Raw genomic sequence first — 55,528 nt, 5'->3', positions numbered from 1 at the left:
TGTCGCGGCGGTTACCGCCCCGACGGCCGCTGTTGTTGTCAGCCATAATTCCTCACTCCTGGCCGCGCCCTAGAGGGCGAGGCCCGCCTCTCGGGCACCGTCGGCCACGGCCGCGACACGGCCGTGGTACTTGTTGCCGCCACGGTCGAAGACCACGGCCTCGATGCCCGCGGACTTGGCGCGCTCGGCGACCAGCTGGCCGACCTTGGACGCCTTCGCGGTCTTGTCGCCCTCCATGGCGCGGACGTCGGCCTCGAGGGTCGACGCCGAGGCCAGGGTCTTGCCGACGGTGTCGTCCACGATCTGCGCGACCATGTGGCGCGACGAGCGGGTGACGACCAGGCGGGGACGAGCAGCGGTGCCGGAGATCTTCTTGCGCAGGCGGAAGTGGCGACGCTTGCGCGAGATCGCCTTGCCCTTGCCCTTGATTGCGATACCCATGTCTTACTTACCCGTCTTTCCTGCCTTGCGGCGAACCTGCTCGCCGGCGTAGCGGACGCCCTTGCCCTTGTACGGCTCGGGCTTGCGAATCTTGCGGATGTTCGCCGCGACCTCGCCGACCTGCTGCTTGCTGATGCCGGCGACGGTGAACTTGGTGGGGCCCTCGACCGTGAAGGTGATGCCCTCCGGCGGAGTCACCACGACGGGGTGCGAGAAGCCGAGCGCGAACTCGAGGTCCGAGCCCTTGAGCGCGACGCGGTAACCCGTGCCGACGATCTCGAGCTTCTTCTCGTAGCCCGAGGTGACACCGGTCACCATGTTCGCGATGAGCGTGCGGGTGAGGCCGTGGAGCGACTTGGACACGCGCTCGTCGTTCGGGCGCTTGACCTCGAGGCCCTCGTCACCCTTCTCCACGGTGATGGGGGCGGCGACGGTGTGCGTGAGCGAGCCCTTGGGGCCCTTCACGATCACGTCGGCGCCGTCGATGGTCACGTCCACTCCGGCCGGAACCGGAACGGCGATCTTGCCAATGCGGGACATTCTCTCGTTCTCCTTTCCGGTTACCAGACGAACGCGACGACCTCGCCGCCGACGCCCTTCTTCTCGGCCTCGCGGTCCGTGAGGAGACCGGAGGAGGTGGACAGGATGGCCACGCCGAGGCCGCCGAGAACCTTCGGGAGGTTCGTGGACTTCGCGTAGACGCGAAGGCCGGGCTTCGACACACGGCGCACGCCGGCGAGCGAACGCTCGCGGTTGGGGCCGTACTTCAGCGTGAGGGTGAGGGTCTTGCCGACCTCGGCGTCCGCCGTGGCGGAGCCGGAGATGTAGCCCTCGGCCTCCAGGATCTTGGCGATGTTCGCCTTGAGCTTGGAGTGCGGCATCGACACGGTCTCGTGGTACGCCGCGTTCGCGTTGCGCAGACGCGTCAGCATGTCTGCGATGGGGTCAGTCATCGTCATGAGTCTTGAACTCTTCCTCGCCGTGGTTTCCCTAGGGGACCTGTGGCGTAGTGGTTTACCAGCTGCTCTTGGTGATGCCGGGCAGCTCACCGCGGTGAGCCATCTCGCGGAAGCACACGCGGCAGAGGCCGAACTTGCGGTACACGGAGTGCGGACGGCCGCACTTCTGGCACCGGGTGTAGGCGCGGACGGCGAACTTCTGCTTGCCGGCGGCCTTGTTCTTCAGCGCAGTCTTGGCCATGTCCTACTTCTCCTTGAACGGGAAGCCCAGCTGCTTGAGCAGCGAGCGGCCCTCGTCGTCGGTGGTGGCGGACGTCACGATGGTGATGTCCATGCCGCGCACGCGGTCGATCTTGTCCTGGTTGATCTCGTGGAACATCGACTGCTCGGTGAGACCGAAGGTGTAGTTGCCGTTGCCGTCGAACTGCTTGGGGCTGAGGCCGCGGAAGTCGCGGATGCGGGGCAGCGCGATCGAGATCAGGCGGTCCAGGAACTCCCACATGCGGTCGCCGCGCAGCGTGACGTGCGCGCCGATCGGCTGACCCTCGCGCAGCTTGAACTGCGCGATGGACTTGCGGGCCTTGGTGACCTGCGGCTTCTGGCCGGTGATCGCGGTGAGGTCGGCGATGGCGCCCTCGATGAGCTTCGAGTCCTTCGCCGCGTCACCGACACCCATGTTGACGACGACCTTCACGAGGCCGCCGACCTGGTTCACGTTCGCGTGGTCGAACTCCTCGCGGAGCTGCGCGACGATCTCGTTGCGGTACTTGTCCTTGAGGCGCGGAGCGGTGGTCGCGGTGGCCATCAGACGTCCTTACCCGAGCGCTTGGCGACACGCACGCGCACAGTGCGCTTGCGGCCGTCACGCTCGACCTCTTCCGTGCGGTAGCCCACACGGGTGCCCTTCTTGGTCTCCGGGTCCACGAGCATCACGTTCGAGATGTGGATCGCGGCCTCGACGGTCACGAGGCCACCCTCGGCGTTGTCGCGGCGGGTACCCGGCTTGATGTGCTTGGTGACACGCTGGATGCCCTCGACGACCACGCGCTCGCGCTCGGGGTCGACCGACAGCACGCGGCCCTGCTGACCGCGGTCACGGCCGGCGATGACGACGACGAGGTCGTCCTTCTTGATCTTCGCCATCAGATGACCTCCGGTGCCAGCGAGATGATCTTCATGAACTTCTTGTCACGCAGCTCGCGGCCCACGGGGCCGAAGATGCGGGTGCCGCGCGGGTCACCGTCGAGGTTCTTGAGGATCACCGCAGCGTTCTCATCGAAACGGATGTACGAACCGTCGGGACGGCGGCGCTCCTTGGTGGTGCGCACGACGACCGCCTTGACGACATCGCCCTTCTTGACGTTGCCGCCGGGGATCGCGTCCTTGACGGTGGCGACGATGATGTCGCCGATGCCGGCGTAGCGACGGTGCGAGCCACCGAGCACGCGGATGCAGAGGACTTCCTTCGCACCCGTGTTGTCGGCGACGCGAAGTCGCGACTCCTGCTGAATCATGTCTTGTCTCCTGTCGTCTGGTTCTCGCCGATTCCTCAGCGAGCCTGGTCGAACCTAGTTACTTGGCCTTCTCGACGATCTCGACCAGGCGCCACCGCTTGGAAGCGGACAGCGGGCGGGTCTCCATCACGACGACGAGGTCGCCGATGCCGGCGGTGTTGGCCTCGTCGTGGGCCTTGATCTTGCTGGTGCGGCGCATGACCTTGCCGTAGAGCGGGTGCTTGACGCGGTCCTCGATCTCCACGGTGATGGTCTTGTCCATCTTGTCCGACGTCACGTAGCCGCGGCGCGTCTTGCGGTAGGCGCGGTGCTCCTCGGTCGCCGTCGTGTGCTTCTTGGTCGACATATCTGTTCCTTAAGCCTTCGCGGAGGGCGCGGTACGGATCCCGAGCTCACGCTCACGCAGGATCGTGTAGATGCGAGCGATGTCGCGCTTGACGGCCTTGAGGCGACCGTGGTTCTCGAGCTGACCGGTGGCCGACTGGAAGCGCAGGTTGAACAGCTCCTCCTTGGCCTTCTTCAGCTCCTCCACGAGGCGCTCGTTCTCCATGGCGTCCAGCTCGGACGGCATGAGGTCCTTGGTACCGATGGCCATTAGATGTCACCACCCTCACGGGAAACGAAACGGGTCTTCATGGGCAGCTTGTGCTGCGCGCGGCGCATGGCCTCGCGGGCAAGCTCCTCCGGCACGCCGGCGAGCTCGAACATCACTCGACCCGGCTTGACGTTGGCGACCCACCACTCGGGCGAGCCCTTGCCGGAGCCCATGCGGACCTCGGCGGGCTTCTTGGTCAGGGGACGGTCCGGGTAGATGTTGATCCAGACCTTTCCGCCACGCTTGATGTGGCGGGTCATCGCGATACGGGCCGCCTCGATCTGGCGGTTGGTGACGTAGGCGGGCTCGAGAGCCTGGATGCCGAAGTCACCGAAGGCGATGGTGGTGCCACCGGTCGCGGCGCCCGAACGCTTCGGGTGGTGCTGCTTGCGGTGCTTCACTCGACGGGGGATAAGCATTGTCAGCTCTCCTTACCGGCCTCGGCCGCGGGGGCCTCGGCAGCGGGGGCCTCGGCCGCGGGGGCCTCGGACTGGCGGGGGGCGGAGTCACGACGCGGGCCGCGGTCACCGCGGTCGCCACGACCACGGCCACGCTGCGGACGGGGGGCCTTCGCCTGCTCGGCGGCCCACTCCTTCTCCGTCATGTCGCCCTTGTAGATCCACACCTTCACGCCGATCTGGCCGAAGGTGGTGCGGGCCTCGAAGAAGCCGTAGTCGATGTTCGCGCGGAGCGTGTGCAGCGGCACGCGGCCCTCGCGGTAGAACTCCGAGCGCGACATCTCGGCGCCGCCGAGACGGCCCGAGCACTGCACACGGATGCCCTTGGCACCCGCGCGGAGCGCGGACTGGATGCCCTTGCGCATGGCGCGACGGAACGACACGCGCGAGGCGAGCTGCTCCGCGATGCCCTGCGCGACGAGCTGGGCGTCGACCTCGGCGTTCTTGACCTCGAGGATGTTGAGCTGGACCTGCTTGCCCGTCAGCTTCTCGAGGTTGGCGCGAAGCTTGTCGGCCTCGGCGCCGCGGCGGCCGATGACGATGCCCGGACGCGCGGTGTGCAGGTCGACGCGAACGCGCTCACGGGTGCGCTCGATCTCGACCTTCGACACGCCGGCGCGCTCGAGGCCCTCCGACATCATCTTGCGGATCTTGACGTCCTCGTTCACGTAGTCGCGGTACCGCTCGCCCTTCTTGGTCGAGTCGGCGAACCAGCGCGAACGGTGGTCGGTCGTGATGCCCAGGCGGTAGCCGTGGGGGTTGACCTTCTGTCCCATTACTTGGCCCCTTACTTGGCAGCGACCGGGGTCGCGACGGTGACGGTGATGTGGCAGGAGCGCTTGAGGATGCGGTTGGCACGACCCTGAGCGCGCGGCTGGATGCGCTTCATGGTCGGACCCTCGTCCACGTAGATCTCCTTGATGACGAGCTCGCGCTCGTCGAAGCGCTCGCCGGCCTGGTCGGCCTTCACACGCGCGTTGGCGATCGCCGAGTCGATGAGCTTGCGCACATCGGTCGCGACGGCCTGCGGCTGGAACTTCAGCGAGGCCGAGGCCTCCACGGCGTTCTGACCACGGACCAGGTTCACGACGCGGCGAGCCTTCTGGGCGGTCACGCGGATGTACCGCGTCTGCGCCTTGGCTTCCATGTTCTAACTCCTCTTACTTCGCTCGGGCGCCTTAGCGGCGGCCCTTGCGGTCGTCCTTGACGTGGCCCTTGAACGTGCGCGTGGGGGCGAACTCGCCCAGCTTGTGGCCGACCATCGACTCGGTGACGAACACCGGGACGTGCTTGCGGCCGTCGTGCACGGCAAAGGTGTGACCCAGGAAGTCCGGCGTGATGACCGAACGACGCGACCAGGTCTTGATGACGTTCTTCGTGCCCGCATCGTTCTGGGCGTCCACCTTCTTCTGAAGGTGGTCGTCGACGAAGGGGCCCTTCTTGAGGCTACGAGGCATGTCCAGGCTCCCTTATCGCTTGTTCTTGCCAGTCTTGCGGCGACGCACGATGAGCTTGTCGCTTTCCTTGTTGGGCTTGCGGGTGCGGCCCTCGGGCTTGCCCCACGGCGAGACCGGGTGGCGACCACCGGAGGTCTTGCCCTCACCACCACCGTGCGGGTGGTCCACCGGGTTCATGACGACACCGCGGACGGTCGGGCGCTTGCCCTTCCAGCGCATGCGGCCGGCCTTGCCCCAGTTGATGTTGGACTGCTCGGCGTTGCCCACCTCGCCGACGGTCGCGCGGCAGCGCGCGTCGACGTTGCGGATCTCGCCCGACGGCATGCGCAGCTGCGCGTACGGGCCGTCCTTCGCCACGAGCTGGACCGAGGCACCGGCCGAGCGGGCGATCTTGGCGCCGCCGCCCGGCTTGAGCTCGATCGCGTGGATGACCGTACCGACGGGGATGTTGCGCAGCGGGAGGTTGTTGCCGGGCTTGATGTCGGCGCCGGCGCCGGCCTCCACGCGGTCGCCCTGACCGAGCTTCTCGGGGGCGATGATGTAGCGCTTCTCGCCGTCCGCGTAGTGCAGGAGCGCGATGCGGGCGGTGCGGTTGGGGTCGTACTCGATGTGCGCGACGGTCGCGGGCACGCCGTCCTTGTCGTGACGACGGAAGTCGATCACGCGGTAGGCACGCTTGTGACCGCCACCCTGGTGACGGGTGGTGATGCGACCGGTGTTGTTACGGCCGCCCTTCTTGTGCAGCGGGCGGACGAGCGACTTCTCGGGCTCCGAACGGGTGACCTCGACGAAGTCGGCGACGGACGAGCCACGGCGGCCCGGCGTCGTCGGCTTGTACTTGCGAATAGCCATGAGTGCTTACCTGTCCTTCTAGCCGGCCTGGCCGCTGAAGATGTCGATGCCCGCGTCGCCGGCGATGGTGACGATCGCGCGCTTGACGTCCTTGCGCTTGCCCAGGCCGAAGCGGGTGCGGCGCGCCTTGCCCTTGCGGTTGATGGTGTTCACGGACGCGACCTTGACACCGAAGATCTGCTCGATGGCGATCTTGATCTCGGTCTTGTTCGAGCGGGGGTCCACCTCGAAGGTGTACTTGCCCTCGTCCATGAGGCCGTACGTCTTCTCGGAGACGATCGGGCGGACGATGATGTCGCGGGGGTCCTTGTTCAGCGTGGTCACGTTACTTCTCCTCCGCCTCGGACTCCGTCGCGACGGCCTTCGCGGACTTGCCCGTGGCCGGGCCCGCGACGAACGCGTCGAACGCGGCGCGCGTGAAGACCGTGTCGTCGTTCACGAGCACGTCGTAGGTGTTGAGCTGGTCGACCGCGATGAGGTGCACGTCGGCGGCGTTGCGCAGCGAGAGCCAGGTGAGCTCGTCGGTGCGGTCCGTGACGACGAGCGCGCTACGGCCCGAGGTGAGGGCGGCAAGCGCCTCGAGGGCGGCCTTGGTCGAGGGGGCGTCGCCGGACACGAGGCCCTCGACGACGTGCACGCGGCCAGCGCGGGCGCGGTCGGAGAGGGCACCGCGGAGGGCGGCGGCCTTCATCTTCTTGGGGGTGCGCTGCGAGTAGTCGCGGGGCTGCGGGCCGTGGACGGTGCCACCGCCGGCGAACTGCGGCGCGCGGGTCGAACCCTGGCGGGCGCGACCGGTGCCCTTCTGCTTGTACGGCTTCTTGCCACCGCCGCGGACCTCGCCGCGGGTCTTGGTGGCGTGCGTGCCCTGACGAGCGGCAGCCAGCTGCGCCACGACCACCTGGTGGATGAGCGGCACGTTGGTGTCGACGTCGAAGATCTCTGCGGGCAGGTCGACGGTCTTGGTGTTGGCCATGGTGATCACGCGCCCTTCACGGCGGAGCGGATGAGAACGACGCCGCCCTTGTTGCCGGGAACCGCGCCCTTGACGAGCACGAGACCCTTCGCGGCGTCCACCGAGTGGACGCGCAGGTTCTGGACGGTCTTGCGGGCGTTGCCCATGCGGCCGGCCATCTTGAGGCCGCGGAAGACGCGCGAAGGCGTCGACGCGCCACCGATGGAGCCCGGCTTGCGGTGGTTGCGGTGCGCACCGTGCGAGGCGCCCACGCCGGAGAAGCCGTGGCGCTTCATGACACCGGCGGTGCCCTTGCCCTTGGTGGTGCCCGTGACGTCGACGAGCTGGCCGGCCTCGAACACCTCGGCGGTGATCTCCTGGCCGAGCGCGTACTCGGACGCGTTCGCGGTGCGGACCTCGGCGACGTGGCGGCGCGGCGTGACGCCGGCGGCCTCGAAGTGGCCCTTGAGCGGGTTGGTGACGCGGCGCGGGTCGACGGCGCCGAAGGCGAGCTGAACAGCCTCGTAGCCGTCGCGCTCGGCGTCCCGCACCTGGGTGATGACGTTGGTGTCGACCTGGATCACCGTGACGGGCACAACGCGGCCCTCGGCGTCCCACACCTGCGTCATGCCCAGCTTCGTACCGAGCAGCGCGGTGACCGCGCGCTGGGCATTGGAAGTCGTAGTCATGATGGTGGAAGTCCTAACTTCTCTGCGTACTTCTGGCGCTCGTTAGAGCTTGATCTCGATGTTGACGTCCGCGGGCAGGTCGAGACGCATGAGCGAGTCGACGGCCTTGGGCGTCGGGTCCACGATGTCGATGAGGCGCTTGTGCGTGCGCATCTCGAAGTGCTCGCGGGAGTCCTTGTACTTGTGGGGCGAACGGATCACACAGAACACGTTCTTCTCGGTCGGCAGCGGCACGGGGCCCACCACCGACGCACCGGCGCGCGTGACCGTCTCGACGATCTTGCGGGCCGAAGAGTCGATGACCTCGTGGTCGTAGCTCTTCAGCCGAATGCGGATCTTCTGTCCCGCCATGGCGTGGTCTGCCTTATCTCTCGTTACAACTATGGTCATCACCCCGACCCCCGCGCTCGGGCGTGTCGCTCATCGGCGACACACGTGCGCCTGGACATTTCTGTCGGGCCGTGGGTGAAGGTGCGGCTGCCCGCGATAGGCAACCTGAATATTGTGCCATATTCCGGACGGCTGCGCCAGCCAGAGGCACGCACGGACGCGGGGCCCGGCCCGAAGGCCGAGCCCCGCGTCACGTGGGACTACTTGACGATCTTCGTGACGGTGCCGGAACCGACGGTACGGCCACCCTCGCGGATCGCGAAGCCCTGACCCTCCTCGAGGGCGATCGGCTGGATGAGCTCGACCGACATCTCGGTGGTGTCACCCGGCATGACCATCTCGGTGCCCTCGGGCAGCGTGATGACGCCGGTCACATCCGTGGTGCGGATGTAGAACTGCGGACGGTAGTTCGTGTAGAAGGGGTTGTGGCGGCCACCCTCATCCTTGTTGAGGATGTAGACCTTGCCCTCGAACTGGGTGTGCGGCGTGGTGGTGCCGGGGGCGACCACGACCTGGCCGCGCTCGACGTCCTCGCGCTTGGTGCCGCGGAGCAGCAGACCGCAGTTCTCGCCGGCCCACGCCTCGTCCATCTGCTTGTGGAACATCTCGATGCCGGTGACGGTGGTCTTCTGCGGCTCGCGGATGCCGAGGATCTCGACCTCCGAGTTGATCTTGAGCTTGCCGCGCTCGACCTTGCCGGTGACGACGGTGCCACGACCGGTGATCGTGAAGACGTCCTCGATCGGCATGAGGAAGGGCTTGTCCATGTCGCGGACGGGCTCCGGCACGAACTCGTCGACCGCGTTCATGAGGTCCTGGACCGACTTGACCCACTTCTCGTCGCCCTCGAGCGCCTTGAGCGCCGAGACCTGGATGACGGGAGCGTTGTCGCCGTCGAAGCCCTGCGAGGAGAGGAGCTCGCGCACCTCGACCTCGACGAGCTCGAGGATCTCCTCGTCGTCGACCATGTCCGACTTGTTCAGCGCGACGAGCAGGTAGGGGACGCCCACCTGGCGCGCGAGCAGGACGTGCTCACGGGTCTGGGCCATCGGGCCGTCGGTCGCCGCGACCACGAGGATCGCGCCGTCCATCTGAGCGGCACCGGTGATCATGTTCTTGATGTAGTCCGCGTGACCCGGGGCGTCGACGTGGGCGTAGTGGCGCTTCTCGGTCTGGTACTCGATGTGCGCGATGTTGATCGTGATACCGCGCTCGCGCTCCTCGGGAGCCTTGTCGATGTCCTCGAACGGCGTGAACGGGTTGAGGTCCGGGTACTGGTCGTGCAGCACCTTCGAGATCGCAGCGGTCAGCGTCGTCTTACCGTGGTCGACGTGACCGATGGTGCCGACGTTCACGTGCGGCTTGGACCGCTCGAACTTGGCCTTAGCCATGATGGCTTCCTCCTGATTGGGTTGTGAGACTCGGGTAGAGGATTCGATTGACGATGACCGCTGCCATCGCGGGGCGTATCCCTACTGGTCGTTATTGTTCCTGATTTTCAACCGGTGGGGTTACTCGCCCCGGGTCTTCGCGATGATCTCGTCGGCCACAGCCTTCGGGACCTCCGCGTAGCTGTCGAAGACCATCGAGTAGACGGCGCGACCGGACGTCTTCGACCGGAGGTCGCCGACGTAGCCGAACATCTCCGACAGCGGCACGAGCGCGTCGACCACCTTGACGCCGGACGCGTCCGACATCTGGCGGATCTGACCGCGACGCGAGTTGATGTCGCCGATGACGTCGCCCATGTACTCCTCGGGAGTACGGACCTCGACGGCGAACATCGGCTCGAGCAGCACGGGCTTCGCCTGACGCGCGGCCTCCTTGAAGGCCATCGAGCCGGCGATCTTGAACGCCATCTCCGACGAGTCCACATCGTGGTACGCGCCGTCGAGCAGCGTCGCCTTGACGCCCACGACCGGGTAGCCGGCCTGGATGCCGAGCTGCATCGAGGCCTGGATGCCGGCGTCGACCGACGGGATGTACTCGCGAGGCACGCGACCACCGGTCACGGCGTTCTCGAACTCGTACAGGGCCTCGGAGTCGGCCTCGAGCGGCTCCAGACGGATCTGGACCTTCGCGAACTGACCCGAGCCACCCGTCTGCTTCTTGTGCGTGTAGTCGTACTTGTCGACGACCTGACGGATGGTCTCGCGGTACGCGACCTGCGGCTTGCCGACGTTCGCGTCGACCTTGAACTCGCGGCGCATGCGGTCGACCAGGATGTCGAGGTGCAGCTCGCCCATGCCGCCGATGACGGTCTGGCCGGTCTCCTCGTCCAGGCGCACGCGGAAGGTCGGGTCCTCCTCGGCGAGCTTCTGGATCGCGGTCGACAGCTTCTCCTGGTCGCCCTTGGTCTTGGGCTCGATGGCCACGTCGATGACGGGCTCCGGGAAGGTCATCGACTCCAGCACGACCTGGTGGTCCGGGTTGCACAGGGTGTCACCGGTGGTGGTGTCCTTGAGGCCGATCACGGCGTAGATGTGACCCGCCTGGATCGACTCGACCGGGTTCTCCTTGTTGGCGTGCATCTGGAAGAGCTTGCCGATGCGCTCCTTCTTGCCCTTGGTCGAGTTGATGACCTGGGCACCGGTCTCGAGGTGACCGGAGTAGACGCGCACGTAGGTGAGGCGGCCGAAGAACGGGTGCGAGACGACCTTGAACGCGAGGGCCGCGAAGGGCTCCTCGGCGTCGGCGTGACGCTCGATCTCGATCGTCTCGTCCTTGGCGTCGTGACCCTTGATGGCGGGCACGTCGGCCGGGCCGGGGAGGTAGTCGATGACCGCGTCGAGCATGGGCTGCACGCCGCGGTTCTTGAACGCCGAGCCGCACAGGACCGGGTAGATCTCGGAGGCGATCGTCATCTTGCGGATCGCGCCCTTGATCTCGGCGATCGTCAGCTCCTCGCCGCCGAGGTACTTCTCGAGCAGCTCGTCGTCCGACTCCGCGACCGTCTCGAGGAGCTCCGAGCGGTACTGCTCGGCCTTGTCCGCGAGGTCGGCGGGGATCTCGGTGGTCTCGTAGGACGCACCCATGGACACGTCGCCCTTGGCGTCGCCGGGCCACACCTTGGCGTTCATCTCGACCAGGTCGATCACGCCGAGGAAGTCGTTCTCCGCGCCGATGGGCAGCTGGATGACGAGCGGCTTCGCGCCGAGGCGCTTCACGATGGTGTCGACGGTGAAGTAGAAGTCCGCGCCCAGCTTGTCCATCTTGTTGACGAAGCAGATGCGGGGGACGTCGTACTTGTCCGCCTGGCGCCACACGTTCTCCGACTGGGGCTCCACGCCCTCCTTGCCGTCGAAGACCGCGACCGCGCCGTCGAGGACGCGCAGCGAGCGCTCGACCTCGACGGTGAAGTCCACGTGACCCGGGGTGTCGATGATGTTGATCTGGTTGTCGTTCCAGAAGCAGGTCACCGCGGCGGAGGTGATGGTGATGCCGCGCTCCTGCTCCTGCTCCATCCAGTCGGTCGTCGACGCACCGTCGTGGGTCTCACCGATCTTGTAGTTCACACCCGTGTAGAACAGGATGCGCTCGGTGGTGGTGGTCTTGCCGGCGTCGATGTGCGCCATGATGCCGATGTTGCGGACCCGCTTGAGGTCCGTCAGCACGTCCTGTGCCACGAGTGGTTCTCCTCGGTTCTTGAGCGAACGAACGTGCGCCGACTACCAGCGGTAGTGCGCGAACGCCTTGTTCGACTCGGCCATCTTGTGCATGTCCTCGCGACGCTTCACCGCGGCACCGAGGCCGTTGGACGCGTCGAGGATCTCGTTCATGAGGCGCTCGGTCATGGTCTTCTCGCGACGCTGGCGCGAGAAGTCGACGAGCCAGCGCAGCGCGAGCGTGGTCGCACGCACGGGGCGGACGTCGACGGGGACCTGGTAGGTCGCGCCACCGACGCGGCGGCTGCGGACCTCGAGGGCCGGGCGGATGTTGTCCAGCGCGCGCTTGAGCACGACGACCGGGTCCTGACCCGACTTCTCACGGACACCCTCGAGGGCGCCGTAGACGATGGCCTCCGCGGTCGACTTCTTGCCGTCGAGGAGGACCTTGTTGATGAGCTGCGTGACGACCGGCGCGCCGTAGACGGGGTCGTTGATGATCGGCCGCTTGGGGGCCGGTCCCTTGCGAGGCATTACTTCTTCTCCATCTTCGCGCCGTAGCGGCTACGAGCCTGCTTGCGGTTCTTGACACCCTGGGTGTCGAGGGAGCCGCGGATGATCTTGTAGCGGACACCGGGGAGGTCCTTCACACGACCGCCGCGCACGAGCACGATCGAGTGCTCCTGGAGGTTGTGGCCCTCACCGGGGATGTACGCCGTGACCTCGATGCCCGTCGACAGGCGGACACGGGCGACCTTGCGGAGCGCCGAGTTCGGCTTCTTGGGGGTGGTCGTGTAGACGCGCGTGCACACGCCGCGACGCTGGGGGCTCGACTGAAGAGCCGGGGTCTTGGTCTTCGAGGCCTTGGGGTGGCGGCCCTTCCTGACCAGCTGCTGAATCGTAGGCACTACTTCTCCGTGTCTCTGTGGTTCTGCGGGAACGTTTTTTCGTGTCGGCCCGACCCCCGCGCCCGGGCGTGTCGTTCCATCGGGTGTCGCACCGCGGGCGCGACTCGGGGGCCCGGCGACGCGGGCACAAGCATCTAAGATACCTGCGCTCCGCGCCGCCGTCAAAAGCGGACATCACGCCCGCCCGGCCCCGTCGGTTGTCAGTCTCGGATGTCGAACTCCTCGAGCGGCACGGCCTCGCCGGTGCCCTCGCCGAAGAACTGGCCGTCCCACTCCTCGTACCCGAAGGTCGGGAACAGGTTGGCCTTCGCCTCCTCGGTGGGCTCGACCGTCGCCGTGCGGTACTGGGCGAGGCCGGTACCAGCGGGGATGAGCTTTCCGAGGATGACGTTCTCCTTGAGGCCGAGCAGCGGGTCCGACTTGCCGGACATCGCCGCCTCGGTGAGGACGCGCGTGGTCTCCTGGAAGGAGGCCGCCGAGAGCCACGACTCCGTCGCGAGCGACGCCTTCGTGATGCCCATGAGCTCGGGACGCGCCGAGGCGGGCTTGCCGCCGGCGGTCACGGTCTCACGGTTCGCCATCTCGAAGCGGCTGCGCTCGACGAGCTCGCCCGGGAGCAGGTTCGTCTCGCCCGAGTCGAGCACGGTCACGCGACGCAGCATCTGCCGCACGATGACCTCGATGTGCTTGTCGTGGATCTCCACACCCTGCGAGCGGTACACGTTCTGAACCTCGTCCACCAGGTGCTTCTGGGTGGCACGGGGGCCGAGGATGCGGAGCACGTTCTTGGGGTCGACCGCACCGGCGACGAGCTGCTGGCCCACCTCGACGCGCTCGCCGTCCTGGACCAGGAGGCGGGAACGCTTGGTGACCGGGTACTCGACCGGCTCGTCCCCGTTGTCCGGGGTGACCACGAGGCGACGGGTCGCCTCGGAGTCGTCGACCTTGAGCGTGCCGGCGACCTCGGAGATCGGGGCCTCACCCTTGGGGGTGCGGGCCTCGAAGAGCTCCTGGACACGCGGCAGACCCTGGGTGATGTCGTCCGCCGAGGCCACACCACCGGTGTGGAACGTACGCATCGTCAGCTGGGTGCCGGGCTCACCGATCGACTGGGCCGCGATGATGCCGACGGCCTCGCCGATGTCGACGAGCTCGCGGGTCGCGAGCGAGCGGCCGTAGCAGCGCGCGCACGTGCCGACGACGGACTCGCAGGTGAGGACCGAGCGGACCTTCACCGTGTCGACGCCCGCGGCGATCAGCGTGTCGATGAGCGCATCGCCCACGTCCGAGCCCGCGGTGGCGACGATCTCGCCGTCGAGCTCCACGTCGGTGGCCAGCGTGCGGGCGAACACCGAGGTAGCGACGCGGTCGTGCATGACGCGCTCGCCGCCGGCGAGGACCTCCGCGATCGGCATGGCGAGGCCACGCTCGGTGCCGCAGTCGTCCTCGCGGACGATGACGTCCTGCGACACGTCGACCAGACGACGCGTGAGGTAGCCGGAGTCCGCGGTACGCAGCGCGGTGTCCGCGAGGCCCTTGCGGGCACCGTGGGTCGCGATGAAGTACTCGAGGACGGACAGGCCCTCACGGTAGTTCGACTTGATCGGACGCGGGATGATCTCACCCTTCGGGTTCGCCACGAGGCCGCGCATACCGGCGATCTGACGGACCTGCATCCAGTTACCACGAGCACCCGAGCCGACCATCGTGTGGACGGTGTTGTGCTTGGGGAACGACTCGCGCATGGCCTTGTCGACCTCGTTGGTCGCCTGGGTCCAGATCTCGATGAGCTCCTGACGGCGCTCGTCGTCGGTGATGAGACCGGTGTCGAACTGGTCCTGCACCTTCGCGGCCTGGGCCTCGTAGCGCTCGAGGATCTCCTGCTTGTTCGCGGGGGTCGCGACGTCGCCGATGGCGATGGTCACGCCCGAACGGGTGGCCCAGTGGAAGCCCGCCGCCTTGAGGGCGTCGAGCGAGGCGGCCACCTCGACCTTCGGGTAGCGCTCGGCGAGCGTGTTGACGATGTCGCCGAGGACCTTCTTGTCGACGTTGCGGTTGACGTACGGGTACGACACCGGCAGGAGGTCGTTGAACAGCGAGCGGCCGAGGGTGGTGGTGAGCATGAACGGCTCGCCGGCCACGTGACCCTCGGGCAGCTCGAAGTCGACCGGCGGGACGGTGTCGCCGTCGACGCGCAGCTTGATCTCCGCGTTGAGCGAGATCGCGCCGGCGTCGAACGCCATGACCGCCTCGGACTGGGTGCCGAAGACCAGGCCCTCGCCCTTCTCGCCCTCCTTGAGGAGCGAGAGGTGGTAGAGGCCGATGATCATGTCCTGCGAGGGCATGGTCACCGGGCGGCCGTCCGACGGCTTGAGGATGTTGTTGCTCGAGAGCATCAGCACGCGGGCCTCGGCCTGCGCCTCCGCCGACAGGGGCAGGTGCACGGCCATCTGGTCACCGTCGAAGTCGGCGTTGAACGCGCCGCAGACGAGCGGGTGCAGGTGGATCGCCTTGCCCTCGACCAGCTGCGGCTCGAACGCCTGGATGCCCAGACGGTGCAGCGTGGGCGCACGGTTGAGCAGCACCGGGTGCTCGCGGATGACCTCCTCGAGGACGTCCCACACCTCGGAGCGGCTGCGCTCGACCATGCGCTTCGCGGACTTGATGTTCTGCGCGTGGTTGAGCTCGACCAGGCGCTTCATGACGAAGGGCTTGAAGAGCTCGAGGGCCATCTGCTTGGGAAGGCCGCACTGGTGCAGCTTGAGGGTCGGGCCGACCACGATGACCGAACGGCCCGAGTAGTCGACGCGCTTGCCGAGCAGGTTCTGACGGAAGCGGCCCTGCTTGCCCTTGAGCATGTCCGAGATGGACTTGAGGGGGCGGTTGCCGGGGCCCGTGACCGGGCGGCCGCGACGGCCGTTGTCGAACAGCGAGTCGACGGCCTCCTGCAGCATGCGCTTCTCGTTGTTCACGATGATCTCGGGCGCGCCGAGGTCGAGCAGACGCTTGAGGCGGTTGTTGCGGTTGATGACGCGGCGGTACAGGTCGTTGAGGTCGGAGGTCGCGAAGCGGCCACCGTCCAGCTGCACCATCGGACGCAGGTCCGGCGGGATGACCGGCACGCAGTCGAGCACCATGCCCTCGGGCGAGTTGGTGGTCGTGAGGAACGCGTTGACCACCTTGAGGCGCTTGAGCGCACGGGTCTTGCGCTGGCCCTTGCCCGTGGCGATGATCTCGCGAAGCTTCTCGGCCTCGGCCTCGAGGTCGAAGGTCTGGAGGCGCTTCTGGATCGCCTCCGCACCCATCGAGCCCTTGAAGTACGAGCCGAAGCGGCGCGACATCTCGCGGTAGAGCATCTCGTCGCCCTCGAGGTCCTGGACCTTGAGGTTGGCGAAGCGGTCGAAGATGGTCTCGAGGCGCTCGATCTCGGCGTCCGCGCGCTTGCGGATGTTCGCCATCTCACGCTCGGCGCCGTCCTTGACCTTGCGCTTGACGTCGGACTTGGCGCCCTCCGCCTCGAGCTCCGCGAGGTCCTTCTCGAGCTTCTCGGCACGGTTGTTGATGTCGACGTCGCGCTGGTTCGCGATCGCCTTCTTCTCCTTCTCCATCTCGTTGCGGAGCTGGGGAAGGTCCTCGTGACGGCCGTCCTCGTCGACCTCGGTCACCATGTACGCCGCGAAGTAGATGACCTTCTCCAGGTCCTTCGGGGCGAGGTCGAGCAGGTAGCCGAGGCGCGAGGGCACGCCCTTGAAGTACCAGATGTGCGTCACCGGGGCGGCGAGCTCGATGTGGCCCATCCGCTCGCGGCGGACCTTCGAGCGGGTCACCTCGACGCCGCAGCGCTCGCAGACGATGCCGCGGTAGCGGACGCGCTTGTACTTGCCGCAGCCGCACTCCCAGTCACGGGTGGGGCCGAAGATCTTCTCGCAGAACAGGCCGTCCTTCTCCGGCTTGAGCGTGCGGTAGTTGATCGTCTCGGGCTTCTTCACCTCTCCATGCGACCAGTTGCGGATGTCCTCCGCGGTCGCAAGGCCGATGCGCAGATCGCCGAACTCGTTCACGTCGAGCAAGGTTCTACTTCCTTACTGCCGGCTGGATGCCGGCACCAAAACTTGTTCTGTATGGAGTGAGCTCGGGGCTCGTCAGATCTCGTCGACGCTCGAGGCATCGGGGCGGCTGGACAGGGAGATGCCGAGCGACTCGGCGGCCTGGTAGGCGTCGTCGTCGGTCTCGCGCATCTCGATGACGTGGCCCTCGTGGTTGAGGACCTCGACGTTGAGGCAGAGCGACTGCATCTCCTTCATGAGGACGCGGAAGGACTCGGGCAGGCCCGGCTCCGGGATGTTCTGGCCCTTCACGATCGCCTCGTAGACCTTCACGCGGCCGGTGACGTCGTCCGACTTGATGGTGAGGAGCTCCTGCAGCGCGTAGGCGGCGCCGTACGCCTCGAGGGCCCACACCTCCATCTCGCCGAAGCGCTGGCCGCCGAACTGGGCCTTACCGCCCAGCGGCTGCTGCGTGATCATCGAGTACGGACCCGTCGAGCGGGCGTGGATCTTGTCGTCGACCAGGTGGTGGAGCTTGAGGATGTACTTGTAGCCCACCGCGATCGGCTCCGGGAACGGCTCGCCGGTACGACCGTCGAACAGGCGGGCCTTGCCCTCCTGGTTGACGAGGCGCACGCCGTCGCGGTTCGGGTTCACCACGGTGCGGAGGCCGCCGAGGACGTCCTCGCGCAGGCCGTCGAACACCGGGGTCGCGACCGGGGTGCCCGGCTCCGACGTGACGGCGTTCGCGGGGAGGTTCTTGGTCCACTCCCCCTCGGCGCCCGTCGCGTCCCAGCCGTGCTTGGCGATCCAGCCCGTGTGGGTCTCGAGCACCTGGCCGACGTTCATGCGGCCGGGGACACCGAGCGGGTTGAGGATGACGTCGACCGGCGTGCCGTCCTCGAGGAACGGCATGTCCTCGACCGGCAGGATCGTCGAGATGACGCCCTTGTTGCCGTGGCGGCCGGCGAGCTTGTCGCCCTCCTGGATCTTGCGGCGCTGCGCGATGTACACGCGGACCAGCTGGTTGACGCCGGCGGGGAGGTCGTCGCCGTCCTCCTCCGTGAAGACGCGGACGCCGATGACGGTGCCCGACTCGCCGTGGGGCACCTTGAGGGACGTGTCGCGCACCTCGCGAGCCTTCTCGCCGAAGATCGCGCGCAGCAGGCGCTCCTCCGGGGTCAGCTCGGTCTCGCCCTTCGGGGTGACCTTGCCGACGAGGATGTCGCCCGCACGGACCTCGGCGCCGATGCGGATGATGCCGCGCTCGTCCAGGTCGGCGAGCGCCTCCTCCGAGGCGTTCGGGATGTCGCGGGTGATCTCCTCGGGGCCGAGCTTCGTGTCGCGGGCGTCGACCTCGTGCTCCTCGATGTGGATCGAGGAGAGGACGTCGTCCTGCACGAGGCGCTGCGACAGGATGATCGCGTCCTCGTAGTTGTGGCCCTCCCAGCACATGAACGCCACGAGGAGGTTCTTGCCGAGCGCCAGGTCGCCCTGGTCGGTCGCGGGACCGTCGGCGATGACCGAGCCGGCGACGACGCGGTCACCCTCCTCGACCACGACGCGCTGGTTGTACGAGGTGCCCTGGTTCGAGCGCTGGAACTTCGCGATGCGGTACGAGCCGGTGGTGGCGTCGTCGTTCGCGACGGTGACGAGGTCCGAGCTCACCTCGGTGACCACGCCCTCCTTCGACGCGACGACCACGTCGCCGGCGTCGATCGCGGCGCGACGCTCCATGCCGGTGCCGACGAGCGGCGCCTCGGAGCGGACCAGCGGCACCGCCTGGCGCTGCATGTTCGCACCCATGAGCGCGCGGTTCGCGTCGTCGTGCTCGAGGAACGGGATGAGGGCCGTGCCGACCGACACCATCTGGCGCGGCGAGACGTCCATGTAGTCGACGGCCTCGCGGGCCACGAACTCGACCTCGCCGCCCTTGCCGCGGACGAGGACGCGCTCCTCAGAGAAGCGACCGTCCTCCTCGATGCCGGCGTTCGCCTGCGCGATGACGAAGTGGTCCTCGTCGTCGGCGGTGAGGTAGTCGACCTGGTCGGTGACGACACCCTTGACGACCTTGCGGTAAGGGGTCTCGACGAAGCCGAGCGGGTTGATGCGGCCGAAGGACGCGAGCGAGCCGATGAGGCCGATGTTCGGGCCCTCAGGGGTCTCGATCGGGCACATGCGGCCGTAGTGCGAGGCGTGGACGTCACGGACCTCCATGCCCGCGCGGTCGCGCGAGAGGCCGCCAGGGCCGAGCGCCGACAGGCGGCGCTTGTGGGTGAGGCCCGCGAGCGGGTTGTTCTGGTCCATGAACTGCGACAGCTGCGACGTGCCGAAGAACTCGCGGATCGCGGCGACGACCGGACGCGTGTTGATGAGCGTCTGCGGCGTGATCGCCTCGACGTCCTGCGTGGTCATGCGCTCGCGGACCACGCGCTCCATGCGCGACAGGCCGGTGCGGATCTGGTTCTGGATGAGCTCGCCCACGGCGCGGATGCGACGGTTGCCGAAGTGGTCGATGTCGTCGGTCTCGACGCGCACGTCGCCCTCGGCGCCCGCGATCGTCGACATGCCGGCGTGCGCGGCGGCGATGTACTTGATGGTCGCGACGATGTCGTCGAGACCGAGCACCGAGTCGCCGAGCTCCTTGGTGAGGCCGAGCTTCTTGTCGAGCTTGAAGCGGCCCACCTTGGCGAGGTCGTAGCGCTTGGGGTTGAAGTAGAAGTTGTCGAGCAGGTTCTGGCCCGCCTCGACGGTCGGCGGCTCGCCCGGACGCAGCTTGCGGTAGAGGTCGACGAGCGCCTCCTCGTGGCCGTGGACGGTGTCCTTGGCGAGGGTCTCGAGGACGGCCGGGAAGTCCGCGAACTCCTCGGCGATCTGCTCCTCGGACATGCCGAGGGCCTTGAGGAAGAGCGTGACGGGCTGCTTGCGCTTGCGGTCGACGCGGACGCCCACGGCGTCACGCTTGTCGATCTCGAACTCGAGCCACGCGCCGCGCGACGGGATCACCTTGGCGGTGAAGATGTCCTTGTCGGACGTCTTGTCGGGGGTGCGCTCGAAGTAGACGCCGGGCGAACGGACGAGCTGCGACACGACGACGCGCTCGGTGCCGTTCACGATGAACGTGCCCTGGCTGCTCATGAGCGGGAAGTCGCCCATGAAGACGGTCTGCGACTTGATCTCGCCCGTCGTGTTGTTCATGAACTCCGCGGTGACGAAGAGCTGCGCGGAGTAGGTGAAGTCCTTCTCCTTGCACTCCTCCGGCGTGTACCGGGGCTCCTCGAAGTACGGGTCCGAGAAGGACAGCGACATGGTCTGTCCGAAGTCCTCGATCGGAGAGATCTCCTCGAAGATCTCCTGGAGGCCTGCCACCTCCGGGACGTCGTTCCGGCCGGTCTCCTTGGCGGCGGCCACGCGGGCCTGCCACGCGGTGTTGCCCAGGAGCCAGTCGAAGCTCTCGGTCTGGAGACCGATCAGGTTCGGGACCTCGATGGGGTCCTGGATCTGGGCGAAGGAGATGCGGCGCGATGCGGAACGGTTGGAGATGGCGGAATCGGTGCGCGAGGCAGCCAAGGGTGGTTCCTTCCCTTTATGATCGTGCGTGACCACGATGCCTAGCCGCGGCTCCACCGGATCCCGGGGCGAAAGCCGCTACAAGCGGACGCACAGCGGGTAGGCATATGAGGGCAGGGCGATAGACAGCGCAAGTCGTCAGACTACAGGCGCGCGCAAGGATTGTCCAGTCCGCCGCGCCCTGCGCCAGCCGACACGCCGCGTGAGCCCGAAACGCAACCCTCGCATCGTCCCGCCGCCTGCCGGGCGACGGCCCGCCCGCGCATCGTCCCTCCCCCGGACGCAGCAGAACGGGGCCGGGCCCTTGCGGACCCGACCCCGTTCAGAAGTGCGGCTATGCCGAAGCGAGCTTACTTGAGCTCGACGGTCGCGCCGGCGGCCTCGAGCTGAGCCTTGGCCTTCTCGGCGTCGTCCTTCTTCGCGCCCTCGAGGACGGCCTTGGGGGCCTCGTCCACGAGCGCCTTGGCCTCACCGAGGCCGAGCGACGTGAGCGCGCGCACCTCCTTGATGACCTGGATCTTCTTGTCGCCGACCGCGGCGAGGATGACGTCGAACTCGTCCTTCTCCTCGACCTCGGCAGCGGCCTCGCCGCCGGCGGCGGGGGCAGCGGCAACGGCGACCGGAGCGGCGGCGGTGACCTCGAAGGTCTCCTCGAACGCCTTCACGAACTCCGAGAGCTCGATGAGCGAGAGCTCCTTGAACTGCTCGATGAGCTCCTCGGTGGTGAGCTTAGCCATGATGACTTCCTTCTCTCTTGCCTGCGTGAAGCAGATGTGTGTAGTGGGGTGCGGCCCTTAGGCCGCGTCTTCCTGCTTCGCACGCAGGGCGTCGACGGCACGCGCGGCCTGGGCCAGCGGAGCCTGGAACATGTATGCAGCACCAAAGAGCGACGCCTTCATGGCGCCGGCAGCCTTGGCGAGCAGAACCTCGCGGGACTCGAGGTCGGCCAGCTTCTTGACCTCGTCAGCCGAGATCACATTGCCCTCGAGAACGCCGCCCTTGATGACGAGCTTGTCGTTCTCCTTGGCAAAAGCCTTGAGACCCTTCGCGGCCTCCACCGGGTCACCGGTGACGAACGCGATGGCCGTGGGGCCGACGAGAAGGTCGTCAAGACCCTCGATGCCGGCGTCCTTGGCCGCGAGCGCCGTCAGAGTGTTCTTCGCAACCTTGTAGGTCGCGGCGCCGCGGAGCTTGCCGCGCAGCTCGGCGAGCTGCGGAACCGACAGGCCGCGGTACTCGGTGATCAGCACCGCCGAGGAGCCACGGAACTGGTCCGCGATCTCCGCAACAGCGTTCACCTTGTCTGGCGTCGCCATGTTTGTCCTTCCTTCGGATGACCACCGCACCCGCCCCGGACATGGGAAAGGCCCCGCGCAGGCGGGGCCGGGAGGCCTGGTCCGCAAACGAGAAGGGCGACCCGGAGGCCGCCCAGACGTTCACGCACTCGGCGCTTCAGCTTCACCTGCGCTGGTCCCCGCATGTGCGGAGCTTCGGTCGTTCCCGGGGAACCCGGGCCCGACGACCGGCGGTCTTGGGCTCGTCCATAGTACGCGACCGCCGCATCGTCCGCAAATCGTCGGCGAGGGACGATGCGGCGGGCGCCTCGCGCGGGACGGGACCCGCGCATCGTCCCCGGAAAGCGAGAGGGCCCGGCTCCCCCGAGGGGGAGCCGGGCCGGTGGGCGGCGCGTGGGACGCTGTGGCGTCGCTTGGGCCGCCCTTCTCCGCGCCCGAACCGGGGTCGCCGGTGGGTGCGCGAGAGACTCGGGTGCCAGCTGGGGCGGGCTGCTACGCCTCGGCCTTCGCGAGCGCGTCGACCGGGATGCCCGGGCCCTGCGTCGCGGAGATGGCGGCCTTGATGATGTAGCGACCCTTCGAGGCCGACGGCTTGGCGCGGAGCACCTCGTCGATGACGGCCTGGAAGTTCTCGAGCAGCTTCTCGTCGCCGAACGACGCCTTGCCCAGCACGGTGTGCAGGTTGGCGTGCTTGTCGACGCGGAACTCGATCTTTCCGCCCTTGATGTCGGACACGGCCTTGACCACGTCCATCGTCACGGTGCCGGTCTTGGGGTTCGGCATGAGGCCGCGGGGGCCGAGCACGCGACCCAGGCGACCCACCTTGCCCATGAGGTCGGGCGTGGCGACGACGGCGTCGAAGTCCGCACGTCCCTCCGCGACCTCGGCGATGAGCTCGTCGCCACCGACGATGTCGGCGCCCGCCTCGCGGGCGGCCTCTGCCTTGTCACCGTTGGCGAAGACCAGGACCCTGGCGGTCTTGCCGGTGCCGTTCGGCAGGATGACGGTGGAACGGACCATCTGGTCCGCGTGACGCGGGTCGACGCCGAGCTTGAACACGACGTCGATGGTCGAGTCGGTGTTCTTCGACGACGTCTTCTGCGCGAGGCGGAGCGCCTCGAGCGGCGTGTACAGCTGGCTGCGGTCGACGAGCTGGGCTGCGTCGCGGTAAGCCTTGGAGCGCTTGGTCATCTGCGATCTTCCTTTGCAGTTCGTGGTTGCGGGCCAGCGCGGCCCTCCCACTGGGGTGATGTGGTCCTTAGGAGACCGTGATGCCCATGGAGCGGGCGGTGCCGGCGATGATCTTCGCAGCGGCGTCGATGTCGTTGGCGTTGAGGTCCTGCATCTTGGCCTCGGCGATCTCGCGCACCTGGGCGTCGGTCAGGTTGCCGACCTTCGCGGTGTGCGGGGTGCTCGAGCCCTTGGCGACGCCGGCGGCCTTCTTGATCATCTCGGCGGCCGGAGGGGTCTTGAGCACGAACGTGAACGAGCGGTCCTCGTACACGGTGATCTCGACGGGCACGACGTTGCCACGCTGCGACTCGGTCGCGGCGTTGTACGCCTTGCAGAACTCCATGATGTTGACGCCGTGCTGACCGAGCGCCGGACCGACCGGCGGGGCAGGGTTGGCGGCGCCGGCCTGGATCTGAAGCTTGATCAGTCCAGTGACCTTCTTCTTAGCGGGTGCCATGTTTGTGGGTCCTTATCTTGTTGCCTGTGCGGCTTGGCGGCCGCGGATTCGCCGTCGCGGGCTAGATCTTGGTGACCTGCGTGAACGACAGCTCGACCGGGGTCTCCCGGCCGAAGATGGAGACGAGCACGTGGAGCTTCTGGCTCTCGGCCGAGATCTCGGAGATCGTGCCCGGGAGGGTCGCGAACGGGCCGTCGATGACGGTGACCGACTCGCCGACCTCGAACTCGACCTCGACGGGCGCCTGCGGTGCAGCGGTCTCCTCGGCGGCGGCCGCCTCGGCCACCTCCTTGGGCGCCAGCATCGAGTACACCTCGTCGGTGGTGAGCGGGACGGGGTTGTGGGCGTGGCCGACGAAGCCGGTCACACCCGGGGTGTTGCGCACGGCGCCCCAGGACTCGTCCGTGAGGTACATGCGCACCAGGACGTATCCGGGCATCCGGACGCGGGTGACGAGCTTGCGCTGGCCGCCCTTGATCTCGGCGACCTCCTCCATCGTCACCTCGACCTGGAAGATGTAGTCCTCCATGTGGAGGCTCTCGATGCGGTGCTCGATCGCCTGCTTGACGCGCTTCTCGTGGCCCGAGTAGCTGTGGACGACGTACCAGTCGCCCTCGAGCGTGCGCAGGCGCGCCTTGAACTCCGCGACCGGGTCGGCCGGGGGCGCGTCGATGGGGGTCTCGTCGACCGGCGCCTCTGCGGGCGCGTCGACGTCGACCGTCTCCTCGGCGAGGTTCGCCTCGTCCACGGACACGGTCTCGTCAGTCTTGTCGTCGCTCATCACTCACTCCCCTTGTGGCGGCGTCAGCCGCCGAACACCTTCGCCGAGATCCAGCCGAACACGAGGTCCAGCGCGAACACCAGGATCATCATGACGGCCACGAAGCCGAGAACGATCCAGATGTAGCGGATCAGCTCCTGGCGCGTGGGGGTGACCACACGTCGCAGCTCGGAGATGACCTGGCGCACGAACAGCGCGATGCGTCCGAAGATGTTGAGACCCTCGCGCGACTCGTGCCGCGGGTCCTTCTCTCCGGAATCCGTCACGGCAGATTCGCTCACCGAAAAGTCCTTCTCTCTGGATTGCGCTCACGGGAGATCCCCGCGTACGCAGGGCAGGAGGGACTCGAACCCACAACCGCCGGTTTTGGAGACCGGTGCGCTACCAATTGCGCCACTGCCCTTCGGGGGTCTGGGACCCCCGCGGCTCTCGATCCCGTCCGGTGATCCCCGCCTCGAGGGCGCGGACCAGCCTGACGAACGTCAATCGCCGACGTCACATGTTACGCGGTTCCGGGCCCGAAGTCGAACCCGTGATTCTGGGCCGGCCTCGTCGCCGCCCGCCATGTGCGCTCGGACAGCCTAGCGCGCGTCGCGGTGCGCCCCGACCACACCCCCGGTCGCCCATCGCTCCGACCGCGAAGGCCGGCCGTATCTCGCACCGGAGCACCGCCTCGACACCCGCCTCGCCGATGGGTGATCACGGCGTCGGCTGCGTGAGGAACCCGGGGTAGTCCTCGGGTGTCTCCGTGTCGACATCGACCAGCGTGGCCTCGCCCGTCGCAAGGTCCACCATGAAGGTCCTGTACGTCGCGCGTCCGTGCTCGTCGAGGGCTTCCGACTGGCCCGTGACGAGCATGCGGTCCCCGGATACCCCGGCGGCACCGAAGTAGGTGTCGGGGTCGTCGAATCGCGCGACCTCCTCCCCCGACGCGCGGGCGAGGACGAGGGAGCCCGAGTCGCCGGCCCGCCAGCCGAACAACGGCGTGGCGCCGTAGACGCCCTCGAGGTACGGATACCCGTCGGGATCGACCGGAGCGAATCCTGTGGCGTGCCCGGTGCCGACGTCGACCTCGAGAAGCCCCGCCTGCTCGTCGCCGACGACGAGCGTGCGGTCGGAGCTCCATCCGTAGACCCGCGGGAACACCAGATCCTTGTCGAGGTCGATGCGCGCGATCTCCGTCAGGTCCAGGTCCTGGGTCACCACCGTGTAGGTGGTGGCACCGCCCGTGGGATCGGCGGCCACCAGCGTGACGAGCCCGCCCAGGTCGGCCGTCGGCGCCCACTGGCCGGCGCCGGTCGTGATCCCGGTGCGGGTCGATCCGTCCGGATACGTCAGCCGGAGCATCGACTCGCCGCAGCACCCCTGGTCCGCGTAGGTGACGCCGTCGGCGAGGTGCCCGTTCGGCGGGATGCCGACGTAGGGGTTGCGGGAGATCTCCGCACCCGTGTCGAGGTCGACGGTGATCAGCGTCCCCGGCGAGTCGCCCGTGAGCTCGGTCCCGCGGTCGTCCGGGTCCCAGAACGTGAGCGTGCTCCCGGACCAGAGTCGGGGTCGGGCGTCGGCGACGTCCGCGGAGATGGTCATCGAGGAGCTCGTGCCGTCCGGAGCGATGAGCACCGCCACGAGGCTCCCGCCTTCGGGGCGGACGTTGAGGAACCATCCGGGGCCGGGCTCCTCGGCGTCGAGCCCGGTCGAGCTCGTGGAGGGGCTCGAGGCGGGGCTCGGGCTGGGCGCCACGGTCGGGCCCGGCGGGGAGGCGCTCGGCGACGTCGATCCCGGCGACGGAGACGGCGACCCGCACCCGGTCAGGACGATCGCGAGGCCCGCGAGCGCGAGCTGGAGCCGGTGTCCAGACCTTCGCAGCGGCTCCTGGAGCCGCGCCGTGCCGGCCATCGCGTCGAGCCCCTTCGCACACTTCCCCTCCGACCAATCTAGACAGATTCCGCCCAGCGGGGGAGGTCGCCCGGGCATAGCGTGAGAAGGGCCGGGCGAGCATGGCGCCGCCGGCCAGAGGGGGCATCGTCATGGACTTCTTCGGCAACTTCCTGAACATCCTGTGGTGGTCGCTGTGGCTGACCGTCTGGATCATGTTCATCTTCCTCATCATCAGGTTCGTCATCGACGCCTGGCGCGACGAGGGCATCGGCGTCTTCGCCAAGATCGTCTGGACGCTGTTCCTGGTCCTCGTCCCGGTGCTCGGCGCGCTCGTCTACCTGCTCGCGCGCGGGCGCGGCATGGCCGAGCGGGACCAGGCCGCGGCGCGGGACTACCGCGCCGAGGAGGTGGAGTACACCAGGAGCCTGATGTACGACGACGCCGCCATCGACACGCTCAGGCAGCAGGGGCCCGCGAGCGAGATCGCCACGGCCAAGGAGCTCCTCGACGCCGGCGCGATCTCCCCCGAGGAGTTCGAGAGGCTCAAGTCGCGCGCGCTCGGCTGACCGGCCGCGGCCCGGGCCCGCGCCGGGCGGTGAGGGCCATCCCGAGGTGGAACAATGACCCCCATGAAGCCCGCTCGCCGCGTCTCTGCCCGCCTCGGCGCCATCGCGCCGTCCGCCACCCTCGCCGTCGACTCGAAGGCGAAGGCCCTCAAGGCCGCCGGCCGTCCCGTCATCGGGTTCGGCGCCGGCGAGCCCGACTTCCCCACGCCCGAGTTCATCGTCGAGGCGGCCGCCGCGGCCGTGCACGACCCGAAGAACCACCGCTACACGCCCGCCACGGGCCTGCCCGAGCTCAAGAAGGCCATCGCCGCGAAGACGCTGCGCGACTCCGGCTACGAGGTCGACCCCGCCAACGTCGTGGTGACCAACGGCGGCAAGCAGGCCGTCTTCCAGGCCTTCGCGAGCATCGTGGATCCGGGCGACGAGGTCCTCCTCCCCGCCCCGTACTGGACCACCTACCCCGAGGCCATCGCGCTCGCGGGCGGCGCCCCGGTCGAGGTCTTCGCCGGCGCCGACCAGGACTACCTCGTCACCGTCGAGCAGCTCGAGGCCGCCCGCACCGACAAGACCAAGGCGCTGCTCTTCTGCAGCCCCTCGAACCCGACCGGCGCCGTCTACTCCCCCGAGCAGACCCAGGCGATCGGCGAGTGGGCCCTCGAGCACGGCATCTGGGTCATCACCGACGAGATCTACGAGCACCTCCTCTACGACGACGCGGTCTTCACCCCGATCGTCCGCGCGGTCCCCGAGCTCGCCGACCAGTGCATCGTCGTCAACGGCGTCGCCAAGACCTACGCCATGACCGGCTGGCGCGTGGGCTGGATGATCGCCCCCGCGGACGTCACCAAGGCGGCGTCGAACTTCCAGAGCCACCTCACGTCCAACGTCGCGAACGTCTCGCAGCGCGCCGCCATCGCGGCCCTCGAGGGCGGCCTCGACGAGGTCCACGAGATGCGCGCCGCCTTCGACCGCCGCCGCCGCACCATGGTCGAGATGCTCCGCGCGATCGACGGCGTCGTGTGCCCCACCCCGAAGGGCGCGTTCTACGCGTACCCGTCCGTCGAGGGCCTCATCGGCCGCACCATCGGCGGCGTCGAGATCACCTCCTCGGCAGACCTCGCGACCGTGATCCTCGAACAGGCCGAGGTGGCCGTGGTCCCCGGCGAGGCCTTCGGCCCGTCCGGCTTCCTGCGCCTCAGCTACGCGCTCGGCGACGACGACCTCGTCGAGGGCGTCACCCGCATCCAGAGGCTGCTCGCGCAGTAGCCGCCGCCCACACGCGACCGGAAGGGGCGCATCGTCCAGGCGGACGATGCGCCCCTTCCGCCTTCCGGCCGAGGCAGCCTGGGACGATGCTGGTTAGGCTCGAACCCATGACCGAACCGGCCATCTCCATCGCGGGGCTGCACAAGCACTACGGCGACCTGCACGCCGTCGACGGCATCGACCTCGAGATCCCCCGCGGCGAGGTGTTCGCGCTGCTCGGTCCGAACGGCGCGGGCAAGTCCACCACCGTCGAGATCCTCGAGGGCTTCCGCAAGCGCACCGCGGGCGACGTCACCGTCCTCGGATCGGACCCCCAGCATGCGCCCCGGCACTGGCGCACCCGGGTGGGCGTGATGCTGCAGGGCACGTCGGAGCACGGCGCCCTGACCGCCGCCGAGTCGCTGCGGTACGCCGCCAGCCTCTACCCCGACCCGCGCGACGTCGACGAGACGCTCGCGGCCGTGGGGCTCACCGAGAAGGCCGGCGCGAAGCCCGCGACCCTGTCGGGCGGCCAGCGCCGCCGCCTCGACGTGGCGCTCGCGGTGATCGGCCGCCCGGAGCTGGTGTTCCTCGACGAGCCCACCACGGGATTCGACCCGGAGGCGCGCCGCCAGTTCTGGACGCTCATCGACTCGCTGCGGGGCGACGGCAGCACGATCCTCCTCACCACCCACTACCTCGACGAGGCCGACCACCTCGCGGACCGCATCGGCATCATCGCGGCGGGACGGATGGTCGCCCTCGACACCCCCGCCGGGCTGCGCTCACGCGCGTCCGCCGCGCGCGTCACGTGGACCGAGGGCGGCGCCAAGCGCGTCGAGGAGACCGCGACGCCCACCGCGCTGCTGCGCGACCTGCTCGCGCGCCACGACGGGGAGATCCCGGGGCTCGAGGTGGTCCACCCGTCCCTCGAGGACGTCTACCTCCAGCTCATCGACCACGCCGCGAGCGCCGCCCCCGAGACCGAGGAGGCCTCGGCATGACCGCCACCACCGCATCGTCCGCGCCCACGTGGACCTCGATGACCCGCAGCCGGCTCGTGGTCGAGCTCCGGGAGTTCCTGCGCAGCCGCGAGCAGATGGTCTTCATCTTCTTCTTCCCGATGATGCTGCTGGTGCTGTTCGGCTCGGTGTTCGGCGGCCAGGAGATCGCGCCGGGCGTCACGTTCGCGGCGTACTTCCTGCCGGGCATGGTCGCCTCCGGCATCCTCAACACCGGCTTCCAGTCGCTCGCGATGTCGATCGCGATCGACCGCGACGAGGACGTCCTCAAGCGCATCCACGGCACGCCGCTGCCGCCCACGGCGTTCTTCGCCGCGAAGGTCGCACAGGTGCTCATCGTGTCGGTCGTGCAGGTCGCCGCGCTGGTCGCGATCGGCGTCGTCATGTACGACGCGACGCTGCCGTCCGGCTCCGGGTGGTGGACGTTCACGTGGGTGTTCCTGCTCGGCACCGCCGCCTCGACGACGCTCGGCATCGCGATGTCGTCGCTGCTGCGCAACGCCAAGGCGGGCTCGGCGATCATCACGCCCATCGTGCTGTTCCTCCAGTTCACCTCGGGCGTCTTCCTCGTCTACACGCAGATCCCGACGTTCCTCCAGCACGTCGCCGCGATCTTCCCGCTCAAGTGGCTCGCGCAGGGCATGCGGTCGGTGTTCCTCCCCGAGAGCTTCGAGTCCGCCGAGGTCAACGGCTCGTGGCAGCACCCCGCGACCGCGATCGTGCTGACGATCTGGGTGATCGTCGGGCTCGTGCTCGCCGTGCGGACATTCCGCTGGACGCGCCACGACGACAACTGACAGCCGTCCCTGAGCCGGCTCACGGCAGGCTCCCAGGGTCGGGAACGCATGCTGGCGGCATGAAGCACACCACCACGCGCCTCGCCGTGACCCTCATCGCCGCCGGCTCGCTCCTCGTGGGCGCCGCGTCCGCCGCGGGCGCCACGCCCCGCACGTCGCTCGCGACGGAGGACGATGCGCCGGCCACCGTGCCCGTCGACCGCGACGACGTCCCGCACCGGCTCGGCCCGCCGACCGACCTGCCGGCGGTGATGCCGCAGACGGACGTCACCGTCCGCAAGGGCAGGGACGACGAGGACGATCCGGGCGTCTGAGAGGAGTCTCAGACGGGCGGGGCGATGCTGAGGACATGAACACGTCAGCAGCACGATTCGCCGCCACCATCGCGGCCTCCGCCGCCATCCTCGTCGGCGTGGGCGTGGGCGCCACCGCCATCGCCCGCTCCTCCGCCGGCGCGGACCCCGACCCGACCGTGGGCGACGCGGTCCTCGTCGACGACTCCGCCTCCGCGACCCCCGAGCCGAGCCCGAGCGGGTCCGCGCGCGACGGCTCCGACGACGTCCTCGCGAAGGTGCCCCACAGCCCCTCCGTCGACGACCTCGACGACGACCACGACGAGGATCACGAGGGCGGCGTCGACGACGACAGCGTCGCGCTCCCGCCCGGCGACTCCCGCCTCGGCACCGTGCCGGGATCGGGCGACGACGACGAGCACGAGCGCTCGGACGGCTCCAAGGACGGCTCCGGGGACGACCACGAGACGCACGACACCGAGCACGACGACGAGCACGACGACGACTGACACCGGTAGCGTGGCGCCGGAAGGTGGAGATGAGCTCACGGTCCCGGCAGGCGCGCGGCCGCGCGGGCTCCGTGCGCGCCCGCGTGGTGATCTACCTCGTCTCCCTCTCCGCGGTCTCGCTCGCCGTCGCCGGCACCACCGCGTTCCTCATCGAGCGTGACGTCATCGAGCGCACCGTCACCGACGAGCTCGCGTCCCAGGCCGACGACTACCTGCGGTGGATCGACGAGAACGAGCCGACCGGCATCGACGCGCTCATGCGCGACGCGGTCGGCCGCTTCACGGGCACCGCGGACGAGGGCGCCGTCGCGATCGTCGACGCTCGTGCCCGCTACGCCCCCGCGAGCGAGGACCGGCTCCGCCTCGAGGACGACGCGGCGCTGATCGAGGCCCTGTGGGCCGACACGACCACCGCGGTCCAGGTGCGCCGCATCGAGACGGCGAGCACCGCGTACGCGACCGCCGCCATCCCGTTCCTCGACTCCTCCGGGGAGCGCGTCGCCGTCTTCGCGGTCGCGATCGACGAGGGCGCGCGGCTGGGCGACCTGCGCGCCACGTTCACCGTCTACGCGATCGTCGCCGCGCTCGCGGTGGCCGCGGTCGGGATCGTCGGGTTCCTCACCGTCGGCAGGCTGCTCGAGCCCATCCGGCTGCTCGATCGGACCGCGCGGCGCATCAGCGACACCGACCTCAGCCAGCGCGTGCCGATCGTCGGCGACGACGACCTGGCGCGCCTGTCCCAGACGGTGAACGCGATGCTCGACCGGCTCGAGGGCGCGTTCGCGGACCAGCGGAGGCTGCTCGACGACGCGTCGCACGAGCTCCGCACGCCCCTCACCGTGATCCGCGCGCGGCTCGAGCTGCTCGAGCCCCGCGACCCCGACCAGGTCGAGGCCACCCGGGACGAGCTCCTCGAGGTCGCCGCGGACATGTCGCGGCTGGTCGAGGACCTCGTCACGCTGGCCAAGGCGGACCGCCCCGAGTTCCTGCGGCTCGGCCCGGTGGACGTCGGCGACCTCACGGACGCCGCCGCGACGAGGGTCGCGGCGCTCGGCGACCGGGACTGGCACGTCGAGGACCGCGCGGAGGGCACCGCGGTGGTCGACGCGCAGCGCCTCACGCAGGCGTGGCTGCAGCTGGCCGCCAACGCCGTGAAGTTCTCCGCCGAGGGCACCGCGGTGCGGATCGGCAGCGCGCACGACGGGCCGGACCTGGTGCTGTGGTGCGCGGACGAGGGCCGCGGCATCCCGCCCGAGGACCTCCCGCGCATCCGCGACCGCTTCGTCCGCCTCGACCCCGGCGCGGAGGGCCTCGGCCTGGGCCTGCCGATCGTCGGCGCGATCGCGGAGGCGCACGGCGGCGCCCTCGAGGTCGACTCGACGCCGGGCGTCGGCTCGACGTTCCGCATCCGCGTGCCGTGGAGGGTGGCCTGATGCGCGTGCTGCTGGTGGAGGACGAGGAGCGCCTCGTGGCGTCGCTGCGGGACGGGCTGCGGACCGCGGGCATCGCGATGGATCATGCGGGCACGGGCCGAGAGGGGCTCGCGGCCGCGCTCGACGGCGACCACGACCTCGTGATCCTCGACATCGGCCTGCCCGACCAGGAGGGCTTCACCGTGCTGCGTCGGCTCCGCGCGGCGGGCTCGGACGTGCCCGTCATCATCCTCACCGCCCGGACGTCCGCCGAGGACACGGTGCGCGGCCTCGAGCGGGGCGCGGACGACTACATGGCGAAGCCCTTCTCGTTCGACGAGCTGCTCGCGCGCATCCGGCTGCGCGCGCGGCGGCGCGACGACGCGCCGGAGGACCCCGTCCTCCGCGTCGGGCGCTGCGCGCTCGACCGCGCGGACCGCCGCCTCACGTGCGACGACGAGCCCGTGCCGCTCAGCCCGCGCGAGCTGCAGCTCGCGCAGCTGCTCATGGAGCACGCGGACCGCGTCGTCACGCGCGCCGAGGCCCTCGAGGCCGTGTGGGGCTCCGCGTCGCGGGACAACGTGCTCGACGTGTACGTCCGCTACCTGCGCACGCACCTCGGCGCGGACGCGATCGAGACGGTGCGCGGCGTCGGCTACCGGTTCCGCGGCTGAGCGCGGTCCTCCTCGCGGACGATGCCCGGGGCCGCCGGGCACCCTACGCTGGCCGGATGGACGTCAAACCCCCTCGGTGGGGCGACGTCGCCATCGCGGCGTCGCTCCTGGTGCTCGGCCTCATCGCCGTCGACGTCAGCGCGGGCTACGGGATCGGCGCACGCGAGCCCGACGCCTTCGGCTACGCGCTGCTGGTCCTCCAGGTGCTGCCGCTGGCGTGGCGCCAGCGCTACCCCCGCATCGTCGTGTGGGCCGTGCTCGTGCCGTGGATCGTGAGCGTCGGGCTCGGCTATCCGGACACGCCCGCGTCGCTCGCGATCTACCTCGCCCTCTACGGCGTCGCGGCGTACACGCCGCGGCGCCAGGCGATCCTCCACGGCGGCGCGGTCCTCGGCCTCATGCTCGTGTGGACCACGACGGGCCTGGTGTTCACCGACTACGTGCCGTGGACCTCGCTCGTCGCGGTGACGCTCGCGGTGATCGTGCCGATGATGGTCGGCTTCGTCGACTACCGCCGCCGCGAGCGCCTCACCGAGCTCGAGGTCGCGCAGGAGCGCCGCGACCAAGCACAGCGCGTGGTCGCGGCCGACGCGGTGCGCGCCGAACGGGCACGCATCGCCCGCGAGCTGCACGACGTCGTCGCGCACGAGATCACCGTGATGACGCTCCAGGCGGAGGGCGCCCGGCGGCTCGCACGCGACGGCGACCCGCGGGTCCAGCAGGCGCTCGAGACCATCGCGGCCTCGGGCCGGACGGGCCTCACGGAGATGCAGCGCATGATCGGCGTGCTGCGCGTCGCGGAGCAGGACGCGGTGGACACCGCGGACCGGGACCGCGCCACCGCGGAGCTCGCGCCCATGCCGTCCCTCGCGGCCATCCCCGCGCTCGCCCAGCAGGTCGAGGACGCGGGGCTCCCCGTCGACGTGAGCATCGCCGGCAACGCCCACGTGCCCGCCGGCGTCGAGCTCAGCGCCTACCGCGTGGTCCAGGAATCGCTCACCAACGCGATGAAGCACGCCGGCCCGGGCGCCCGCGCGCAGGTGAGCGTCGAGCGGCAGGCCGGCGAGGTCACGGTGCTCGTCGAGGACGACGGTCGCGGCGTCATCTCCGACGCCGCCCGCCAGAGCGGCGGGCACGGCCTGCGCGGCATGGCCGAGCGGGTCCACGCCCTCGGCGGCACGCTGGAGTACGGTCCACGTGCGGGGGGCGGCTTCCGCGTGCGCGCGGTCCTGCCGTCCGGGGACGACCAGGTGGGCCACCGGCCCGCGAACGCGACGAAGGGCGGACGATGATCCGGGTGGCCCTGGTGGACGATCAGGCGATGGTGCGGGTCGGGCTGAGGATGATCCTCGAGTCCGAGGACGACGTCGAGGTGGTCGCGGAGGCGACGTCCGGCGTCGACGCGGCGCGCATCGTCGCGGACCACACCCCCGACGTCGTCCTCATGGACGTGCGGATGCCCGGCATGGACGGCCTCACCGCGACCCGGGAGGTCCTCGCCGCGCACCCCGGCACGCGCATCGTCATCCTCACCACCTTCGACGACGACGAGTACGTCTACGAGGCGCTGCGCGCCGGCGCCTCGGGCTTCCTGCTCAAGAGCGTCGACGGCGACGCGCTCGTGTCCGCGGTGCGCGTGGTGGCGGGGGGCGAGGCGCTGCTCGCGCCCGAGGTGACGCGCCGCGTCATCGAGCAGTTCGCGCGCACCTCGCCCGGCACCGTCGAGGACGCGGAGCCGTCGGCCGAGGCCGTCGGCGACCTGTCCGACCGCGAGGTCGAGGTGCTGCGGCTCATGGCGCGCGGGCTGTCGAACCAGGAGATCGCCGCGGAGCTGTTCGTGTCCGCCACCACCGTGAAGACGCACGTGAGCCACATCCTCACCAAGCTCGGCGTGCGCGACCGCGTCCAGGCCGTGGTCGAGGCGTACGACTCCGGGATCGTCCTCCCGCGCCCGTGAACGGGTAGGTCGCACGCTCCCTGGGGTCATCCCTGAGGCGGACCCCGAGGAACCCTCCTCACGGCCGATGCCGCCGGCGGGCGCGCCGCGCCAGACTGACCGAGGCATCGACTTCGGGAGGAACCATGACCACCAGCACCACCGTGACGATCGCCGCGTCCATGCGCGGCGGCACCAAGGACTACGGCTCCGGCGACGCGGCGGTCCGCGCGCTCGACGGGCTCGACGTCGACATCGCGCAGTCCGAGTTCACGGCGATCATGGGGCCCTCCGGCTCCGGCAAGTCCACGCTGCTCCACACCCTCGCGGGCCTCGACCGGCTCACCGCGGGCGAGTCGTGGATCGGCGAGACCCAGATCACCGGCCTGTCCGAGGACAAGATCACGCAGGTCCGCCGCGACAAGATCGGCTTCGTCTTCCAGGCCTTCAACCTCATCCCGTCGCTCAGCGCGCGCGAGAACATCACGCTGCCGCTCGACATCGCCGGCCGCGACATCGACCCCGCCTGGTTCGAGGAGATCATCTCGATCCTCGGGCTCGGCGACCGCCTCACGCACCTGCCCGCCGAGCTCTCGGGCGGCCAGCAGCAGCGCGTCGCCGTGGCGCGCGCGCTCGTCGCCCGCCCCGAGCTCATCTTCGCCGACGAGCCCTCGGGCAACCTCGACTCGCGCTCGGGCGCGGAGCTGCTCGGCTTCATGCGCCGCGCGGTCAAGGAGTTCGGCCAGACCATCGTCATGGTGACGCACGACCCGACCGCCGCGTCCTACTCCGACCGCGTCCTCTTCCTCGCGGACGGCCGCATCGTCGACGAGATGCGCGAGCCCACCGCGGACCGCGTGCTCGACCGCATGAAGCAGATGGGGCACTGATGTTCCGCCTCGCAGTCAAGTCCGTCCGGCACAACCCCAAGAGGCTCGTCCTCACGGCCGTCGCCGTCGCGCTCGGCGTGGCGCTGGCCGCCGCCACCTTCACCCTCACGAACGCGCTGTCGGGCGGCTTCACCAAGCTCTTCGAGGAGATCTACGCCGGCACCGACGTCATCGTCGAGGTCGACCCCGATGCCGATCCGGCGGAGGAGGACCCGTTCGCCGCGACCGAGTCGGTCTTCACGGGCGCCGATGTCGACGAGGTCGCCGCCGTGGACGGCGTCTCCTCCGCGTGGGGCGGCCGCCAGGTCATGGGCAGCGTCCTCGCGGCCGACTTCGAGCCGACGAACGACGTCATGGCCGGCGGCGGACCGCCGAGCCAGCTCTTCAACTGGGCCGGCGACCCGCGCGTCGACCAGGCCACGCTCGTCGAGGGCGACGGCCCCGCGGCTGACGACGAGATCGTGCTCGACCTCGACTCCGCCCCGAACCTGGGCTACGCGATCGGCGACACGGTGTCCGTCGCGACGGAGGCCGGCGTCGAGGAGTTCACCCTCGTGGGCCTCGTCCGCTTCGGCGAGTCCAACTCGCTCCAGGGCGCGACGCTCGGCTACATGACCGACGCACGCTCAGCGGCGATCAACGGGGACGACGGCTACGAGCAGATCAGCGTGATCGTCGAGGACGGCGCGAACCAGGACGCCGTGGCCGAGGCGATCGGCGAGATCCTGCCGCCCGACACCCGCGCGATCACGGGCGAGGCGAAGGCCGCGGAGCAGACGGAGGCGTTCGACGAGATCCTCCAGTACATCGACATCTTCGCGATCGCGTTCGCGCTCATCGCGCTGTTCGTCGGCGCGTACATCATCGTCAACACGTTCCGCATCATCGTCACCCAGCGCACCCGCGAGTTCGGGCTCATGCGCGCGATCGGCGTCTCCGGACGCCAGCTGCGCACGATGATCCTGCTCGAGGCGCTCGTCGTCGCGGTCGCGTCCTCGACCATCGGCATCGTGGTCGGCTACCTCGGCGCGCTCGGCCTGTCCACGCTCGTGGAGGCGTTCTCCGGCGACATCTTCGGCACGGTCACGCTGCCGCTCGACGCGGTGCTGTGGGGCTACTCGCTCGGCGCGCTCGTCACGATCGTCGCGGCGATCATGCCCGCGATCCACGCGTCGACCATCTCCCCGATGGAGGCGCTGCGCGAGTCCGCGACGGAGTCCAAGAAGCCGCTGCGCCTGCGCAACGTCGTCGGCGGCGCGCTCACCCTGCTCGGCGTGCTCGCGATCGTCGTCGGCCTCTACATGGACATCGAGAGGCCGTACATCCCGGTGGGCGCCGGCGCGATGATCCTCATCATCGGCGTGACGCTGCTCGCGGCCCAGGTGCTCGTGCCCCTCGCGTACGGGCTCAAGGCCACGCTCACGCGGATCTTCCGCGTGGACGGCAAGCTCGCCGCGAACAACATCCACCGCGAGCCGCGCCGCAGCGCGAACACGGCGGCGGCGCTCATGATCGGCGTGATGCTGCTCGCGCTCGTGGCGACGTTCACCGAGTCGATGAAGTCGCTCGTCACCGAGCAGTTCAAGGGCAACAGCGCGGACTTCTTCGTGTTCTCCTCGCAGGGCGCGATCCCCACGGGCGCGATCGAGGTCATCGAGGGTGAGGACGGCGTCGCCTACGTCACGTCGACCGGCCTCGGCACCGTGCTGCTCGACGGCGGCACGACCAACGTCGGCGTCATCGACCCCGAGACCGCGGACCTCGCGTTCGACTACAACAACGAGCCCGACTTCGACCAGATGGATGGCGGCGTCTTCATCGACCCGTCGATGGTCGAGGCCGGCTACGAGGTGGGCGACGAGCTCACGCTCGAGGGGCCCGAGGGCACCGCGACGCTCACCGTCACGGGCAGGTACCTCAACGAGGGCGACGCCCAGGTGTGGATCGACGAGGACACCGGTCACGAGCTGCTCGGCGACTACCCGCTCGCGCAATCGATGGTCGTGCTGGACGACGACGTGGACGCCGCCGAGGCCCAGGACCAGCTCCTCGAGGCGCTCGCGGTCGACTACCCGCTCGTGGTGCTGCAGTCGCCGGGCGAGTTCGAGCAGCTGGCGAACCAGTTCATCGACCTGCTGCTCGGCATCATCTCGGCGATGCTCGGCGCGGCGCTCGTCATCGCGCTGCTCGGCGTGGCCAACACGCTGCTGCTGTCGGTCACGGAGCGCACCCGCGAGATCGGCCTGCTGCGGGCGGTCGGCGTGCGGCGCCGGTCGATCCGCCGCATGATCCGGATCGAGTCGATGGTGATGGCCATCTTCGGCACCATCCTCGGCATGATCCTGGGCGTGGGCCTCGGCGCGGCGCTCGTGCGGGCGCTCGAGGACTTCGGGTTCACCACCATCACGATCCCGTGGGTGTGGCTGCTGCTCTACACGATCTCCGCGGCGATCGCGGGCGTGCTGGCCGCGGTCTGGCCCGCCCGCCGGGCGGCCAAGCTCGACATCCTGCAGGCCATCGCCTTCGACGGCTGACGGGACGATGCGCGAGGGGCCCCGGAGCGTGATGCTCCGGGGCCCTTCGCGTGCCCAGGGCGCGCCCCCCAGAACGGGGGGCAGGGGCCTCCCCCATGCGGGCATGGGGGATCACCCGTCGGGACGATACGGACAAACCGTCCCACCGGCCGATGTGCGCAGGCGCCTCGCGGCCGGACGATGTGCGAGGCAGACATCGTCAGGAGGAAGCCATGACCACCACCCTCACCGAGACCCCCCGGACCTCCGTCGCGGTCGCCGCGTCCATGCGCGGCGGCGCCAAGACCTACGGCGACGGCGACGCGGCGGTCCGCGCGCTCGACGGCGTCGACGTCGACATCGCGATCGCCGAGTTCACGGCGATCATGGGGCCCTCCGGCTCCGGCAAGTCCACGCTGCTCCACACCCTCGCGGGCCTCGACCGGCTCACCGCGGGAGACTCCTGGATCGGCGAGACGCGGATCACCGGCCTGTCCGAGGACAAGATCACGCAGGTCCGCCGCGACAAGATCGGCTTCGTCTTCCAAGCCTTCAACCTCATCCCGTCGCTGACGGCGCGCGAGAACATCACCCTCCCGCTCGACATCGCCGGCCGCGACATCGACCCGGACTGGTTCGGCGAGGTCATCGCGATCCTCGGCCTCGCGGACCGTCTCAGCCACCTGCCCGCCGAGCTCTCGGGCGGCCAGCAGCAGCGCGTCGCCGTGGCGCGCGCGCTCGTCGCGCGTCCCGAGCTCATCTTCGCCGACGAGCCCTCGGGCAACCTCGACTCGCGCTCCGGCGGCGAGCTGCTCGGCTTCATGCGCCGCGCGGTCGAGGAGTTCGGCCAGACCATCGCCATGGTCACCCACGACCCGACCGCGGCCTCGTACGCGGACCGCGTGCTGTTCCTCGCCGACGGGCGCATCGTCGACGAGATGCGCGAGCCCACCGCCGAGCGGGTGCTCGACCGCATGAAGCAGATGGGTCACTGATCATGTTCCGGCTCGCAGCCAGGTCCGTGCAGCACAACCCCAAGCGGCTGCTCCTCACCGCCTTCGCGGTCGCGCTCGGCGTGGGGCTCATCGCCGCGACACACATCTTCACCGACTCGCTCGACCGCGGCTTCACACGGCTGTTCGGCGAGATCTACGACGGCGTCGACGTGATCGTCGAGCCGGTCACGTCCGACGGCGACGTCGGCGACCCGACCTCCGGGGACAGCGTCGGCAAGGATCTCGACGACGCCGTGGTCCAGACGGCGCGGTCCACCGCCGGCGTCGAGCTCGCGATGGGCTCCACCGAGGCGGTGGGCGCGCTCATCGGCACCGACGGCGAGACGCTCGCCGGCGGCAGCGGCTTCGGCCCGCCGACCCTGTTCTTCAACTGGACGGGCGTCGAGGACTTCGACTCCGCGACCATCGTCGACGGGCGGGCACCCGAGGGCGACGACGAGATCGTCGTCGACGTCGGCACCGCCGAGGCCCACGGGCTGACCGTGGGCGACCAGGTCGTGGCCGGCGGCGCCGACGGCACGTACCCGTCGACCGTGGTCGGCACGGCGAGCTGGGGCGACGGCAACAACACGCAGGGCGCGACCCTCGTGTGGGCCTCGCTCGACCGCGTGCGCGAGCTCCGGGGCGGCGGCGACGGCTGGTCGGTCGTCCACGTGCGCGTGGACGACGGCGCCGATGCGGAGGCGGTGGCCGTCGCGATCGACGACCGCCTGCCCGACGGTGTGCGTGCGCTCACCGGCGCCGCGAAGGCCGAGGAGCAGGCGGCGTCGCTCGGCGAGGCGCTCAAGGCGGTCGACGTGTTCACGCTCGCGTTCGCCTTCGTCGCCCTCTTCGTGGGGGCGTACATCATCGCCAACACCTTCCGCATCATCGTGACCCAGCGCACGCGCGAGTTCGGGCTCATGCGCGCGGTGGGCGTCAAGGGCCAGCAGGTCCGCACGATGGTGCTCGCGGAGGCGCTGCTCATCGGCCTCGTCGCCTCGGTGCTCGGCATCCTCCTGGGCTACGCGCTCGCGGGCGGCATCATCGGGCTGCTCAAAGCCCTCGGCCCGGGCGAGTCCTTCGCCGTGCCGATCATCCCGCTCGACGCGGTCGCGTGGGGCTTCGCGGTCGGCATCGTCGTGACGGTCGCCTCGGCGCTGCTCCCCGCCATCCACGCCTCCCGCATCTCCCCCATGGAGGCGATGCGCGACGCGGCGACGCAGAACCGCCGCGGGCTGAGGATGCGCAACATCGTGGGCGGCGCGCTCGCGCTCGCCGGCGCGGGGCTCACCACGGTCGGGCTGTACGCCGGGCTCGAGCGCCCGTACGTGTACGTCGGCGCAGGAGCCGTGCTGCTCGTCCTCGGCGTGACGCTGCTCGCGGCGCAGCTGCTGGTGCCGCTCGCGTACGGCATGCGGGACCTGCTCGCGCGGGTGTGGCGCGTCGACGGCAGGCTCGCGGCCAACAACATCCACCGGGAGCCGCGCCGCAGCGCGAACACCGCGGCCGCGCTCATGATCGGCGTGATGCTGCTCGCACTCACCGCCACCGTCACCCAGACCGTCAAGTCCGTGGCCGCGGACGCGATCGGCGGCCAGTTCACCGCCGACCTCATGGTCGTCTCGACGACGGTGCCGGGGTCCGCGGACGATGCGGTGGTGGCCGACCTCGCGTCGGTGCCCGACGTTCGGACGGTGACCCGCAGCGCCTCCCTCGACGCACGGGTCGACGGCGTCCTCGTCCCGGTGACGGTGCTCGACACGGCGACCGCCGAGGAGGCCATCGCCTACGAGACCGAGCCGGCCTTCGCCGAGATCGACGGCGGCGTGTTCGTGTCGCCGTCGGCGATCGAGGCGGGCGCCGAGGTGGGCGACACCGTCACGCTCGTGGGCGAGGACGGCGAGGTCACGCTCGAGGTCACCGGCGAGTACCCGACCTCGGGGGACGGCGACTACTTCGTCGACTTCGCGCAGGCCGAGCGGCTCGGCACCACGATCGACGTCTGGCAGTACAGCATCGTCGCGGCCCCGGGTGCCGACGTCGACCACGTCCGCGCCGACCTCGAGGACCTCGTCGCGACCGACTACCCGCTGCTCACGGTGCAGTCCCCGGACGACATGCTCGCGCTCGCGAACCAGCTCATCGACCTCATGCTCGCGGTCATCACCGCGCTCCTGTCGGGGGCCCTCGTGATCGCCATGCTCGGCGTCGCGAACACCCTGCTGCTGTCGGTGACGGAGCGCACCCGGGAGATCGGCCTGCTCCGGGCGGTCGGCGCGCGCCGCCGGTCCGTGCGGCGCATGATCCGGATCGAGTCCGTGGTGATGAGCGTGTTCGGCGCCGTCCTCGGGATCGTGCTCGGCGTCGCCCTCGGCGTCGCGCTGATCCGGGCGCTCGAGGAGTTCGGCTTCGAGACGGTCACCATCCCGTGGGTCCTGCTCGGGGTCTACACCGTGCTCGCGATCCTCGCCGGCATCGTCGCGGCCTGGTGGCCGGCCCGGAAGGCGGCCAAGCTCGACGTCCTCGAGGCCATCGCCTTCGACGGCTGACGGGACGATGCGCGAGGGCCCCCGGGGACAGTCTCCCCGGGGGCCTCGCCGTGCATCCCTCCACGCAGGCGAGGCGCTCCTCCACACGAACTGCCCGATGTGAACGGGCACACGCCCGGGCGCAGCCCGATCCGAGCTCGCGTGCGTGGAGAGGCGTCCGCCGCCGCGACCCTAGATCTCGACGCCGACCGCGACCGGCTCGGGCACCAGCGCGATCCCGAAGCGCTCGCGGACCCCGTCCCGCACCGCGCGGGCCAGCGCGACGATGTCCGCCGCGGTCGCGTCGCCGCGGTTGGTGAGCGCGAGCGTGTGCTTGGTCGACAGCGACGCGGGCGCGCCGGGCTCGACGGCGAAGCCCTTGGAGAAGCCGGCGTGCTCGATGAGCCACGCGGCGGACGTCTTCACCAGGCCCTCCGCGGCCGGGTACCGGGGCGCCCCCTCGGGCACCGCATCGTCCGGCACGATCGGGTTGGTGAAGAACGAGCCGGCGCTCCACGTGTCGTGATCGGCGGGATCGAGGACCATGCCCTTCGCGGAGCGCAGCGCGAGCACCGCGTCGCGGACCTCGGTGATGGGCACGCGCGCGCCGATCTCCACGTCGAGCGCGGTCGCGAGCTGCTGGTAGCGCACCGGAGCGGACAGGCTCGCCATGCGGGTGTGGAACGTGACGTCGAGCACGACGTAGCGCGGCGTGGGTCCCCACGGGCCGTGCGTCATGCTGCGCTTGAGCATCGAGTCGCGGTAGCCGAACTCGGCCTTCACGAGCGGCAGCGACCGCACCGAGCCGGTCTCGCGGTCCCACGTGCGGACCACGGAGACGAGGTCCTTGACCTCCGCGCCGTACGCGCCCACGTTCTGCACGGGGGTCGCGCCCGTCGAGCCGGGGATCCCTGAGAGCGCCTCGAAGCCGCTCCACTCGGACGCGACCGCCTGCGCGACGAGGGCGTCCCAGCGGGTGCCGGCGGTCGCGGTGATGGACAGCCCGCCGCACGCGCCGTCGTTGACGAGCGACACGTCCTCGCGGAGGTCGCGCACGACGACGCCGTCGAAGCCCTCGTCCGCGACGAGCAGGTTCGATCCCCCGCCGACCACGAGCAGCGGCGCACCGTCGGCGTCCGCGGCGCGGACCGCGTCGATCAGCGACTCCTCGCTGTCCGCCTCGCGCAGCTCGCGCGCCGGGCCGCCGACGCGCAGGGTCGTGAGGGAGGCGAGGTTCATGGCCCCAGGGTATCCGCGCCGGCGTCCTCCTCCCGCAGGGCCTCGGGGGCGTCCTCGAGCGGGCGCGCCGCGGGGGCGAGCACGATCATCGCGACCGCCGCGATCACCGAGATGAGCAGGGCCTTGCGCAGCTCGATGTGCTCGGCGATGAGCCCCGTCACCTGCGGCATCGTGAGGCCCGCGATCGTGCCGAACGCCGCGACGGCGGCGACGCGGGCGGTCGCGTGGGTGCGGTCGTCGGCCGCGGCCGAGATCGCGAGCGGGTAGCCCATGGACACGCCCGCCCCCCACACGAGCATCGCGAGCGGCACGCCCCAGAAGGACGGCGTGAAGGCGAAGATGAGCGACCCGAGCGCGACCAGCACGCCGCACGTGCGCAGCACCGCGACGCGGCCCATCCGGTCGACCACGCTCGTGCCCATGATGCGGACGCTGCTCTGCGCGACCACGAGGAACGCGTAGAAGGCCGCCGCGAGCGCCTCGGTCCGGCCGAAGTCGTCGACGATCGCGAGCGGCACCCAGTCCGCGGCCCCCATCTCGACGGTGAACGCGCAGAAGAGGATGAAGCCGAGCGCGAGCGTGCGCCGCTCGCGCGCCGCGACCTTGAGGGTGACGAAGATGCCGTCCTTGCTCTCGACGCTCTCGGGGGACGGCGGCCGGCCGTCGAGGATCGCGGTGCCCGCGAGCGCGAGGTACACGGCGCCCACGACCGTGACGTTGACCGCGTAGTGGACGCCCACCGCGATCCCGGCGTGCGAGTAGAGCGCGCCGAGCCCCACGCCGGCGAGCAGCGCGAGCGAGAACGCGGCATGGAACTGGGACAGGATCGAGCGGCCCACGTGGCGCTCGATGGTCGCGGCCTCCGCGTTCGACAGCGCGTTGACCGTCTCGAACGCGCCCAGCGCGAAGAACAGCGCGACGGCGAAGCCGAGCGGGGTGCCGAGGTGCGCGGCCAGCCCCATCGCGCAGAACGCGAGGACGATCGCGACCGAGGCGAGGCGGACCAGCGCGAGCGAGCCGACGCGGGCCACGAGGCCGCCGAGCACCGAGAAGGCGACGAGCCCGCCGATCGAGCCCACGATGAACAGCGCGGCGAGGCCCGCGGGCGAGACGCCGAGGGCGTCGCGGACGCTCGGGACGCGGGACACGTACGTGCCGAGCATGAGGCCCATGCCCACGAAGAACACGAGGATGCCGATCCTCGCGGCGCGCACACGGCGCGCGTCGACCTGCGGTGGCTCCATGCGGCCCCCCTCCGCATCGTCCCCCAGCGTCCGGGACCTACACGACGCTAGCAGGCATGTCGCCCGAGGGCATCAGGAGCGCGGGGCCTCCGGGCCGGTCGGGGCGCCCTCCTCGGGCAGCGCCTGGACCGGCTCGACGCCGTCGGCGAGGACCGCGGCGGCCGCGTCGCGCTCGGCCTCCGCCTCCATCGCGGCGGCGCGCTCGCGGCGCGCCAGCGCGCGGCGGGAGCGGAACAGCGGACCCTCGGAGCGGACGGCGCGGGCCAGGACGAAGGACAGCAGGGCCGCGGCCACGACGACGAGCAGCGCGACGCGGAGCTCGACCACGTCGCCCAGGTGGCCGATGACCTGCGGCATCACCAGGCCCGCGATGGTCGAGAACGAGGACACGGCGGCGACGCGGGCGGCCGCGCGGCGCGGGTCGTCCGAGGCGGCCGAGAAGCCGATGGGGACGCCCAGCGCGGCGCCGAGGCCCCACAGCACCATCGCGGCCGGCACGAGCCAGAGCCCGGGGGCGAGCGCGAACATCGTCACGCCGGCCGCGACGAGCACCGCGGACATCCGCAGCGCCACCACGCGTCCGAGCCGGCCGATGATCGCCGCGCCCCACCAGCGGACGCTCACCATCGCGACGACGAACAGCCAGTAGAGGAGGTCGCCGACGGCCTCCGGCTGGTCGAACGCCTCGACGACGGCCAGCGACGCCCACTGCGCGGCGGCGCCCTCCACCGTGGCGGCCGAGAACACGATGACGCCGATGAGGACGACCCGGCGGTCGCGGTACTCGTCCCGCGCGGCGGCGAACGGGCCGCCGAGCCCGGGCCGCGCATCGTCCGGCCGCGGGGCCCCGTCGAGGACCGCGGCCGGCAGCACGGCGAGCCGCGCCGCGGTGAGCGCGACGGCGACGCCGACGAAGTGCCACACCGGCGCGACCCCGAGGTGCGAGATCCCCGCGCCGAGCGCGAGCCCCATGGCGAGGCCCACCGAGAACGACGCGTGGAACTGCGGCATGACCGCGCGCCCCATCTCGCGCTCGACCTCGGCCGCCTCGGCGTTCATGCTCACGTTGGTGAACGCGAACGCGAACGACACGAGGAACGATGCGACGGCGAAGAGCGCCTGGGAGCCCCACGCCGTCGCGGCCCCCATGAGCGAGAACGCGACGAGGTGGCCCCACGCCCACCACCACAGCAGCGCGCGGGTGCCGAAGCGGGCGACCGACCAGCCCGTGACGAGCAGCGCGCACAGCGCGCCGAGCGCGCCGAACAGCAGCAGCCGCGCGAGCTCGCCGGTGGAGATGTCGAGCAGCTCGGTGATGGTCGGGTAGCGCGACACCATGGTCGCCATGTAGACGCCCATGATCCAGAAGATCGCGAGCACGCCGCGGCGGGCGGCCGCGACGCGGGCGTGGTCGTGGGTCATGGCTCCCTCGGGGTGGCGGTGGGGCCGCGCTGCGCGCGGGCGCGCGGCGCTACCCTGAGGGTCAACCGATCCGAGGAGAGCCGCGTGACGCGCACACGCCGACCGACCATGGCCGACGTCGCCGCGAGGGCGGGCGTGTCGCTGTCCACTGTATCCCTGACCTACTCGGGCGCCGGACCGCTGTCCGCGGAGACCCGGGCGAAGGTCGAGCGGGCGGCCGAGGAGCTCGGGTACGCGGGTCCCGCGCCGCACGCGCGGGCGCTGCGCTCGGGGCGCACCGGCGTGGTCGGGCTCGTCATCCACGAGCGGCTCCAGCTGTCCTTCCGCGACCCGCTCATGCTGCGCATCATGGACGGGCTCGTCGGCGACCTCGGCCAGATGGGCCTGGGCGTGCTGCTCATCCCCACCCCTACCGGGGATCCGGGCGAGCGCAGCCTGCTCGAGACCGCCGCGATGGACGCCGCGGTGCTGCTGCGCGTGCGCGACCACGACGACGAGCCGGCGATCGACATCCTGCGTCGGCGCGGCCTGCCGATGGTGGTGATGGAGGGCGAGGCGCCCGCGGGCGCGGGCGTGCTCGAGATCGACGACCGCGCGGCGACCGCGGCGATGATCCGCCACCTCGTCGAGCTGGGCCACGAGCGCATCGGCACCATCACGCTGCCCGCGGGCCTCGACGGCGAGACGCGCGTCCTCGGGCTCGAGGAGGCGCTGGACAAGACCGCGTGGACGCCCGTGCACCGCAGGCTCGAGGCGTTCGCCGATGCGGGCGTCGAGCCGTGCGTCGTGGTCGAGGCGCGCGCGTCGATCGTCGCCGAGGGCATCGCGGCCGCGCACCTCGCGCTCGCGGCCGAGCCGCGCCCGACCGCGCTCGTGTGCCAGTCGGACCTGCTCGCCGGCGGCGCGATCCTCGCCGCGCGCGAGCTCGAGATCGCGGTGCCGCAGCAGCTGTCGGTCACCGGCTTCGACGGGCTCGAGCTGCCGTGGCTCGCGCCGCACGAGCTCACCACGCAGGTGCAGGACGCGGAGGCGAAGGGGCACGCGCTCGCCGCGGAGGTCAAGGCGCTGCTCGCGGGCGAGTCGCCCGCGCCGGTCGTGATGCCGCTCGCGCTGCGCATCGGCTCGACGACGGCCCCGGCGCCGCGCTGAGCGAAGCCGCGCCCGCCCGTCGACTCCCGATGACGGATGTGACGCGCTGACCACCGCGTGACGGATGGGCCGGCCGCACCGGCCCCATCACCCACGCCCGCCACATGTGTCATGGGGAGTCGACGGGGCAGACGCGCCGCGGCCCCGGGCCTCGCGTGGAGGACCGGGGCCGGGGCGGACGGGATCAGCCCAGAGCGTTGAGGATCGGGCCCATCGCGAAGTAGAGGATGAACGCCGCGGCCGCGCCCCACATGAGCGGGTGCACCTTCTTGGCGGCGCCGGTCGCGACCTGCAGCACCACGTACGAGATGAAGCCCGCGCCGATGCCGACCGAGATCGAGTAGCCGAACGGCATGAGGATGAACGTGAGGAACGCGGGGATCGCGATCCGGTAGTCCTTCCAGTCGATGCCGGCGACCTGGGACACCATGAGGAAGCCGACGACCACGAGGACCGGCGTGGCGGCCTCGAACGGCACGAGCGCGTACAGCGGGGTGAGGAACGTCGACAGCAGGAACGCGATGCCGGTCACCACGGAGGCGAGGCCGGTGCGCGCACCGTCGCCCACGCCCGCGGCGGACTCGATGTACGAGGTGTTCGACGAGACCGAGCCGAAGCCGCCCGCGGCGGCTCCGATCGAGTCGACGAGCAGGATCTGCTGCGAACGCGCCGGGTTGCCGTCCTTGTCGTTGAGGCCGGCCTCGGCGCCCACGGCGGTCATCGTGCCCATGGTGTCGAAGAAGTCCGCGATGAGCAGCGAGAAGACGAGCAGCAGCGCGGTCAGCACGGGCAGCGAGGTGAAGCCGCCGAAGAGGTCGACCTGGCCGATGAGGGAGAAGTCGGGCGCCGCGACGAACGCGTCGGGCACGGCGGGCACGACGAGCGCCCACCCGGACGGGTTGTCGACGGACGAGCCGAGCGCGAGCGCGGACTCGATGACGACCGCGAGCACGGTCGCGACCACGATCGAGATGAGGAGCGCGCCGCGCACCTTCTTCACCATGAGGATGATCGCGGTGAACAGGCCGACGACGAAGACCACCATGGGCCACGTCGAGATGTAGCCGCCGTCGCCGAACGAGGTCGGGGTGCCGGCGCCCTGGCGCACGATGCCCGCGTCGTACAGGCCGATGAAGGCAAGGAAGAGGCCGATGCCGACCGCGATCGCCTGCTTGAGGAACGCCGGGACCGCCGCGAACACGGCCTTCCGGAAGCCGGTGAGGACGAGCAGCGTGATGACGATGCCCTCGATCACCACGAAGCCCATCGCCTCGGGCCAGCTCATGCCCTCGCGCGAGGCGATGCCGTACGCGACGAAGGCGTTGAGGCCGAGGCCGGCGGCGAGCGCCAGCGGGAAGCGCGCCCACACGCCCATCGCGATGGACAGCAGGCCCGCGACGAGCGCGGTGGCGGCGGCCACGAGGGCGAGGTTCGGGGCGTCGCCGCCGCCGAGGTACTGGCCCGTGCCGTCGGCGACCGTGCCGATGATGAGCGGGTTCAGGACGACGATGTACGCCATCGTGAAGAAGGTGGTGAGACCGCCGCGGATCTCCTGGGCGATGGTCGAGCCACGCTTGGTGATCTCGAAGTAGGAGTCGATCCGGCCGGCGATGCCGGTCCGCTCCTCGGTCATGGCGCTCATGCGTCCTCTTTCGCGCAGGGGAGAGCGCGCGCGTCGGCGGACGCTCTCCCGGGGTTGGCGCGGATCCCCGAAGAGCGACGCTAACGCCGCAAGCGCCAGGGGCGCGCGACGGGATCTCGCGGTGTCACCCTAAGGCACTCGGGAGCGTTTCCCGACCACGGGACGTTCCGCTCGGGGCGCTCTGCGCGGCTCCGGCTAGGCGCAGGAGACGACCGCTTGGGCCTTACCCAGGACCTTCTGTCCGTCGTGCTCGACCGTGATGTCGATGCGGGCGGTGCGAGATTCGGCGTCGAGGGCGCCCACCTTCGCGGTGAAGGACACCGCGGCCTCGCCGATCGCGGGCACCGGGATGGGCCGCGTGAAGCGGGTCTGCAGGTCCACGACGTTGCCGGGGCCGGCCCACTCCTCGACGACCGAGGCGGCGGTCCCCATGGTGAGCATGCCGTGCGCGATGACGCCGGGCAGCCCGACGGACTCCGCGACCACCTCGTTGTAGTGGATCGGGTTGAAGTCGCCGGAGGCGCCCGCGTAGCGCACGAGGCTGTCGCGCGTGAGCTCGACGGCCCGCTCGGCGACCACCTCGCCCACCTCGAGGGCGTCGAAGGCCGGGCCGTTCTCGGTGCTCATCAGGCCTCCTCGCGCACCGCGAGGGTGCTGGTCACGGTGGAGACGGGCGCGCCGTCCTCGTCCGACAGCTCGGTGCGGGTCGTCACCATCGAGATGCCGCCGCGCTGCTTGATCGCGTCGATGTGCACGGTCGCGGAGATGAGGTCGCCCGCGATGATCGGGCGGTGGTGCGTGAAGCGCTCGTCCGCGTGGACCACCCGCGAGAAGTCGACGCCGACCTCGGGGTCGACGACCACGTGGAACTCGGCCTGCTGCGCGATGATCACCGCGAACGTGGTGGGCGCGACCACGTCGGGGTAGCCCTCGGCGCGCGCCGCCTCCTCGCTGCGGTGGGCGAAGGACCGGGCGTCGACCGCATCGGCGAACTCGCGGATCTTGACCCGCGTGACCTCGTAGGGCTCGTGAGGGCCGTACGCGCGACCCACGGCGTCGATGTTCACTGGCACGGTGCCACCCTACCCAGGAAGGCCGCGCGGTCGCGCGGGCGGCTCATGGCTCGCGGTAGACCGCGACGAGCGCCCGGTGGTCGGAGCGCGGCATCTCCACCGCGTCGACCTCGGCGGCGACGATGCCCGCGTCCTTGGCGAGGATGTGGTCGATGACCACGAGCGGCTCGGCCAGGATCGACGAGCCCGGCACGTGGTGGCGCAGGAAGGTGCCGCTGGGGTAGGTGGCGAGGAAACCCGCGCCCGCCTCGTCCACCGCGTCGACGTAGCCGTACGACTCGATCTGGCGGAAGCCGCGGTGGTCGCGCGTGGTGTTGAGGTCGCCGGCCACCAGCACGGCTCCCTGCTCCGCCTCGAGCACGGCCTTGAGCGCGACGAGGTCGGCGTCCCAGTCGGAATGGTCGAAGACGCCGGGCGACTCGGGGTGGGCGACGATGACCGTGAGGTGGTCGCCGCCGAGCCCGACCTCGGCGCGGATCGCCTGGGCGGTGAAGCCCGGCAGCGGCTCGGCCTCCGCGAGGGGCCGGGTCGACCACAGCCCGGTGCCGTACTTCCACTCGCCGGGGTACTCGGCGCTGTACGGCAGCAGGTCGTCGAGGCCCGCGGCCTCGAGACGCTCCTGCGCGTCCGGCGTGAGCTCGGTGAGCGCGAGCAGGTCGAGGTCGTGCTCGCGCACGAGGTCCACCACCGCATCGGCGTCGGCGCCGCCGTTGGCGAGGCTGAACGTCGCCACCCGCAGCGCGACCGGCCCCTCCGCCGTCGACGCGACGAAGATCGGCGCGATCCACCACAGGCACAGCCCCGCGACCGCCGCGCTCGCGCCGAGGAGGATCCAGTCGCGCGCGAGGAGCGACAGCACGATGGGCACGAGGCACGCGAGCGTGACCCACGGCATGAGGGACACGATGACGGCGAGCGGACCGGCCTCCCAGCCGGCGAGGCGCGCGACGACGGGGACGAGCAGCGCGACGAGCGCGATGATCGCGAGCGCGCGGGCGACGGCGGTGAGCCCGCGCCCGACGGCGGACAGCACCGAGCCCAGCGCGCCGGTCCGGGGCTCGACCCCCTGCTCCTGCTCCCCCATGACGGGAGTCTGTCACGCCTGGAACGAAAGGGACAGACCGGTCAGGGCGTCGCGTACGCGACGACGAGCGCGCGGTGGTCCGAGCCGGGCACCACCGCCGTGGCGAGGCCGGTGGCGACGAGGCCGAGGTCGCTCGTCATGACGTGGTCGATCGCGACCAGCGGCGGCGGCGTGCGGTCCTGCGGGAACGTGGGCACGAGACCCGCACCCGCCTCGTCCGCGGCGTCGACGTAGCCGCGCGACTCGAGCTCCCGGAAGGCGGCGTGGTCGCGCGCGGTGTTGAGGTCGCCCGCCGCGATGACCGGTCCGTCCACCCCGTCGAGCACCGCCGTGAGCGCCGCTAGCTCCTCGCTCCATGCCCGGTGGACCAGCAGCTGCGGCGCCGCGGGGTGCAGCGCGAGCACCGTCACCGCGCCCGAGGGCAGGTCCACGGTCGCGCGCACCTGGCGGAACGTGTAGCCGTCGAGCCCCTCCCAGCCCGCGATCGGGTGCGCCGACCACAGGCCGGTGCCCGACCAGATCGCGTCGGGCAGCGTCGCCGAGTGCGGGAGCAGGGCGTCGAGGCCCGCGCCCGCGAGCGCGTCCGCGGCCTCGGGGGTGAGCTCCTGGACCGACAACAGGTCCACGTCGTGCTCGCGCACGAGCCTCACCACGGCCTCGGGGTCGCCCTCGCCGGTGCGGAGGTTGACGGTGGCCACCGTCAGCGCGACCTCGCCGGAGGCCGGGTCCGCGGTGTAGAGCGGCGCCGTCCACGCCGCGCACAGCACCGCGGTCGCGACGGCCGCGCCGAGCAGCACCCACGACCGTGCGAGGAGCGCGAGCGCCGCGGGCACGAGCGCGCCGATCACGACCCACGGCACGAGCGGCACGAGGTACGCGAGCGGCCCCCGCTCCCAGCCGGTGAGCCGCACGGCGACGGGCACGAGCAGCCCCGCGAGCGCGACCCAGGCCAGCACCGCGGCGACCCCGCGCCCGGTCGCACGCCGTGCGCGCGACGGATCCCCCGCATCGTCCACGGGCGCGAGCCTCCCACACGCCCGCCCGGGAACGACGAAGGCCCGCCGCCCCGGAAGGGGCGACGGGCCTCGTCTCAAGAATGCTGCTTAGCGCGTCTCGCGGTGCGCGGTGTGCTTGCCGCACTTCCGGCAGAACTTGGAGAGCTCCACACGGTCAGGGTTGTTGCGGCGGTTCTTGCGCGTGATGTAGTTGCGGTCCTTGCACTCGGTGCACGCGAGCGTGATCTTCGGACGAACGTCGTTCTTGGCCATGGTTCTCTCCCAGCCTTGTAGGGACGCGCCTCGCGAAGGCGCATGATCAGGCGGTGATGCCTGAATCCGTAGCGAGGGCGGGGCTCGAACCCGCGACCTCACGATTATGAGTCGTGCGCTCTAACCAGCTGAGCTACCCCGCCGCGTGCCGCCTTGCGGCGGCGATCCATCGTACATGACGACAGACATGGAGCCCCGACAGGGAATCGAACCCTGGACCTTTTCCTTACCATGGAAACGCTCTGCCGACTGAGCTATCGGGGCTGGCCGGAATAGGTTACACGCACTCCAGGCCAAAAGTGAAATCGGCGTCCGGCGCCCGGAGAACGCCCAGGAAGAGTGTCGGATGGCGGCCTTACAGTGGCCCCGTGACCGAGTCCCTCAGCGCCGCGGAGGCCCGCCGCATCCACCTGGCCGCGCAGTCCCTCGCGCGGCGCCGCCCGCCCGGCCGCCCCGGGCCCGCCCGCTTCCGCGCGTACCTCGAGCGCCAGGGCGTGCTCCAGCTGGACTCCGTCAACGTGCTCGCGCGCGCCCATCACCTCCCGATCTACTCGCGCTTCGGCCCGTACGACCGCGAGCGCCTCGACGCGTGGCTGTGGGGCTCCGCGGAGAACTTCGAGCACTGGGGGCACGAGGCCTCGGTGATGCCGCGCGACCTGCTGCCCGCGCTGCACCACCGGATGCGGCGCTCGAGCTCGTGGAAGGCGCGCGCCCTCGACGGGCTCGAGTCGGAGCGTCCGGGCCTGCTCGACGAGGTGCGCGCCGCAGTCGCGGCCCACGGCCCCGTCACCGCGGCCGAGCTCGAGCATCTCGCGCCCCGCGAGGCGCGCCGCGGGCCGTGGTGGGACGAGAGCCACGTCAAGACCGCGCTCGAGTACCTGTTCATGACCGGGGAGGTGGCGGCGAGCCGCGCCGACCACTTCCGCCGCACCTACGACGCGCCCGAGCGGACCTGGGGGCACGTCGGCGCCCACGACGGGGACGCCTGGGCCCTGCCGCCCGAGGAGGCGCAGCAGGCGCTGTTCGACCGCGCGCTCGCCGCCACGGCGATCGGCACCGTGCGCGACCTCGCCGACCACTTCCGCCTCACGTCCCCCGCGACGCAGGGCGCCGGGCCGAGGGGCGGCGCATGGGCGGAGTCGGCGGTCGAGCGCGGCCTCGCGTCGTGGGTGACCGTCGAGGGCTGGCGCGAGCCCGCCCTCCTCGCCGCCGGCGCCTCGGATCCCGGCCGCGCCACCGCATCGTCCCTCCTCAGCCCGTTCGACCCGGTGTGCTGGTTCCGGCCGCGCCTGCAGCGGATGTTCGGCGTCGACTACCGGATCGAGATCTACACGCCGGCGGAGAAGCGCGTCTTCGGCTACTACTGCCTGCTGTTCCTCCACGGCGACCGCTTCGAGGCGCGCGTCGACCTCAAGGCGCGCCGCAAGGACGGGGTGCTCGCGGCGGAGGCGACGTGGCGGGAGCCGGGCCGCGCGCCGGGATCGCGGCGGCGGGACGATGCGGAAGTCGCCCGCGCGCTCGCGGCCGAACTGCGGCTCATGGCCGGGTGGCTGGGGCTCGACGACATCGTGGTGGCGCCGCGCGGCGACCTCGCGCCGGCGCTCGCGGACGCGCTCGGCGCCGCGTAGCCGGCTGGGGCGCCCCGCGTGCCGCGCGGGCGCCGTCAGACGTTCCGTCGCGACCTGCGGCAACGCCCGCCACCCCGTCGGTTGCGCGCGCCCCGCCGCGGCGGGAAGCATAGGCGGATGGATTACGCACATCTCCAGCAGGCGGCCAAGGACCACCTGTGGATGCACTTCACGCAGCACTCGCGCTACGAGACCGAGGACGTCCCGGTCATCGTGCGCGGCGAGGGCGCCTACATCTACGACGCGCACGGCCGGCGCTACCTCGACGGCCTGGGCGGGCTGTTCGTCAACCAGCTCGGCCACGGGCGCGAGGACCTCGCCGAGGCTGCCGCCGCGCAGGCGCGCGAGCTGGCCTTCCACCCGCTGTGGTCGTACGCCCACCCCACCGCGATCGAGCTCGCGGAGCGCCTCGCGCACCTCGCCCCCGGCGACCTCGACCGCGTGTTCTTCACGAGCGGCGGCGGCGAGTCCGTCGAGTCGGCGTGGAAGCTCGCGAAGAACTACTTCAAGCTCGTCGGGAAGCCGATGAAGCACAAGGTCATCAGCCGCAACGTCGCCTACCACGGCACCCCGCACGGCGCGCTGTCGATCACCGGCCTGCCGGGCCTCAAGGCGCAGTTCGAGCCGCTCGTGCCGTCGACGTTCCGCGTCCCCAACACCAACACCTACCGCGCGGCGGAGATCACGCACGGCCTGCACGACGGCTCCGACCCGGAGGCCTTCGGCCGCTGGGCCGCGGACCAGATCGAGGTCGCGATCCTCAACGAGGGCGCGGACACGGTCGCCGCGGTGTTCCTCGAGCCGGTGCAGAACGCCGGCGGCTGCTTCCCGCCGCCGCCCGGCTACTGGCAGCGGGTGCGCGAGATCTGCGACCGGTACGACGTGCTGCTCGTCTCGGACGAGGTCATCTGCGCGTACGGCCGCCTGGGCGAGATGTTCGGCGCGACGCGCTTCGGCTACGTGCCGGACATCATCACCTCGGCGAAGGGCCTCACGTCGGGCTACGCCCCGATGGGCGCGATGATCGCCTCCGAGCGGCTCATGGCGCCGTTCCTCGAGAAGGGCGAGATGTTCGCGCACGGCTACACGTTCGCGGGCCACCCGGTCGCGGCGGCCGTCGCGCTCAAGAACCTCGAGATCTTCGAGACCGAGGGCGTCCTCGAGCACGTCCGCGAGACGGCGCCCGCGTTCCGCGCGACGCTCGAGCGCCTGCTCGACCTGCCGATGGTGGGCGACGTGCGCGGCGACGGCTTCTTCTACGGCATCGAGCTCGTCAAGGACAAGGCGACCAAGGAGTCGCTCACCGCCGAGGAGTGCGAGCGCGTGCTGCACGGGTTCCTGTCCAAGGAGCTCTACGACGCGGGCCTGTACTGCCGCGCCGACGACCGTGGCGACCCGGTCATCCAGCTCTCGCCGCCGCTCGTCATCGGCCAGGCCGAGTTCGACGAGATCGAGCGCATCCTGCGCGACGTCATCACCCGGGCGTACGCGCTGCTGTAGCGGCGGGCCGCCTGCTGCCGGGCCCGCGGATGCCCGGCCCGCGGATGCCCGGCCCCACCCGGGCGGCACGGATGTCGGACCGATCGGCGCATCGTCCGGCCTCCGGGCTGGTCCCGACCCGGGCGTCGGACCGATCGCCGCATCGTCCGACACCCGAGTCGGCGCCGGGGACGCGAGAAGGGCCCCGATCCTTGGCGGATTCTTGGGGTCCTCGCAACACCTGGTGTTTGGCTAGGTGGTCAGTAGTAGATCACGCAGACGCTCGGCTGGAGTTTTCCAGCCGAGCGTTTTGCGTGGGCGGCCGTTGAGTTCCTGGGCGACATGCTCGAGGTCCACGGCGCTGTGAACGGCCAGGTTGGTGCCCTTGGGGAAGTACTGGCGCAGCAGCCCGTTGGTGTTCTCGTTCGATCCGCGCTGCCAGGGCGAGTGGGGGTCGCAGAAGTACACGGGCACGCCGGTCGCGACGGTGAACTGCTTGTGGCCGGACATCTCGGCTCCCTGGTCCCAGGTCAGCGACCCGCGCAGATGCTCCGGCAGGGTGCCGATCAGGGGCACGAGGACGTCGCGGACCTCCTCAGCCGTGTGACCGGCGGGCAGGTGGCCCAGCATCACGTAGCGGGTCGATCGTTCCACCAGGGTGACGATCGCGGAGGCGTTGTTCGCGCCGACGATGAGGTCGCCCTCCCAGTGGCCGGGCACGGCACGGTCCTCGACCTCGGCGGGACGCTCACTGATCATGATCATGTCGTCCACGAAGCGCTTGGTGCGCTGGGCGGGGTCACGGTGGGGCTTGCGCCGGGTGCGTCCCGTGCGCAG

The 55,528-nt window shown here is 70.4% G+C and carries 58 protein-coding genes, 3 tRNA genes and 1 pseudogene (1 of these 62 cut by a window edge); 17 read left to right on the top strand and 45 right to left on the bottom strand.

The features are described 5' to 3' along the window. The 33 genes and pseudogenes from rpsE to AOM07_RS12840 all read right to left on the bottom strand — a co-directional run. Positions 1-46, bottom strand: partial view of a 30S ribosomal protein S5 gene (gene rpsE / locus AOM07_RS13000; RefSeq protein WP_062314487.1) — the start only. 524 nt of this gene lie to the left of the window's left edge; the window shows 46 of its 570 coding nt (coding positions 1-46); it begins with the start codon at positions 44-46; the stop codon falls past the left edge of the window. A 23-nt stretch (positions 47-69) separates the two neighbouring features. Next, complete coding sequence (rplR, locus tag AOM07_RS12995) at positions 70-441, bottom strand: 50S ribosomal protein L18 (RefSeq protein ID WP_062314484.1); 372 nt, start codon at positions 439-441, stop codon at positions 70-72. 3 nt (positions 442-444) lie between these two features. Beyond that, positions 445-981: a 50S ribosomal protein L6 gene (rplF, locus tag AOM07_RS12990; RefSeq protein WP_062314482.1), complete on the bottom strand. Its 537-nt coding sequence runs from the start codon at positions 979-981 to the stop codon at positions 445-447. Positions 982-1,001: 20 nt separating this feature from the next. Further along, complete coding sequence (gene rpsH, locus AOM07_RS12985; protein WP_062298289.1) at positions 1,002-1,400, bottom strand: 30S ribosomal protein S8; 399 nt, start codon at positions 1,398-1,400, stop codon at positions 1,002-1,004. A gap of 55 nt (positions 1,401-1,455) precedes the next feature. Next, a complete protein-coding gene (locus tag AOM07_RS12980) occupies positions 1,456-1,641 on the bottom strand; it encodes a type Z 30S ribosomal protein S14 (RefSeq protein WP_042213145.1) in 186 nt (61 codons plus the stop codon). Positions 1,642-1,644: 3 nt separating this feature from the next. Next, positions 1,645-2,205: a 50S ribosomal protein L5 gene (gene rplE, locus AOM07_RS12975; RefSeq protein ID WP_062298287.1), complete on the bottom strand. Its 561-nt coding sequence runs from the start codon at positions 2,203-2,205 to the stop codon at positions 1,645-1,647. After that, on the bottom strand, positions 2,205-2,543 hold the full coding sequence (gene rplX, locus AOM07_RS12970) for a 50S ribosomal protein L24 (RefSeq protein WP_062298284.1): 339 nt from the start codon (positions 2,541-2,543) through the stop codon (positions 2,205-2,207). The genes rplE and rplX overlap by 1 nt, the downstream gene beginning before the upstream one ends. Continuing rightward, positions 2,543-2,914 (bottom strand): 50S ribosomal protein L14, encoded by a 372-nt coding sequence (gene rplN / locus AOM07_RS12965; RefSeq protein ID WP_062293953.1) that lies wholly within the window; start codon positions 2,912-2,914, stop codon positions 2,543-2,545. Before rplN ends, rplX begins: the two co-directional genes overlap by 1 nt. 58 nt (positions 2,915-2,972) lie before the next feature. Further along, on the bottom strand, positions 2,973-3,260 hold the full coding sequence (gene rpsQ / locus AOM07_RS12960; protein ID WP_042213157.1) for a 30S ribosomal protein S17: 288 nt from the start codon (positions 3,258-3,260) through the stop codon (positions 2,973-2,975). A gap of 18 nt (positions 3,261-3,278) precedes the next feature. Further along, a pseudogene (gene rpmC / locus AOM07_RS12955) lies at positions 3,279-3,509 on the bottom strand (50S ribosomal protein L29); the annotation flags it as partial. Further along, positions 3,509-3,928, bottom strand: a complete 420-nt coding sequence (gene rplP, locus AOM07_RS12950) for a 50S ribosomal protein L16 (protein WP_042213163.1) — start codon at positions 3,926-3,928, stop codon at positions 3,509-3,511. The gene rplP and the pseudogene rpmC, both read right to left, overlap by 1 nt. 2 nt (positions 3,929-3,930) lie before the next feature. After that, on the bottom strand, positions 3,931-4,743 hold the full coding sequence (gene rpsC / locus AOM07_RS12945; protein ID WP_062314480.1) for a 30S ribosomal protein S3: 813 nt from the start codon (positions 4,741-4,743) through the stop codon (positions 3,931-3,933). Positions 4,744-4,754: 11 nt separating this feature from the next. Further along, complete coding sequence (gene rplV / locus AOM07_RS12940; RefSeq protein WP_062298279.1) at positions 4,755-5,114, bottom strand: 50S ribosomal protein L22; 360 nt, start codon at positions 5,112-5,114, stop codon at positions 4,755-4,757. Positions 5,115-5,145: 31 nt separating this feature from the next. Then, positions 5,146-5,424: a 30S ribosomal protein S19 gene (rpsS, locus tag AOM07_RS12935; protein ID WP_062293970.1), complete on the bottom strand. Its 279-nt coding sequence runs from the start codon at positions 5,422-5,424 to the stop codon at positions 5,146-5,148. Between the two features lie 12 nt (positions 5,425-5,436). Next, positions 5,437-6,276 carry a 50S ribosomal protein L2 gene (gene rplB / locus AOM07_RS12930; protein ID WP_062298278.1) on the bottom strand — a complete coding sequence of 280 codons (840 nt, stop codon included), beginning with the start codon at positions 6,274-6,276 and terminating at the stop codon, positions 5,437-5,439. An 18-nt stretch (positions 6,277-6,294) separates the two neighbouring features. Next, the gene (rplW, locus tag AOM07_RS12925; protein ID WP_062293976.1) at positions 6,295-6,600 is read right to left on the bottom strand and encodes a 50S ribosomal protein L23; all 306 of its coding nucleotides are present in this window, start codon (positions 6,598-6,600) and stop codon (positions 6,295-6,297) included. Position 6,601: 1 nt separating this feature from the next. After that, positions 6,602-7,249, bottom strand: a complete 648-nt coding sequence (gene rplD / locus AOM07_RS12920; RefSeq protein WP_062314598.1) for a 50S ribosomal protein L4 — start codon at positions 7,247-7,249, stop codon at positions 6,602-6,604. 5 nt (positions 7,250-7,254) lie between these two features. Further along, positions 7,255-7,917 carry a 50S ribosomal protein L3 gene (rplC, locus tag AOM07_RS12915; RefSeq protein ID WP_062314477.1) on the bottom strand — a complete coding sequence of 221 codons (663 nt, stop codon included), beginning with the start codon at positions 7,915-7,917 and terminating at the stop codon, positions 7,255-7,257. A 42-nt stretch (positions 7,918-7,959) separates the two neighbouring features. Beyond that, positions 7,960-8,268: a 30S ribosomal protein S10 gene (gene rpsJ, locus AOM07_RS12910; RefSeq protein WP_042213186.1), complete on the bottom strand. Its 309-nt coding sequence runs from the start codon at positions 8,266-8,268 to the stop codon at positions 7,960-7,962. Between the two features lie 239 nt (positions 8,269-8,507). Beyond that, entirely contained in the window at positions 8,508-9,698 is a 1,191-nt protein-coding gene (gene tuf / locus AOM07_RS12905) for an elongation factor Tu (RefSeq protein WP_062314475.1), read from the bottom strand. 120 nt (positions 9,699-9,818) lie between these two features. After that, a complete protein-coding gene (gene fusA / locus AOM07_RS12900; protein WP_062314474.1) occupies positions 9,819-11,933 on the bottom strand; it encodes an elongation factor G in 2,115 nt (704 codons plus the stop codon). Between the two features lie 42 nt (positions 11,934-11,975). Continuing rightward, positions 11,976-12,446 (bottom strand): 30S ribosomal protein S7, encoded by a 471-nt coding sequence (gene rpsG, locus AOM07_RS12895; protein ID WP_062314472.1) that lies wholly within the window; start codon positions 12,444-12,446, stop codon positions 11,976-11,978. Beyond that, positions 12,446-12,820, bottom strand: coding sequence for a 30S ribosomal protein S12 (gene rpsL / locus AOM07_RS12890; RefSeq protein WP_062293987.1), 375 nt, complete (start codon positions 12,818-12,820; stop codon positions 12,446-12,448). The genes rpsG and rpsL overlap by 1 nt, the downstream gene beginning before the upstream one ends. A gap of 200 nt (positions 12,821-13,020) precedes the next feature. Further along, positions 13,021-16,890: a DNA-directed RNA polymerase subunit beta' gene (locus AOM07_RS12885; RefSeq protein WP_062314469.1), complete on the bottom strand. Its 3,870-nt coding sequence runs from the start codon at positions 16,888-16,890 to the stop codon at positions 13,021-13,023. Between the two features lie 72 nt (positions 16,891-16,962). Then, positions 16,963-20,436, bottom strand: a complete 3,474-nt coding sequence (rpoB, locus tag AOM07_RS12880) for a DNA-directed RNA polymerase subunit beta (protein WP_062314467.1) — start codon at positions 20,434-20,436, stop codon at positions 16,963-16,965. Positions 20,437-20,786: 350 nt separating this feature from the next. Further along, a complete protein-coding gene (rplL, locus tag AOM07_RS12875; protein ID WP_062314465.1) occupies positions 20,787-21,173 on the bottom strand; it encodes a 50S ribosomal protein L7/L12 in 387 nt (128 codons plus the stop codon). A 57-nt stretch (positions 21,174-21,230) separates the two neighbouring features. Further along, positions 21,231-21,752, bottom strand: coding sequence for a 50S ribosomal protein L10 (gene rplJ / locus AOM07_RS12870; protein WP_062314463.1), 522 nt, complete (start codon positions 21,750-21,752; stop codon positions 21,231-21,233). A 471-nt stretch (positions 21,753-22,223) separates the two neighbouring features. Then, the gene (gene rplA, locus AOM07_RS12865; protein WP_062314461.1) at positions 22,224-22,922 is read right to left on the bottom strand and encodes a 50S ribosomal protein L1; all 699 of its coding nucleotides are present in this window, start codon (positions 22,920-22,922) and stop codon (positions 22,224-22,226) included. A gap of 67 nt (positions 22,923-22,989) precedes the next feature. After that, positions 22,990-23,421 (bottom strand): 50S ribosomal protein L11, encoded by a 432-nt coding sequence (rplK, locus tag AOM07_RS12860; protein ID WP_062314458.1) that lies wholly within the window; start codon positions 23,419-23,421, stop codon positions 22,990-22,992. Between the two features lie 61 nt (positions 23,422-23,482). Further along, positions 23,483-24,202 (bottom strand): transcription termination/antitermination protein NusG, encoded by a 720-nt coding sequence (gene nusG, locus AOM07_RS12855; RefSeq protein ID WP_062314455.1) that lies wholly within the window; start codon positions 24,200-24,202, stop codon positions 23,483-23,485. A gap of 23 nt (positions 24,203-24,225) precedes the next feature. Beyond that, positions 24,226-24,483 carry a preprotein translocase subunit SecE gene (gene secE / locus AOM07_RS12850; protein WP_062298252.1) on the bottom strand — a complete coding sequence of 86 codons (258 nt, stop codon included), beginning with the start codon at positions 24,481-24,483 and terminating at the stop codon, positions 24,226-24,228. A gap of 49 nt (positions 24,484-24,532) precedes the next feature. Next, positions 24,533-24,605, bottom strand: a tRNA-Trp gene (locus tag AOM07_RS12845). A 296-nt stretch (positions 24,606-24,901) separates the two neighbouring features. Then, positions 24,902-26,098: a hypothetical protein gene (locus tag AOM07_RS12840; RefSeq protein ID WP_156171942.1), complete on the bottom strand. Its 1,197-nt coding sequence runs from the start codon at positions 26,096-26,098 to the stop codon at positions 24,902-24,904. Between the two features lie 131 nt (positions 26,099-26,229). Here AOM07_RS12840 and AOM07_RS12830 point away from each other — a divergent pair, with 131 nt between their 5' ends. The 14 genes from AOM07_RS12830 to AOM07_RS12765 all read left to right on the top strand — a co-directional run bounded on the left by AOM07_RS12830 (position 26,230) and on the right by AOM07_RS12765 (position 41,484). After that, complete coding sequence (locus tag AOM07_RS12830) at positions 26,230-26,646, top strand: SHOCT domain-containing protein (protein WP_062314449.1); 417 nt, start codon at positions 26,230-26,232, stop codon at positions 26,644-26,646. A gap of 63 nt (positions 26,647-26,709) precedes the next feature. Continuing rightward, positions 26,710-27,912: a pyridoxal phosphate-dependent aminotransferase gene (locus tag AOM07_RS12825; protein WP_439644927.1), complete on the top strand. Its 1,203-nt coding sequence runs from the start codon at positions 26,710-26,712 to the stop codon at positions 27,910-27,912. A gap of 107 nt (positions 27,913-28,019) precedes the next feature. Then, on the top strand, positions 28,020-28,895 hold the full coding sequence (locus AOM07_RS12820) for an ABC transporter ATP-binding protein (RefSeq protein ID WP_062314444.1): 876 nt from the start codon (positions 28,020-28,022) through the stop codon (positions 28,893-28,895). Beyond that, on the top strand, positions 28,892-29,710 hold the full coding sequence (locus AOM07_RS12815) for an ABC transporter permease (RefSeq protein ID WP_062314442.1): 819 nt from the start codon (positions 28,892-28,894) through the stop codon (positions 29,708-29,710). Before AOM07_RS12820 ends, AOM07_RS12815 begins: the two co-directional genes overlap by 4 nt. 59 nt (positions 29,711-29,769) lie before the next feature. Further along, the gene (locus AOM07_RS12810; protein ID WP_062314439.1) at positions 29,770-30,024 is read left to right on the top strand and encodes a hypothetical protein; all 255 of its coding nucleotides are present in this window, start codon (positions 29,770-29,772) and stop codon (positions 30,022-30,024) included. A gap of 35 nt (positions 30,025-30,059) precedes the next feature. Continuing rightward, entirely contained in the window at positions 30,060-30,512 is a 453-nt protein-coding gene (locus tag AOM07_RS12805; RefSeq protein ID WP_062314437.1) for a hypothetical protein, read from the top strand. Between the two features lie 29 nt (positions 30,513-30,541). Next, a complete protein-coding gene (locus AOM07_RS12800) occupies positions 30,542-31,945 on the top strand; it encodes a sensor histidine kinase (protein WP_062314435.1) in 1,404 nt (467 codons plus the stop codon). After that, a complete protein-coding gene (locus AOM07_RS12795) occupies positions 31,945-32,598 on the top strand; it encodes a response regulator transcription factor (protein WP_369401227.1) in 654 nt (217 codons plus the stop codon). Before AOM07_RS12800 ends, AOM07_RS12795 begins: the two co-directional genes overlap by 1 nt. Positions 32,599-32,654: 56 nt before the next feature. Further along, entirely contained in the window at positions 32,655-33,890 is a 1,236-nt protein-coding gene (locus AOM07_RS12790) for a sensor histidine kinase (protein ID WP_062314432.1), read from the top strand. After that, positions 33,887-34,555 (top strand): response regulator, encoded by a 669-nt coding sequence (locus AOM07_RS12785; RefSeq protein WP_062314429.1) that lies wholly within the window; start codon positions 33,887-33,889, stop codon positions 34,553-34,555. Before AOM07_RS12790 ends, AOM07_RS12785 begins: the two co-directional genes overlap by 4 nt. Positions 34,556-34,680: 125 nt before the next feature. Then, the gene (locus AOM07_RS12780) at positions 34,681-35,424 is read left to right on the top strand and encodes an ABC transporter ATP-binding protein (protein ID WP_062314427.1); all 744 of its coding nucleotides are present in this window, start codon (positions 34,681-34,683) and stop codon (positions 35,422-35,424) included. Then, on the top strand, positions 35,424-37,958 hold the full coding sequence (locus tag AOM07_RS12775) for an ABC transporter permease (RefSeq protein ID WP_062314425.1): 2,535 nt from the start codon (positions 35,424-35,426) through the stop codon (positions 37,956-37,958). Before AOM07_RS12780 ends, AOM07_RS12775 begins: the two co-directional genes overlap by 1 nt. Positions 37,959-38,170: 212 nt before the next feature. After that, the gene (locus AOM07_RS12770; RefSeq protein WP_062314423.1) at positions 38,171-38,932 is read left to right on the top strand and encodes an ABC transporter ATP-binding protein; all 762 of its coding nucleotides are present in this window, start codon (positions 38,171-38,173) and stop codon (positions 38,930-38,932) included. 2 nt (positions 38,933-38,934) lie between these two features. Continuing rightward, the gene (locus tag AOM07_RS12765; protein WP_062314421.1) at positions 38,935-41,484 is read left to right on the top strand and encodes an ABC transporter permease; all 2,550 of its coding nucleotides are present in this window, start codon (positions 38,935-38,937) and stop codon (positions 41,482-41,484) included. 171 nt (positions 41,485-41,655) lie between these two features. On the opposite strand, the gene AOM07_RS12760 is transcribed toward AOM07_RS12765, so the two are convergent. From AOM07_RS12760 to AOM07_RS12750, 3 genes are all read right to left on the bottom strand, one after another. Then, a complete protein-coding gene (locus AOM07_RS12760) occupies positions 41,656-42,702 on the bottom strand; it encodes a UDP-N-acetylmuramate dehydrogenase (RefSeq protein ID WP_062314419.1) in 1,047 nt (348 codons plus the stop codon). Further along, a complete protein-coding gene (locus tag AOM07_RS12755; RefSeq protein WP_062314417.1) occupies positions 42,699-43,946 on the bottom strand; it encodes an MFS transporter in 1,248 nt (415 codons plus the stop codon). The genes AOM07_RS12760 and AOM07_RS12755 overlap by 4 nt, the downstream gene beginning before the upstream one ends. Positions 43,947-44,018: 72 nt before the next feature. Further along, positions 44,019-45,368, bottom strand: coding sequence for an MFS transporter (locus AOM07_RS12750; protein WP_062314415.1), 1,350 nt, complete (start codon positions 45,366-45,368; stop codon positions 44,019-44,021). Positions 45,369-45,452: 84 nt separating this feature from the next. Between AOM07_RS12750 and AOM07_RS12745 the strand changes: the two genes are divergently transcribed. Beyond that, positions 45,453-46,517, top strand: coding sequence for a LacI family DNA-binding transcriptional regulator (locus AOM07_RS12745; protein WP_228374461.1), 1,065 nt, complete (start codon positions 45,453-45,455; stop codon positions 46,515-46,517). Between the two features lie 184 nt (positions 46,518-46,701). Here AOM07_RS12745 and AOM07_RS12740 read toward each other — a convergent pair whose 3' ends face one another. From AOM07_RS12740 to AOM07_RS12705, 8 genes are all read right to left on the bottom strand, one after another. After that, positions 46,702-48,159 (bottom strand): NCS2 family permease, encoded by a 1,458-nt coding sequence (locus AOM07_RS12740; RefSeq protein WP_062314411.1) that lies wholly within the window; start codon positions 48,157-48,159, stop codon positions 46,702-46,704. Between the two features lie 195 nt (positions 48,160-48,354). Further along, entirely contained in the window at positions 48,355-48,786 is a 432-nt protein-coding gene (locus AOM07_RS12735) for a MaoC/PaaZ C-terminal domain-containing protein (RefSeq protein WP_062314409.1), read from the bottom strand. Then, positions 48,786-49,232 (bottom strand): FAS1-like dehydratase domain-containing protein, encoded by a 447-nt coding sequence (locus AOM07_RS12730; protein WP_062314406.1) that lies wholly within the window; start codon positions 49,230-49,232, stop codon positions 48,786-48,788. The genes AOM07_RS12735 and AOM07_RS12730 overlap by 1 nt, the downstream gene beginning before the upstream one ends. A gap of 43 nt (positions 49,233-49,275) precedes the next feature. Continuing rightward, complete coding sequence (locus tag AOM07_RS12725) at positions 49,276-50,316, bottom strand: endonuclease/exonuclease/phosphatase family protein (RefSeq protein WP_062314404.1); 1,041 nt, start codon at positions 50,314-50,316, stop codon at positions 49,276-49,278. A 41-nt stretch (positions 50,317-50,357) separates the two neighbouring features. Continuing rightward, positions 50,358-51,332: an endonuclease/exonuclease/phosphatase family protein gene (locus tag AOM07_RS12720; protein ID WP_062314401.1), complete on the bottom strand. Its 975-nt coding sequence runs from the start codon at positions 51,330-51,332 to the stop codon at positions 50,358-50,360. An 87-nt stretch (positions 51,333-51,419) separates the two neighbouring features. Then, positions 51,420-51,584, bottom strand: a complete 165-nt coding sequence (rpmG, locus tag AOM07_RS12715) for a 50S ribosomal protein L33 (RefSeq protein WP_042213233.1) — start codon at positions 51,582-51,584, stop codon at positions 51,420-51,422. A 69-nt stretch (positions 51,585-51,653) separates the two neighbouring features. Then, positions 51,654-51,727, bottom strand: a tRNA-Met gene (locus AOM07_RS12710). A 45-nt stretch (positions 51,728-51,772) separates the two neighbouring features. Beyond that, a tRNA-Thr gene (locus AOM07_RS12705) sits at positions 51,773-51,848 on the bottom strand. Positions 51,849-51,952: 104 nt separating this feature from the next. On the opposite strand from AOM07_RS12705, the gene AOM07_RS12700 reads away from it, so the two are divergent. Together AOM07_RS12700 and AOM07_RS12695 are read left to right on the top strand one after the other, a co-directional pair. Beyond that, entirely contained in the window at positions 51,953-53,212 is a 1,260-nt protein-coding gene (locus tag AOM07_RS12700) for a winged helix-turn-helix domain-containing protein (protein ID WP_062314399.1), read from the top strand. A gap of 117 nt (positions 53,213-53,329) precedes the next feature. Beyond that, the gene (locus AOM07_RS12695; RefSeq protein ID WP_062314396.1) at positions 53,330-54,712 is read left to right on the top strand and encodes an aspartate aminotransferase family protein; all 1,383 of its coding nucleotides are present in this window, start codon (positions 53,330-53,332) and stop codon (positions 54,710-54,712) included. Between the two features lie 231 nt (positions 54,713-54,943). Here AOM07_RS12695 and AOM07_RS12690 read toward each other — a convergent pair. Continuing rightward, a partial coding sequence (locus tag AOM07_RS12690; protein WP_156171941.1) for an IS30 family transposase occupies positions 54,944-55,528 on the bottom strand: 585 nt, incomplete at its 5' end.

The sequence above is a fragment of the Demequina rhizosphaerae genome, assembly GCF_000971255.1.
Classification (GTDB): Bacteria; Actinomycetota; Actinomycetes; order Actinomycetales; family Demequinaceae; genus Demequina; species Demequina rhizosphaerae.
Note: the sequence above shows the minus strand (reverse complement) of the source record. Positions and strands in the feature narration are given on the sequence as shown.

What these genes read in the sequence shown, in the direction of transcription:
- rplR (WP_062314484.1), bottom strand. Translation starts at nt 441, where the DNA reads ATGGGTATCGCAATCAAGGGCAAGGGCAAGGCGATCTCGCGCAAGCGT.
- rplF (WP_062314482.1), bottom strand. Translation starts at nt 981, where the DNA reads ATGTCCCGCATTGGCAAGATCGCCGTTCCGGTTCCGGCCGGAGTGGAC.
- rpsH (WP_062298289.1), bottom strand. Translation starts at nt 1,400, where the DNA reads ATGACGATGACTGACCCCATCGCAGACATGCTGACGCGTCTGCGCAAC.
- AOM07_RS12980 (WP_042213145.1), bottom strand. Translation starts at nt 1,641, where the DNA reads ATGGCCAAGACTGCGCTGAAGAACAAGGCCGCCGGCAAGCAGAAGTTC.
- rplE (WP_062298287.1), bottom strand. Translation starts at nt 2,205, where the DNA reads ATGGCCACCGCGACCACCGCTCCGCGCCTCAAGGACAAGTACCGCAAC.
- rplX (WP_062298284.1), bottom strand. Translation starts at nt 2,543, where the DNA reads ATGGCGAAGATCAAGAAGGACGACCTCGTCGTCGTCATCGCCGGCCGT.
- rplN (WP_062293953.1), bottom strand. Translation starts at nt 2,914, where the DNA reads ATGATTCAGCAGGAGTCGCGACTTCGCGTCGCCGACAACACGGGTGCG.
- rpsQ (WP_042213157.1), bottom strand. Translation starts at nt 3,260, where the DNA reads ATGTCGACCAAGAAGCACACGACGGCGACCGAGGAGCACCGCGCCTAC.
- rplP (WP_042213163.1), bottom strand. Translation starts at nt 3,928, where the DNA reads ATGCTTATCCCCCGTCGAGTGAAGCACCGCAAGCAGCACCACCCGAAG.
- rpsC (WP_062314480.1), bottom strand. Translation starts at nt 4,743, where the DNA reads ATGGGACAGAAGGTCAACCCCCACGGCTACCGCCTGGGCATCACGACC.
- rplV (WP_062298279.1), bottom strand. Translation starts at nt 5,114, where the DNA reads ATGGAAGCCAAGGCGCAGACGCGGTACATCCGCGTGACCGCCCAGAAG.
- rpsS (WP_062293970.1), bottom strand. Translation starts at nt 5,424, where the DNA reads ATGCCTCGTAGCCTCAAGAAGGGCCCCTTCGTCGACGACCACCTTCAG.
- rplB (WP_062298278.1), bottom strand. Translation starts at nt 6,276, where the DNA reads ATGGCTATTCGCAAGTACAAGCCGACGACGCCGGGCCGCCGTGGCTCG.
- rplD (WP_062314598.1), bottom strand. Translation starts at nt 7,249, where the DNA reads ATGGCCAACACCAAGACCGTCGACCTGCCCGCAGAGATCTTCGACGTC.
- rplC (WP_062314477.1), bottom strand. Translation starts at nt 7,917, where the DNA reads ATGACTACGACTTCCAATGCCCAGCGCGCGGTCACCGCGCTGCTCGGT.
- rpsJ (WP_042213186.1), bottom strand. Translation starts at nt 8,268, where the DNA reads ATGGCGGGACAGAAGATCCGCATTCGGCTGAAGAGCTACGACCACGAG.
- tuf (WP_062314475.1), bottom strand. Translation starts at nt 9,698, where the DNA reads ATGGCTAAGGCCAAGTTCGAGCGGTCCAAGCCGCACGTGAACGTCGGC.
- rpsG (WP_062314472.1), bottom strand. Translation starts at nt 12,446, where the DNA reads ATGCCTCGCAAGGGACCGGCCCCCAAGCGGCCGATCATCAACGACCCC.
- rplL (WP_062314465.1), bottom strand. Translation starts at nt 21,173, where the DNA reads ATGGCTAAGCTCACCACCGAGGAGCTCATCGAGCAGTTCAAGGAGCTC.
- rplJ (WP_062314463.1), bottom strand. Translation starts at nt 21,752, where the DNA reads ATGGCGACGCCAGACAAGGTGAACGCTGTTGCGGAGATCGCGGACCAG.
- rplA (WP_062314461.1), bottom strand. Translation starts at nt 22,922, where the DNA reads ATGACCAAGCGCTCCAAGGCTTACCGCGACGCAGCCCAGCTCGTCGAC.
- rplK (WP_062314458.1), bottom strand. Translation starts at nt 23,421, where the DNA reads ATGGCACCCGCTAAGAAGAAGGTCACTGGACTGATCAAGCTTCAGATC.
- nusG (WP_062314455.1), bottom strand. Translation starts at nt 24,202, where the DNA reads ATGAGCGACGACAAGACTGACGAGACCGTGTCCGTGGACGAGGCGAAC.
- AOM07_RS12840 (WP_156171942.1), bottom strand. Translation starts at nt 26,098, where the DNA reads ATGGCCGGCACGGCGCGGCTCCAGGAGCCGCTGCGAAGGTCTGGACAC.
- AOM07_RS12830 (WP_062314449.1), top strand. Translation starts at nt 26,230, where the DNA reads ATGGACTTCTTCGGCAACTTCCTGAACATCCTGTGGTGGTCGCTGTGG.
- AOM07_RS12825 (WP_439644927.1), top strand. Translation starts at nt 26,710, where the DNA reads ATGAAGCCCGCTCGCCGCGTCTCTGCCCGCCTCGGCGCCATCGCGCCG.
- AOM07_RS12820 (WP_062314444.1), top strand. Translation starts at nt 28,020, where the DNA reads ATGACCGAACCGGCCATCTCCATCGCGGGGCTGCACAAGCACTACGGC.
- AOM07_RS12815 (WP_062314442.1), top strand. Translation starts at nt 28,892, where the DNA reads ATGACCGCCACCACCGCATCGTCCGCGCCCACGTGGACCTCGATGACC.
- AOM07_RS12810 (WP_062314439.1), top strand. Translation starts at nt 29,770, where the DNA reads ATGAAGCACACCACCACGCGCCTCGCCGTGACCCTCATCGCCGCCGGC.
- AOM07_RS12805 (WP_062314437.1), top strand. Translation starts at nt 30,060, where the DNA reads ATGAACACGTCAGCAGCACGATTCGCCGCCACCATCGCGGCCTCCGCC.
- AOM07_RS12800 (WP_062314435.1), top strand. Translation starts at nt 30,542, where the DNA reads ATGAGCTCACGGTCCCGGCAGGCGCGCGGCCGCGCGGGCTCCGTGCGC.
- AOM07_RS12795 (WP_369401227.1), top strand. Translation starts at nt 31,945, where the DNA reads ATGCGCGTGCTGCTGGTGGAGGACGAGGAGCGCCTCGTGGCGTCGCTG.
- AOM07_RS12790 (WP_062314432.1), top strand. Translation starts at nt 32,655, where the DNA reads ATGGACGTCAAACCCCCTCGGTGGGGCGACGTCGCCATCGCGGCGTCG.
- AOM07_RS12785 (WP_062314429.1), top strand. Translation starts at nt 33,887, where the DNA reads ATGATCCGGGTGGCCCTGGTGGACGATCAGGCGATGGTGCGGGTCGGG.
- AOM07_RS12780 (WP_062314427.1), top strand. Translation starts at nt 34,681, where the DNA reads ATGACCACCAGCACCACCGTGACGATCGCCGCGTCCATGCGCGGCGGC.
- AOM07_RS12775 (WP_062314425.1), top strand. Translation starts at nt 35,424, where the DNA reads ATGTTCCGCCTCGCAGTCAAGTCCGTCCGGCACAACCCCAAGAGGCTC.
- AOM07_RS12770 (WP_062314423.1), top strand. Translation starts at nt 38,171, where the DNA reads ATGACCACCACCCTCACCGAGACCCCCCGGACCTCCGTCGCGGTCGCC.
- AOM07_RS12765 (WP_062314421.1), top strand. Translation starts at nt 38,935, where the DNA reads ATGTTCCGGCTCGCAGCCAGGTCCGTGCAGCACAACCCCAAGCGGCTG.
- AOM07_RS12760 (WP_062314419.1), bottom strand. Translation starts at nt 42,702, where the DNA reads ATGAACCTCGCCTCCCTCACGACCCTGCGCGTCGGCGGCCCGGCGCGC.
- AOM07_RS12755 (WP_062314417.1), bottom strand. Translation starts at nt 43,946, where the DNA reads ATGGAGCCACCGCAGGTCGACGCGCGCCGTGTGCGCGCCGCGAGGATC.
- AOM07_RS12750 (WP_062314415.1), bottom strand. Translation starts at nt 45,368, where the DNA reads ATGACCCACGACCACGCCCGCGTCGCGGCCGCCCGCCGCGGCGTGCTC.
- AOM07_RS12740 (WP_062314411.1), bottom strand. Translation starts at nt 48,159, where the DNA reads ATGAGCGCCATGACCGAGGAGCGGACCGGCATCGCCGGCCGGATCGAC.
- AOM07_RS12735 (WP_062314409.1), bottom strand. Translation starts at nt 48,786, where the DNA reads ATGAGCACCGAGAACGGCCCGGCCTTCGACGCCCTCGAGGTGGGCGAG.
- AOM07_RS12725 (WP_062314404.1), bottom strand. Translation starts at nt 50,316, where the DNA reads ATGGGGGAGCAGGAGCAGGGGGTCGAGCCCCGGACCGGCGCGCTGGGC.
- rpmG (WP_042213233.1), bottom strand. Translation starts at nt 51,584, where the DNA reads ATGGCCAAGAACGACGTTCGTCCGAAGATCACGCTCGCGTGCACCGAG.
- AOM07_RS12695 (WP_062314396.1), top strand. Translation starts at nt 53,330, where the DNA reads ATGGATTACGCACATCTCCAGCAGGCGGCCAAGGACCACCTGTGGATG.